47 protein-coding genes, 1 tRNA gene and 2 pseudogenes are annotated in these 57,671 nt (G+C 64.6%); 15 read left to right on the top strand and 35 right to left on the bottom strand.

Features of this window, described 5'->3' with window-relative positions; translation table 11 throughout:
- Positions 1-973 precede the first annotated feature (973 nt).
- Positions 974-2,623: a recombinase family protein gene (locus AC5P8U_RS03795; RefSeq protein WP_481538007.1), complete on the bottom strand. Its 1,650-nt coding sequence runs from the start codon at positions 2,621-2,623 to the stop codon at positions 974-976.
- An 18-nt stretch (positions 2,624-2,641) separates the two neighbouring features.
- On the opposite strand from AC5P8U_RS03795, the pseudogene AC5P8U_RS03790 reads away from it, so the two are divergent.
- Positions 2,642-3,511 (top strand): annotated as a pseudogene (locus AC5P8U_RS03790) (YifB family Mg chelatase-like AAA ATPase); the annotation flags it as partial.
- A gap of 124 nt (positions 3,512-3,635) precedes the next feature.
- Here AC5P8U_RS03790 and AC5P8U_RS03785 read toward each other — a convergent pair.
- From AC5P8U_RS03785 to yidA, 4 genes are all read right to left on the bottom strand, one after another.
- Entirely contained in the window at positions 3,636-4,022 is a 387-nt protein-coding gene (locus AC5P8U_RS03785; protein WP_447897023.1) for a hypothetical protein, read from the bottom strand.
- Between the two features lie 73 nt (positions 4,023-4,095).
- The gene (locus AC5P8U_RS03780; protein WP_088497377.1) at positions 4,096-6,414 is read right to left on the bottom strand and encodes a TonB-dependent receptor; all 2,319 of its coding nucleotides are present in this window, start codon (positions 6,412-6,414) and stop codon (positions 4,096-4,098) included.
- 281 nt (positions 6,415-6,695) lie between these two features.
- Positions 6,696-6,983: a colicin immunity domain-containing protein gene (locus AC5P8U_RS03775; RefSeq protein ID WP_065197195.1), complete on the bottom strand. Its 288-nt coding sequence runs from the start codon at positions 6,981-6,983 to the stop codon at positions 6,696-6,698.
- A 13-nt stretch (positions 6,984-6,996) separates the two neighbouring features.
- Positions 6,997-7,830, bottom strand: coding sequence for a sugar-phosphatase (gene yidA / locus AC5P8U_RS03770; RefSeq protein ID WP_088497378.1), 834 nt, complete (start codon positions 7,828-7,830; stop codon positions 6,997-6,999).
- A 149-nt stretch (positions 7,831-7,979) separates the two neighbouring features.
- Between yidA and AC5P8U_RS03765 the strand changes: the two genes are divergently transcribed.
- Positions 7,980-8,642, top strand: a complete 663-nt coding sequence (locus AC5P8U_RS03765; RefSeq protein WP_151354622.1) for an exopolysaccharide biosynthesis protein — start codon at positions 7,980-7,982, stop codon at positions 8,640-8,642.
- Positions 8,643-8,731: 89 nt separating this feature from the next.
- On the opposite strand, the gene AC5P8U_RS03760 is transcribed toward AC5P8U_RS03765, so the two are convergent.
- The 3 genes from AC5P8U_RS03760 to AC5P8U_RS03750 all read right to left on the bottom strand — a co-directional run bounded on the left by AC5P8U_RS03760 (position 8,732) and on the right by AC5P8U_RS03750 (position 10,994).
- Positions 8,732-10,042, bottom strand: coding sequence for a PQQ-dependent sugar dehydrogenase (locus AC5P8U_RS03760; protein WP_151354623.1), 1,311 nt, complete (start codon positions 10,040-10,042; stop codon positions 8,732-8,734).
- Positions 10,035-10,475 carry a DUF2231 domain-containing protein gene (locus AC5P8U_RS03755; RefSeq protein ID WP_041863928.1) on the bottom strand — a complete coding sequence of 147 codons (441 nt, stop codon included), beginning with the start codon at positions 10,473-10,475 and terminating at the stop codon, positions 10,035-10,037. Before AC5P8U_RS03755 ends, AC5P8U_RS03760 begins: the two co-directional genes overlap by 8 nt.
- 108 nt (positions 10,476-10,583) lie before the next feature.
- Positions 10,584-10,994, bottom strand: a complete 411-nt coding sequence (locus AC5P8U_RS03750) for a hypothetical protein (protein ID WP_227836799.1) — start codon at positions 10,992-10,994, stop codon at positions 10,584-10,586.
- 251 nt (positions 10,995-11,245) lie between these two features.
- Here AC5P8U_RS03750 and AC5P8U_RS03745 point away from each other — a divergent pair, with 251 nt between their 5' ends.
- The gene (locus AC5P8U_RS03745) at positions 11,246-13,012 is read left to right on the top strand and encodes a S8 family serine peptidase (protein ID WP_353080605.1); all 1,767 of its coding nucleotides are present in this window, start codon (positions 11,246-11,248) and stop codon (positions 13,010-13,012) included.
- Positions 13,012-13,590, top strand: a complete 579-nt coding sequence (locus tag AC5P8U_RS03740; RefSeq protein ID WP_088497382.1) for a DNA breaking-rejoining protein — start codon at positions 13,012-13,014, stop codon at positions 13,588-13,590. The genes AC5P8U_RS03745 and AC5P8U_RS03740 overlap by 1 nt, the downstream gene beginning before the upstream one ends.
- 233 nt (positions 13,591-13,823) lie before the next feature.
- Here the strand turns inward: AC5P8U_RS03740 and AC5P8U_RS03735 are convergent, their stop codons facing one another.
- The 3 genes from AC5P8U_RS03735 to AC5P8U_RS03725 form a co-directional block, all read right to left on the bottom strand.
- Complete coding sequence (locus AC5P8U_RS03735) at positions 13,824-15,125, bottom strand: aminotransferase class V-fold PLP-dependent enzyme (protein ID WP_188240541.1); 1,302 nt, start codon at positions 15,123-15,125, stop codon at positions 13,824-13,826.
- Positions 15,125-17,527, bottom strand: a complete 2,403-nt coding sequence (locus AC5P8U_RS03730; RefSeq protein WP_447897025.1) for a TonB-dependent receptor plug domain-containing protein — start codon at positions 17,525-17,527, stop codon at positions 15,125-15,127. The genes AC5P8U_RS03735 and AC5P8U_RS03730 overlap by 1 nt, the downstream gene beginning before the upstream one ends.
- A gap of 216 nt (positions 17,528-17,743) precedes the next feature.
- Positions 17,744-18,145: a hypothetical protein gene (locus tag AC5P8U_RS03725; RefSeq protein ID WP_014648738.1), complete on the bottom strand. Its 402-nt coding sequence runs from the start codon at positions 18,143-18,145 to the stop codon at positions 17,744-17,746.
- A 186-nt stretch (positions 18,146-18,331) separates the two neighbouring features.
- On the opposite strand from AC5P8U_RS03725, the gene AC5P8U_RS03720 reads away from it, so the two are divergent.
- The 3 genes from AC5P8U_RS03720 to AC5P8U_RS03710 are packed head-to-tail and all read left to right on the top strand — an operon-like array spanning position 18,332 to position 20,978.
- A complete protein-coding gene (locus AC5P8U_RS03720) occupies positions 18,332-19,159 on the top strand; it encodes an AraC family transcriptional regulator (protein WP_072167982.1) in 828 nt (275 codons plus the stop codon).
- A gap of 13 nt (positions 19,160-19,172) precedes the next feature.
- Entirely contained in the window at positions 19,173-20,252 is a 1,080-nt protein-coding gene (locus AC5P8U_RS03715) for an alpha/beta hydrolase family protein (protein ID WP_188240539.1), read from the top strand.
- Positions 20,253-20,306: 54 nt separating this feature from the next.
- Positions 20,307-20,978 (top strand): VOC family protein, encoded by a 672-nt coding sequence (locus tag AC5P8U_RS03710; protein ID WP_072167984.1) that lies wholly within the window; start codon positions 20,307-20,309, stop codon positions 20,976-20,978.
- A 1-nt stretch (position 20,979) separates the two neighbouring features.
- Here AC5P8U_RS03710 and AC5P8U_RS03705 read toward each other — a convergent pair whose 3' ends face one another.
- The 4 genes from AC5P8U_RS03705 to AC5P8U_RS03690 form a co-directional block, all read right to left on the bottom strand.
- A complete protein-coding gene (locus AC5P8U_RS03705; RefSeq protein WP_447897027.1) occupies positions 20,980-22,392 on the bottom strand; it encodes a TPM domain-containing protein in 1,413 nt (470 codons plus the stop codon).
- A gap of 139 nt (positions 22,393-22,531) precedes the next feature.
- Complete coding sequence (locus tag AC5P8U_RS03700; RefSeq protein ID WP_447897028.1) at positions 22,532-24,256, bottom strand: peptidoglycan-binding protein; 1,725 nt, start codon at positions 24,254-24,256, stop codon at positions 22,532-22,534.
- A gap of 122 nt (positions 24,257-24,378) precedes the next feature.
- On the bottom strand, positions 24,379-24,951 hold the full coding sequence (locus AC5P8U_RS03695) for a hypothetical protein (RefSeq protein WP_227836791.1): 573 nt from the start codon (positions 24,949-24,951) through the stop codon (positions 24,379-24,381).
- A gap of 52 nt (positions 24,952-25,003) precedes the next feature.
- Positions 25,004-25,528 (bottom strand): hypothetical protein, encoded by a 525-nt coding sequence (locus AC5P8U_RS03690; RefSeq protein WP_072167986.1) that lies wholly within the window; start codon positions 25,526-25,528, stop codon positions 25,004-25,006.
- 205 nt (positions 25,529-25,733) lie between these two features.
- On the opposite strand from AC5P8U_RS03690, the gene AC5P8U_RS03685 reads away from it, so the two are divergent.
- A complete protein-coding gene (locus AC5P8U_RS03685) occupies positions 25,734-26,360 on the top strand; it encodes a YiiX/YebB-like N1pC/P60 family cysteine hydrolase (RefSeq protein ID WP_065186583.1) in 627 nt (208 codons plus the stop codon).
- A gap of 54 nt (positions 26,361-26,414) precedes the next feature.
- Here the strand turns inward: AC5P8U_RS03685 and AC5P8U_RS03680 are convergent, their stop codons facing one another.
- The 3 genes from AC5P8U_RS03680 to ubiA all read right to left on the bottom strand — a co-directional run bounded on the left by AC5P8U_RS03680 (position 26,415) and on the right by ubiA (position 29,337).
- Positions 26,415-26,579: a hypothetical protein gene (locus AC5P8U_RS03680; protein WP_005414774.1), complete on the bottom strand. Its 165-nt coding sequence runs from the start codon at positions 26,577-26,579 to the stop codon at positions 26,415-26,417.
- A 272-nt stretch (positions 26,580-26,851) separates the two neighbouring features.
- Positions 26,852-28,276 (bottom strand): short-chain fatty acid transporter, encoded by a 1,425-nt coding sequence (locus AC5P8U_RS03675; RefSeq protein ID WP_495213919.1) that lies wholly within the window; start codon positions 28,274-28,276, stop codon positions 26,852-26,854.
- A 167-nt stretch (positions 28,277-28,443) separates the two neighbouring features.
- Positions 28,444-29,337: a 4-hydroxybenzoate octaprenyltransferase gene (ubiA, locus tag AC5P8U_RS03670; RefSeq protein ID WP_005411493.1), complete on the bottom strand. Its 894-nt coding sequence runs from the start codon at positions 29,335-29,337 to the stop codon at positions 28,444-28,446.
- A gap of 149 nt (positions 29,338-29,486) precedes the next feature.
- Here ubiA and AC5P8U_RS03665 point away from each other — a divergent pair.
- A tRNA-Arg gene (locus tag AC5P8U_RS03665) sits at positions 29,487-29,563 on the top strand.
- 39 nt (positions 29,564-29,602) lie between these two features.
- Here the strand turns inward: AC5P8U_RS03665 and AC5P8U_RS03660 are convergent.
- From AC5P8U_RS03660 to AC5P8U_RS03630, 7 genes are all read right to left on the bottom strand, one after another.
- Positions 29,603-30,052 carry a Rossmann-fold NAD(P)-binding domain-containing protein gene (locus tag AC5P8U_RS03660; RefSeq protein ID WP_188238981.1) on the bottom strand — a complete coding sequence of 150 codons (450 nt, stop codon included), beginning with the start codon at positions 30,050-30,052 and terminating at the stop codon, positions 29,603-29,605.
- A complete protein-coding gene (locus tag AC5P8U_RS03655; RefSeq protein WP_438914890.1) occupies positions 30,049-30,483 on the bottom strand; it encodes a hypothetical protein in 435 nt (144 codons plus the stop codon). The genes AC5P8U_RS03660 and AC5P8U_RS03655 overlap by 4 nt, the downstream gene beginning before the upstream one ends.
- Before the next feature lie 302 nt (positions 30,484-30,785).
- Positions 30,786-31,205 (bottom strand): DUF4279 domain-containing protein, encoded by a 420-nt coding sequence (locus AC5P8U_RS03650; protein ID WP_134955282.1) that lies wholly within the window; start codon positions 31,203-31,205, stop codon positions 30,786-30,788.
- A 3-nt stretch (positions 31,206-31,208) separates the two neighbouring features.
- Positions 31,209-35,918 (bottom strand): RHS repeat-associated core domain-containing protein, encoded by a 4,710-nt coding sequence (locus AC5P8U_RS03645; RefSeq protein ID WP_438914889.1) that lies wholly within the window; start codon positions 35,916-35,918, stop codon positions 31,209-31,211.
- Positions 35,919-36,236: 318 nt separating this feature from the next.
- Positions 36,237-37,592: a Gfo/Idh/MocA family protein gene (locus AC5P8U_RS03640; protein WP_438914888.1), complete on the bottom strand. Its 1,356-nt coding sequence runs from the start codon at positions 37,590-37,592 to the stop codon at positions 36,237-36,239.
- Positions 37,593-37,657: 65 nt separating this feature from the next.
- The gene (locus AC5P8U_RS03635; protein WP_438914887.1) at positions 37,658-40,633 is read right to left on the bottom strand and encodes a TonB-dependent receptor domain-containing protein; all 2,976 of its coding nucleotides are present in this window, start codon (positions 40,631-40,633) and stop codon (positions 37,658-37,660) included.
- A gap of 134 nt (positions 40,634-40,767) precedes the next feature.
- Positions 40,768-44,127 (bottom strand): TIM-barrel domain-containing protein, encoded by a 3,360-nt coding sequence (locus tag AC5P8U_RS03630; protein ID WP_438914886.1) that lies wholly within the window; start codon positions 44,125-44,127, stop codon positions 40,768-40,770.
- Positions 44,128-44,449: 322 nt separating this feature from the next.
- Between AC5P8U_RS03630 and AC5P8U_RS03625 the strand changes: the two genes are divergently transcribed.
- The 6 genes and pseudogenes from AC5P8U_RS03625 to AC5P8U_RS03600 all read left to right on the top strand — a co-directional run bounded on the left by AC5P8U_RS03625 (position 44,450) and on the right by AC5P8U_RS03600 (position 51,777).
- Positions 44,450-45,604, top strand: coding sequence for an SIS domain-containing protein (locus tag AC5P8U_RS03625; protein ID WP_447896893.1), 1,155 nt, complete (start codon positions 44,450-44,452; stop codon positions 45,602-45,604).
- Positions 45,597-46,532, top strand: a pseudogene (locus AC5P8U_RS03620) (ROK family protein); the annotation flags it as partial. The gene AC5P8U_RS03625 and the pseudogene AC5P8U_RS03620, both read left to right, overlap by 8 nt.
- 19 nt (positions 46,533-46,551) lie before the next feature.
- Entirely contained in the window at positions 46,552-47,886 is a 1,335-nt protein-coding gene (locus AC5P8U_RS03615) for a D-tagatose-bisphosphate aldolase, class II, non-catalytic subunit (RefSeq protein WP_180869436.1), read from the top strand.
- A 33-nt stretch (positions 47,887-47,919) separates the two neighbouring features.
- Positions 47,920-48,696 (top strand): DeoR family transcriptional regulator, encoded by a 777-nt coding sequence (locus AC5P8U_RS03610; RefSeq protein ID WP_334271122.1) that lies wholly within the window; start codon positions 47,920-47,922, stop codon positions 48,694-48,696.
- Positions 48,693-49,808 (top strand): N-acetylglucosamine-6-phosphate deacetylase, encoded by a 1,116-nt coding sequence (nagA, locus tag AC5P8U_RS03605; RefSeq protein WP_334271121.1) that lies wholly within the window; start codon positions 48,693-48,695, stop codon positions 49,806-49,808. The genes AC5P8U_RS03610 and nagA overlap by 4 nt, the downstream gene beginning before the upstream one ends.
- Positions 49,809-49,998: 190 nt before the next feature.
- On the top strand, positions 49,999-51,777 hold the full coding sequence (locus tag AC5P8U_RS03600) for an MFS transporter (protein WP_227837146.1): 1,779 nt from the start codon (positions 49,999-50,001) through the stop codon (positions 51,775-51,777).
- 52 nt (positions 51,778-51,829) lie between these two features.
- Here AC5P8U_RS03600 and AC5P8U_RS03595 read toward each other — a convergent pair whose 3' ends face one another.
- From AC5P8U_RS03595 to AC5P8U_RS03550, 10 genes are all read right to left on the bottom strand, one after another.
- Entirely contained in the window at positions 51,830-52,300 is a 471-nt protein-coding gene (locus tag AC5P8U_RS03595; protein WP_227837143.1) for a SecDF P1 head subdomain-containing protein, read from the bottom strand.
- The gene (locus tag AC5P8U_RS03590) at positions 52,297-52,848 is read right to left on the bottom strand and encodes an HdeD family acid-resistance protein (RefSeq protein ID WP_049431885.1); all 552 of its coding nucleotides are present in this window, start codon (positions 52,846-52,848) and stop codon (positions 52,297-52,299) included. The genes AC5P8U_RS03595 and AC5P8U_RS03590 overlap by 4 nt, the downstream gene beginning before the upstream one ends.
- 254 nt (positions 52,849-53,102) lie before the next feature.
- Entirely contained in the window at positions 53,103-53,300 is a 198-nt protein-coding gene (locus AC5P8U_RS03585) for a DUF4926 domain-containing protein (RefSeq protein WP_445391327.1), read from the bottom strand.
- 142 nt (positions 53,301-53,442) lie between these two features.
- Positions 53,443-53,784, bottom strand: coding sequence for a hypothetical protein (locus AC5P8U_RS03580; protein ID WP_143592513.1), 342 nt, complete (start codon positions 53,782-53,784; stop codon positions 53,443-53,445).
- Positions 53,781-54,740 (bottom strand): hypothetical protein, encoded by a 960-nt coding sequence (locus tag AC5P8U_RS03575; RefSeq protein WP_445391328.1) that lies wholly within the window; start codon positions 54,738-54,740, stop codon positions 53,781-53,783. Before AC5P8U_RS03575 ends, AC5P8U_RS03580 begins: the two co-directional genes overlap by 4 nt.
- Positions 54,658-55,329 (bottom strand): hypothetical protein, encoded by a 672-nt coding sequence (locus tag AC5P8U_RS03570; RefSeq protein WP_227837138.1) that lies wholly within the window; start codon positions 55,327-55,329, stop codon positions 54,658-54,660. The genes AC5P8U_RS03575 and AC5P8U_RS03570 overlap by 83 nt, the downstream gene beginning before the upstream one ends.
- Positions 55,330-55,415: 86 nt before the next feature.
- Complete coding sequence (locus AC5P8U_RS03565) at positions 55,416-55,658, bottom strand: DUF4926 domain-containing protein (protein WP_198422618.1); 243 nt, start codon at positions 55,656-55,658, stop codon at positions 55,416-55,418.
- 298 nt (positions 55,659-55,956) lie between these two features.
- Positions 55,957-56,265: a hypothetical protein gene (locus AC5P8U_RS03560; RefSeq protein ID WP_143592512.1), complete on the bottom strand. Its 309-nt coding sequence runs from the start codon at positions 56,263-56,265 to the stop codon at positions 55,957-55,959.
- Positions 56,266-56,464: 199 nt separating this feature from the next.
- Positions 56,465-56,974, bottom strand: a complete 510-nt coding sequence (locus AC5P8U_RS03555; RefSeq protein WP_143592511.1) for a hypothetical protein — start codon at positions 56,972-56,974, stop codon at positions 56,465-56,467.
- A partial coding sequence (locus tag AC5P8U_RS03550) for a hypothetical protein (RefSeq protein WP_495213914.1) occupies positions 56,971-57,671 on the bottom strand: 701 nt, incomplete at its 5' end. The genes AC5P8U_RS03555 and AC5P8U_RS03550, both read right to left, overlap by 4 nt.

Here is a 57,671-nt window from a genome sequence, read left to right as displayed (position 1 = left end):
CGATGCCCGCTGGAGCATTGTTAGTTCTTGCGAGAACGGGCAACTGATAAGTCGCCGAAACCCTTGCAGGACAGGCATTCCCAGGGTTCTTGTGCTTGCTAAGGTGCATGTGTTTTAAGCAGCCAGAGCTACCGTGACTGGAGCGAGCTATCACTCAATGCGAGAGCCCCGCTCCGGTCACGTATGGACCCAAACTGGCGAGCTACCGGAAGTCTCACCGTCTCTTTCCTAGTCCAGCCATCAACAAGGATGCTTTCCAACGATGAACCAACCTCTGAACCGTTCGGCCCCTGGGCAACCGAAGCGCATATCAATTGGCATTGCCATTCTGTCCGCTGCTCTCGTCAACGTAACAGCCTGCGCGCGTGACTCAGGGTCACATTCCCTCGATGAGATTGCCGCCGATTTGCCCAGCTACCTCGCACGCTACCCCGGAGTTCAACGAGGGCAGACGAGCTCCTGCATCGAGTTAAAAGTCGACTTAGTGCATGCCGTCAGGAACGGAAGTATCGATGCATCCGGCGGGCTCATTGACCGCACGACTGACCCTAGCCGACTGAGAAATGGTCAAGTCGTCTACTTTGAAGGGCTCGCCAAGAATGTAATCGTCCCAATCAAGACTGCCAACGAGACTCTGTTCTCAGGGACCTTACAGACCGCTAGCTCAACAGATGGACTACTCTTCCGTTCGTCGGGGCAAGCAACCAATGCAAGAGTGAATGAGGGCTCTCTGATGAAGGGCGGGGCTTCTTCCCCGATGATGGACAATAGAGGCGCTTACGTCTGTGGGTTTGGCGTGGCAGTCGTCGGTGGTCGCTTGAATGGAATTGCGGTTACGGATGCCATCGAGTTCACGCCACGATGAGTGCGAGGTCCAAACAAGTTTGGCTTTTCGTCGACTTGTGACCGAAGTACCTACCGGCCATTAGGCCCTTAAGGCAGAGAGTCGAGCTCTCTGCCTTATCGAGTAGACCTAGGCAGCGGGGGGCAGGTCCGCGATGTGGACACTGTTCCTGCCTATTGGCAGCACCATTCTTCGTCGACCATCCTTGAATGTGAGGAAGAGCTTGGGAGAATTGTTACCGTCCTTCGTAACAGTTGGTTCCCCTTTACCCACAGCCATGACGTCAATCCGACTCAGAAGGCGCGAGATGTGCTGCCTAAGCCTGACCCGGAGAAGATAGAGTTGCTGCGTCTGCGCTGACGCCATCTCGTCGTACAGGCGCAACAAGTTCTGAGCAAATGTGCCGGGGTCGTCAACGGTCATTCCAAGAGCCGCATCTTCCGTTTGGAGCTCTTCGGCGCGTTTCCTCTGCTCATCCGCCACCCCTTCCAGTGTGGCAATCACATTGACAAGGGTCCTAATGTTGGTGGGGGCCTGCAAAACAAGCTCCTCGGATAGACTCGCGAGTCGCCGTTCTGACTCGGCCAGCTCCAACGAAACACGCGCGAGTTCAGTACGGATTTGCTGCCGACGCTGGTTGGTGTCCACACCAGCGAGCACAGCTGCCAAATCAAGCTGCCGCAGGGCGTAGAGAACGTACATCTCCACGTCATCGTACTTCCACGACCTGTACTTGCAATCCTTGCCACGGCGCCCCCTGGAGCATACAAGGTAGCGTCCGCCCTTGCGTCCGGGTCCCTTGTTCGCCATGGACATTGGAGCGCCGCACCAGTGGCAGTACACAAAGCCAGTGAACAAGTTCGTCAGCGTCTCCCCCTGCCGACCAACGAGTGAAGCAATCGGAGCGTACTGCCTCGCGTTCACTCGCAGGAAGAGGTCTTCGTCAAGCACCTTCGGGTAGTAGTCCGGCACCTCGTCGCCGTCAGGTACTCGCTTCTTTACACCCGTCGCCGAGTCGTAATACATGCGATGGGGCTGATAGAAGCCTATGAGGGAGCGATTTCGAAGAATCTTTGAGACGGATGAGTTTTGCCAGCCCTCATCAGGATTTCGGAAGCTGACAAAGCCGTTGGTGTTGAGGTACTTCACGATGCGCCCGCGCCCAAGACCGGCATCGGCCAACTCGTATATTTTTCTGACTGCGTCGACGCGTTCCGGGATGGGTTTGAACGAGCTAGTCGCTTCATCGAACTTCAGCCATTCCGGGGCTCTACGACTAACGGGCTTGTTCGCAGCATTCCTACGCTTCGCCTGCCACGCTGCCTTCACTCGCTTGGACTTCGTTTCAGACTCTTCATTGGCGCGATGCATGACACTCAGCGCCATGACCAGCGGCGCGAGCCCCGACTCCTTATCCAGCACCTGCGCCCCGTCATCATTAAGCGGGACAATCCTGATGCCTTTGTCAATCAGAGACACCAGCAAAGACAGTGCATCCATCACCTTCTGGCGAGAGAGCCTGTCCAGCGACTCAACCAAGAGGTACGAACCCTTTGGCACTCGGCCAGCGTCTACCTCTGCAATGAACTTCCCCAAGCCGTTGCGCAGGTTGGCGCCTCGATAACTGGAGACGCCCAAGTCTTGGAATGCACTGCTCTCCGTGAGCGTCAAGTTCTTCTCGCGTACAAACGCATCGATAGCTGCTTGCTGTCTTTCCAAGCTATGCCCGTCACTTTGTTCGGGCGTAGAGAAGCGGATGTACGTGTAGGCCAATGTCATGGGGTGTAATGTGCCATACATTGCTTGCTGATCGGTAGCCCTGGCTGCGGCAAGACACTGTTGGCCTCACGCCTGCCCAGCCTGTTGCCGGACACCGAGGAAGCCGAGGCGTTGCAGCTGGCCGCGATTGCCTCAGTGAGCGGTGAGGGGCTGGATCCGCGGCGCTGGCGACAGCGTCCGTTCCGGGCGCCGCACCACAGCGCGAGTGCGGCGGCGCTGGTGGGTGGGGGCAATCCGCCCTGCCCCGGCGAGATCTCGCTGGCCCATCACGGCGTGCTGTTCCTGGATGAGCTACCAGAGTGGAACCGCAGTGCGTTGGAAACCCTGCGAGAGCCGCTGGAATCCGGCCACATCCGCATCGCCCGCGCGGCACGCAGCGTGCAGTATCCGGCGCGATTCCAGCTGGTGGCGGCGATGAATCCCTGCCCCTGTGGCTGGGCCGGCGACCGCAGTAACCGCTGCCTGTGCAGTGATGAGCGCATCAACCGCTACCGTGCGCGGGTTTCTGGCCCGCTGCTGGACCGCATCGACCTGCATATCAGTGTGACGCGCATGGATGCCGTGGAGCTGCGGGAGAGCACGCCACTGGGTGAGCCCAGTGCTGCGGTACGTGCACGGGTGGAAGCCGCCCATGCCCGGCAGCAGGCGCGTGGCGGGCTCAATGCGCATCTGCCGCCAGCGGCGCTGCGAGCCTGTACCCGACTCAGCGAGGCAGATCAGGACATGCTGGAGCAGGCCATCGAGCGTCTGCAGCTTTCCGCACGTGCGATGCACCGGATTCTGCGCGTGGCGCGCACGATTGCCGATCTGGCGGGTTGCGAGGGTATCCAGACCGCGCACCTGGCTGAGGCGATCGGCTACCGGCAGTTGGATCGGGGAAAGCCTTAGAAATGCCGGTCGGGTTGGCTATTGGTAGAGTCGACCGTTGGTCGACTCTCGCGCGAAGCGCGGCCTTCTGAGAGGTAGATGCGAAGAGCGGTCGACTAACAGTCGACCCCACCAAGGGCAGGCATCAGGCTGCCGAATGCACCCGTCCCCGCCTCGCCAGCGACGCCACCCGACGGCTGACCAGCGCATGGAGCTCCGCCAGCTCCGATGCCCGGCCAGCCGTCATGTTCCCGCCGAACAGCACCCGCGACAGCCCCGCCGCGTCGCTGTCCTCCGGGTGCTGCCAGCGGTCGCGATATACCTTCTGGCACACCAGCCAGGCCTGCGGCAGCCCACCGCCGGGTAGCGGGCGGACCACGCGTTCGTAGACGTGCCAGAAGTGGTACTCGGCCTGCAGGTCGATCACAGGCGCCACGGACGGCGCCTGCCGGGGCCGTCCTGGGCCTCGGATGCCGAACAGCGGGGTTCGCGGGTTGTACTGAGCCATGCCGACAGCATGACCCAGCAACATTGTGGGAACCTTGCGTCGCCGCCAGAAAATCCCTGTTGATTGCGCAAGGCGGGGTTTGGGCGTTTCTAGGGGGTCAGAACGCCATCGAGGTACTGAACATCAGCTGCCGTGGCGCGCTGCGCTGCAGGGTCTGGTAGTCCCCCGAGAACGACGAGCCGGCGATGGTGGCGGTGCCGATGTTGTGGCGATTGAACAGGTTGCTCACGTCCAGCCGCAGCTCCAGCCCGGGCACTGGGCTGTCCGCACCGAATCGATACGCAGCATAGGTGTTGACCTGCCAGAACGTGGGCACGCGGATGTCGTTCTCGTAGGTGAAGGGCTGGCGCAGGTACGAGGTGCTGGTGGCACCGAAACGCCAGTCACCGAAGTGGGCGGACAGGTCGCTGACCAGCGAGATCTGTGGGTAGCCCGGCTGGGCGTTGCCCTTGATCGGGTACACCGTGTCACCCACCGCGAAATCGCTGTCGTAGTACGAACGGGCCACGGCCACGCCCTGGTAGAACTGCAGGTGGTCGGTGAGGTCGGCGGTGGTGCCAAGGTCGGCACCGATCACGTGCATCTTCGGCATCAACCGCACGGTGTTGATCTGTGCGAACTGGGTGCCGATGGCGGCCGACAGCAGGCGGTTGCGGATGTCGTTGTAGAACACGTCGCCGGTGATCGTCAGCCGGTCGAAGCGATGCGATGCACCCACGGTGAGGTTCCAGTTCTTTTCCGGACGCAGGGTACCCGCTACGCGGTCGAACTCTTCCTGGTCGGTGATGGTCCACGCCGAGGCGGTGTAACCGATGTTGCCGCGCTGAGCGACGCGATAGCCGTTCATGGTATTGGCCAGGTCGATGAAGGCATCGGTGGATTCGGTCGGGCTCCAGAACAGCGAGACGTGCGGCAGGAAGTTGCTCTTCGCGCGCAGCGTGCCGTTCACCGGCCGGTCCTTGGCATCACCCAGGCCGCCACCGCGGGTGCGGAAGTCCACGGCCTTGAAGCCGACACCCAGCTTCAGCGTGTCGTTCAACACGATGTCGTCCTGCAGGTAGAACTGGCGCGAGCGGGTCACCCAGCTCGATGCGTTGTCGGTCTTGAACGCGGGACCGTACACATCGAACGGACCGGTGGCCTTCAGCGGCGGGCCCTCGCCCAGCAGTGGCTGCTGGTACCACTCGGTCTTGGCCGCAGCCTTGCTCTTCTCCTGCCAGAAGCCGGCGGTGAAGGTGTGCGCGCCGGTCTCGAACTGCAGGTTGACCATGCTGCCCAGGCGGTTGAGGCCCGGCGTCTGTACCTGTTCGGAGAACGGTGCGCCGTTGGGCGACGGTACGGTCGGGTCGGTCAGCGTGGCCTGGGTGTGGCTGTTGGCGTTGTACAGCTGCACGTTGCCACTCAGCGCCGGGGTGATCTGGAAGCGATGGTTGATCGATGACACGCGGTCGCGGGTGGTCTGGCCGGTGTCGTACGGAATCAGTTCGGACAGCTCACCGCAGGTGTAGGCGCCGCAGGATTTGTCCGCGTTTTCCGGCGAGGCCACGTACCACGCCCACGCATAATCGGGATAGAAGATGTCGGCCTTCCAGCCCAGCTTGCGGATCATGTCGAAGGAGATGTTGTTGTAGCCCCAGACCTTGGCCTTGCTGTCGGACAGGAACACGGTGACATCGCCCCAGGCGACGTCCTGCTGCAGCTTCAGGTCACCGCGCAGGAAATTCTGCGTGCCCTCGCCCTGATACTTGTCGGCGGACACGCGCTGCAGGTCGACCAGCACTTTCGGGCCCTGCTCGCCGAGCTGGCCGGTCTGCCCCGATACGGTGGTGACCAACGTGTTGTTGCTGCCCACACCCTGCTTCACGCGCAGGCTGGGCGTGTCCTGCAGGTCGCGCAGGCGGTATTCCAGGCTGCCGCCGTTGACGCTGCTGGAGAACACGCCGACCGGTGCGCCGCCAGGGCTGACCGTGATCGCGCCGATGCCATCGGGCACGCCCACGTTCACCACGCTGGTGCCGGTAAGCGAGAGGAAGCCGTTGTCGTTCAGCGGCACGCCCTCGAAGGTGATGCCCATTTCATTCATGCGGAAGCCGCGCACGAACAGGCTGGTGGCCGAGATATCCAGGCCCAGCCCGTCGGTGGCGGTGTAGCTGGCGCCCGGCACCTGCTTGAGCATGGCCAAGCCGTTGTTGCCGGTGACCATCGCGTCGAGGTCTTCGGCCTTGATGATGTAGCGGTTGGGACCAACCACCTGGGTCGGTGCCACGGCCGCACCGCGCGGTGTGGCGATGACCTGCAGGGCGTTGAGCGTGGTGGGCGTGTCGAGCGCGGCGTCGTGCGTTTCTGCGGCGTACGCAGGTGTGGTGATGGCCGCGATGATGGCCAGGGCAAGGCGCGTCGTGGGTGGGGTGTTCATGGGCAGATCCAGGTGCAGGGAGAGAGCGGCGCAGGCGCACGCCCAGCGCGTTGCAGCACCGGTGTCGGTACCCTGGCTGGCGGTGCGATTGCGTTGAGGGAGTGACGGCGCGGTGCGCGACGGTCAGCAGAGGAAGACGATCCTCTGCCTCAAAATTCGATGGAGTGATTTCGACGTGCGAAATTCTTGCATCGCACTGCCGCATCCGCCATTGCACCGTGGTACAGCGCAGATGGTAATGGGGATGTATGGGCTATACGCAGGTATACATCCAAGCCAGGCTAGCGAGCAGTCGTGGACTGCTTCCACTCATCGATCAGAGCCACAACGGCAGCATGCAGCTGGGCGGCATCAAGCTCATACGCATGGCGATCTACATCTTCGTCGCAATACATGTCAGCAGCACAGAAGATGCTGGACAGGCACGTTGAAAGCGCTACGTCATCCAAAGCCGGCAAGTCGAGATCCCGCTCGATCTTCCATAGCTCGATGTAGGACTCGGAGAAAACTTGCGCCGACAACCGCTCGTTGGCGAAGGACTGAGCAAACATCATCAAAGTCCAGCTCATGATGTGCGTCCGATCATTGCAGGACGAAGCGCTCAATGGCACGTGCCACGCCTTCGTCGGCATTGCTGGTGGTCCCGAACCGCGCCACCGCCTTCACCGCGTCGATGGCATTGCCCATCGCCACGCTGGTGCCGGCGTACTGCAGCATGGTCAGGTCGTTCTCCTGGTCGCCGATGGCCATCACGTTGGCACGGTCGATGCCCAGGTGCTCGGCCAGCTTCTGCAGGCTCGGGCCCTTGCCGGCGCGGTGGTCGAACACTTCCAGGAAGAACGGCGCGCTCTTCAGTACCGCGAAGCGCTCGGTCAGTTCGCTGGGCAGGCGCGCGATGGCGGCATCCAGCACGTCCGGCGCGTCGATCATCATCAGCTTGATGAAGGACATCGATGGATCCATGTCCTCCACGCGGCGGTACGACAGCGGCATCCGCGAGAGATGCGAGTCGGCCACGGTGTAGTAGCTGATGTCCTGGTTGGGCGTGTACATGCGCCGGCTGTCCAGCGCCTGGAAGTGCACGCCCAGGTCGCGGGCGACCTGCTCGCAGAACAGGAAGTCGTCGAAGCTGAGCGGATACTCGACCACGGTTTCGCGCGTGCCGATGCGCTGCACCAGGCCGCCATTGCAGGCGATGCAGTAGTCGTCGTTGCCGTTGATGCCGAGCTCGTGCAGGTACGGCGCCAGGCCGGGGACCGGGCGGCCACTGGTCAGCACGATGTGCACGCCCAGTGCGCGCGCCTGCGCGATGGCCTGCCGAGCGCGTGCGGTGAGCTGGTGCGACGTGTCCAGCAGCGTGCCATCCATGTCGATGGCGACCAGTTCGATGGTCGATTGCCGGCGGCCCATGTCCATTGCGTTCAACTCGTGCGGGGCACGCCAGTTTACCCCCTCATGCCCGGTTCACCTCTTTGCCCACGTTGGCCGGGATACTGCGGGAGCCTGTGCGTCCCCCACCGCAGGACGGCCCGTTGACCGCCCTTCCCTGGAGAACCTTGCGACGCATGACCTACCGTGCCCCCGAAACCAATGACAGCGCGCCCCTGGCCCAGCAGATCGAACAGATGATCGACGAGCTGCCCGGCGACCAGGTGAGCGTCGGCACCCTGCTCAGCGCGCTGGGCGATGAGGGCCTGCTGCTGATCGTGATCCTGCTCTCGGCCATCTTCATCATTCCGGTGTCGATTCCCGGGCTGAGTACGGTGTTTGGCGCCTCGATCCTGCTGATCGGCCTGAGCCGGGTGCGCAACCGCCCGCTGTGGGTGCCACAGAAGCTGGCCCGCCGCGAGATCGCCACCGACAAGCTGAAGGCCAACCTCAGCCGTGCGCTGAAATGGGTGCACCGCATGGAGCGGCTGTCGCGGCCGATGCGGCTTGCGGTGATGGTGCGCTCGAAGAAGATGATGCGCCTGAACAACCTGATGCTGGTGTTCGCGACCTTGCTGCTGATGGCGCCGGCCGGACCGATTCCCTTCAGCAACACGCTGCCGGCGCTGGCGCTGATGTCGTTTGCGATTGGCTTCATCCAGCGCGATGGTGCGGCGGTGGCGGCCGGTTACGGCTTCGTGGTGGCCACGGTGGTGTATTTCGGCGTGCTGCTGGGCGGCGTGGGATTTGCTGCGGAATCGGTGTTCAGCGGGTTCCGCAGCAGTACCGCGGAACTGTAGAGCCGAGCCCACGCTCGGCTTCTCTTCAACCTGTACGCGGAAACCCCGCGCTGCGCACGTAAGCCGAGCATGGGCTCGGCTCTACAGAATTACTTGGCCGACACCCGCCACACCACGTCGCCCACGTCGTCGGCCACCAGCAATGCGCCTTCGGCATCCATCGCCATGCCCACCGGTGCGCCCATCAGGGTCTTCTCGTCCTTCGATGCAAAGCCGCTGACCACGGTCTGCGGCCGCCCGGTCGGCTTGCCGTCCTTGAACGAGACGTAGACCACTTCATAGCCGCTCAATGGCGAGCGGTCCCAGCTGCCGTGCTCGCCGATGAAGGCACCGCCGTGGTACTGCGGCGGCAGCGACTGGCCGGTGTAGAACAGCAGGCCCAGCGGTGCCACGTGCGAGCCGATGGCGTAGTCCGGCACGATTGCCTTGGCCACCAGGTCCGGCCGCTGCGGCTGCACGCGTTCGTCCACGTGCTGGCCGTAGTAGCTGTAGGGCCAGCCGTAGAAGCCATCTTCCTTCACCGAGGTGAGGTAGTCCGGCACCAGGTCGGCACCGATCTCATCGCGCTCGTTTGCCACGGCCCACAGCTGGCCAGTGCTCGGCTCCCAGTCCAGCCCGGTCGGATTGCGGATGCCCGAGGCGTAGATGCGGCTGCCGCGGGTGGCCACATCCACTTCCAGCACCACCGCACGGCGGTATTCGACGGCCAGGCCGTTCTCGGTGATGTTGCTGTTGGAGCCCACGCCCACATACAGCTTGCGGCCATCACGGCTGGCCAGCAGTTCCTTGGTCCAGTGGTGGTTGATGGTGCTAGGCAGGTCGGTGAACTCGCGGCCCTTGTCGGACATGCGGGTTTCGCCGGGCACGTAGTGGTACTGCATGATGTTGCCGGTGTTGGCCACGTACAGCGTGTCGCCGATCAGCTGGATGCCGAACGGCGAATGCAGGCCCTCGATGTAGACATGCTGGGTCCAGGTGTTCGTTCCCGGCGAGCGGCGCAGCAGGGTGACCCGGTTGCCGCCCTTGCCGGCCTTGCCCGAGCGCGCCTTCACCTTGCCGGCGATCCACTGCTTGGGCGTGGTGACCGGTTCTTCGCCGGGGCCGTTGCCCTCCACCACCAGTACATCGCCATTGGGCAGGGTCAGCAGCCGCCGCGGATGCTGCAGGTTGGCGGCGATGCGTTCGATCTTCAGGCCCTCGGCCACCGTGGGGGTCTGTCCATCAGCCCAGCCGACGCCCTTGGGCACCTGCATCGGCGGCATCAGGAAGTTGGCCGGCTTGGGCAGCGGCGGCTGCGGGCCCGACTGGTCGGCGGGATGGTATTCAGCCTTGCCGGCGCAGGCCGACAGCATCACGGCCAGCGCCAGGGCGCCCATGGTGGGCAGGATGTGCTTAGCCATGACGACCTCCCTGCAGCACCGGCGGCTGCAGTGACAGCAGGATCAGGCCCAGGGCAATCAGGGCCACGGTCAGCGCCGACAAGATCGTGCCCGGCACCGCAACGGCGTACGCATCGCGGCTGTGCACGAAGGCGTTCCAGATGGCCAGCACCACCGCGACCAGGTTGAGGAAGAAGTCGATGCGGTCGATGCGGGTGGCCGTGCCGTTGCGGCGCCAGACCGCGAACAGGTTGATCAGGCGCGGCACGATGGCGATCAGCAGGCCGAAGGTGATCAGCCAGGCGGCTGCCTTGCCCCACATCACCTCGGCGCTGTTGAGGTAGATCGCGTCGAAGATCAGTGCGCCGACGAAGAAACCGAAGGGTATCGGGTTCAACAGGCTGAACAGTGTGGTGCCGAGGCCGCGATGGGCCTGGGCGAGCGGATTGACCATCATCGTGCTCCGTGCGGAAGGGTGCACGGGCTGTAGTAGCACAGCGCGATGTGAGGGCGCGCGATGATGCCCCGGCGGGGCTTCCACACCCACCGGGCAGGCACCGCGCTACGCGGGCTCGTCCTCGCGCACCTCGTGGAAGGGCAGCATCGTCTCGAAGCCGAATTCGTGTTCCATGCTGGTGCGGACCAGGCCGCCGATGGCGTAGCGGCTGGTGTTGGCATGCACGTCTATGCCACCGGGCCGCCACTCGGTGCGCAGATGCAGCGTCTCTGCGCGTCGCATGACGATCCGTTCCTCCTGCAGCAGTGCGCGACGGTATTTCTTCATCAGCAGGCGCAGCGGTTTCACCGTGGTGATGCCGAATGCTGCCAGTTCGGGCAGCAACTCGGCGATATCGGCATCGTCGCCATAGTCGTGGCTGCGCGTATGCACGGACAGCACCACCTTGCGGATGACGGCAACCGAGAGCGGAGTCTGGTCCGCGCGTGCACGGGCACGCTGGCGTGCCTTCTTCATGTGTGACTTCACCTGCATGCGATTACCCAGGTTTCCCGTACCTCGAAGCAAGCACGCGATGATGGCGTGAAGGCATTCGAGTGCCCCGTCATAACTTGACGTACTAAGCGTTTGTGACGCAATTGGCACATTCGCACATTGCGGGTGTGAAGAGGTAGGGGGTTGTTCGTTGTGTCGCGTTTGGCTCGTTGCGATGGGGCAGTTCCGCCCCGCCGTCCTGCCATGCCGATTCACAACAGAAGGATTCGTGTATGAAGCGACACACGCAACGCTCCGCGCCACCGCGCTCTGCGCGCCTGGCCCTCGCCACTGCCCTGGTACTGGGCAGCCTGGCCGTCACCGCCCAGGCCCAACAGGCCGATCCACTGGCGGGGATACAGTGGCACCTGCTCAACACCGGGCAGACGGTCCCGGCTGACACACTGCCGGTGGCAGGCAACGACCTGAACGTGGATGGCCTGTTCCGCAATGGCATCCGTGGCCAGGGCGTCACCATCGCCATCGTCGACGACGGCCTGCAGATCGCGCATCCGGACCTGGCGGCCAACGTGGCCGCTGTAGCCGGCAAGAACTTCACCAATGGCTCGAACAACCCCACCCCGACCAATCCCGATGTCGACAACCACGGCACCATGGTCGGTGGCATCGCCGGTGCGGTGGGCGCCAACAACCTGGGCGTGCGCGGTGTAGCCCCGGCGGCGACGTTGAAGGGCTTCAACCCGATTTCGCGCTCGGCCCTGGGCAACCAGCAGAGCAACATCGAGTACGCCTGGTGGGACGGCACGGAATCGGCCGACGTGCAGGTGTTCAACAACAGCTGGGGCGCCGGCCCGGGCAATCCGAACCTGCCGCTGGCGTACAGCGAAAACACGATTCGTTCGTATGAGCAGGCACTGTCGGGGACGCGCGGTGGCCGCGGCGGCATCTACGTGAAGTCGGCCGGCAACAACTTCAACAATGCCTCGATCAGCCAGACCCAGGATGTCTGCACCACCGACACCAAGAACCGCAACACCGGCTGCGTGCCCGCCGGCCGTGATCCGCGCAACAACCTGTTCAACGTGATCACGGTAGGCGCGGTGCGCGCCGATGGCGTGCGCTCGTCTTACTCCTCCACCGGCTCGGCCTTGTGGGTGTCGGCCTTTGGTGGTGAGTACGGCCTGCAGGCACAGTTTGCGCCCGGCCTGGTGGCGCGCGCGTACGACCCGGCCATCGTCACCACCGACGTGACCGGGTGCGCGCAGGGCAGCAACAAGAACACCAACCGCCAGAACACCCTGGACAGCAATCTGTCGGCCATCGACAGCACCTGCAACTACACCGCCAAGATGAACGGCACCTCGGCGTCGGCGCCGATGGTGTCGGGCGTGGCGGCACTGGTGCTGGAGGCCAATCCGAACCTGTCCTATCGCGATGTGAAGTACATCCTGGCCACCACCGCCACCCGCAACCACCCGAACCAGCCGGCGGTGACGCTGGCCGACGGGCGCACGCTGGTGCCGGGCTGGACGGTGAATGCTGCCGGCCGTGCCTACAGCAACTGGTATGGCTTCGGCGTGGTCAACGCTGCGCGTGCAGTGCAGGTGGCCGAGAACTTCCAGTCGCTGGGCCCGCTGGTCGACAGCGGCTGGCGCAACACGACGCGTACCGTGGCCATCGGCAACACCTCGGCTGCCGCCGCACGCCTGACCTTCCAGTTGGCCAACGGCGCGCGCAGCATCGAAAGCGTGCAGCTGGGCTTCCGGGTCAACCACCGCAACACGCGCCAGCTGCAGTTCGTGCTTGTGTCGCCCAGCGGCACCCGCAGCGTGGTGCAACCGGCGTTCACCGCGATCGGTTCGGGCACGGGTGGCGCGCAGAGCAATTTCACCAGCTGGGACCTCCTGTCCAGCAATGCCTTCCTGGATGAGAATGCCAGCGGCACCTGGACGCTGGAAGTCACCGACATGGGGCAGGCCGCGACCGCAGCATCGCGCGGCAACCTCGAATTCTTCAAGATCCGCGTTCTGGGGCACTGATGATGAAGACCACCATTCTGTTGAGCACGCTCGCCTTCGCGGCGATGACCTCCCCTGCCTGGGCGCAGAGCTCGGGGCAGACCCCTCCAGCCAGGACCCTGTCGACCGTGGATGCGCAGGAACTGAAGGCCTCCGCTACCGGCCGCACGTTCGATGTGGGCGGCACGCGATTCCAGCTGTCCCCCTCGGCCACCGTGAAGCAGGCCAGCGGCGGCCAGTTCACGATCACCCCGCAGGCGGCGGCGACCACCAGTTCGCGCACCAAGCGTTCGCTGGATGGCGCAACGGCGGCACCTGCCGATGCCGGCGCCGGCAAGTTCGCCGCAGCGGTCTCCCGTGACGGCGCGCCGGTAGTGGCGACGTCGCGGGTCAAGGTGTTCTTCACCGATGCAGCCTCGGCCCAGCGCGCGGCTACGGCCACCGGTGGCACCGTGGTGAAGGTGTCGAAGGCTTCGGGCCAGGCCATCGTGGAGTACCCGTCGGTAAACGCTGCGCTGGATGCGACCACCAGGCTGCTGTCCACCGCCGGTATCCGCGCCACCGAGCCGGACGTGGTGCAGTGGGAAGAGACCAAGTAAGGCGTTGAGTGGTGCCCCTGGCCGGTTGGCTCTCCTGGCCGGCCGGGGGATTGGTGTGCGTTGCGACTGTAGAGCTCAGACGATGTTCGGCACTACAGTTCTGCATCAACGGAAGGATTGACCGGTTGCTGTCGAACGCGCTGCCGGCGATCGAGCGGTAACCGCTGCCCGGCGGACGATTCCCCGGTGCGGTTGGAATGTGCCAACCAAGGTTGGCACCTACCAAAGCAGGGTCAGACCAGGGCCGCGAGAGCCTGCACCAGCGCATCCATCTGCGCCGGCCGGGTGAACACCGACGGTGTCACCCGCACGCAGGCGCCCGACTCCAGGCCATCGCGATGGGTGGTGAAGATCCGATGCTCATCCAGCAAGCGCTTCTGCAGTGCCTGATTCTGTTCTACCGAGGTGTGGCCGCGCAGGCGGAAGCTGGCCAATGCGCTGGCCAGCGCCGGATCAGGCGACGACAGCACTTCGATATGCGCCATCTGCCGCGCAGGCACGGTCCAGCGCTCGCGCAGGTAGCGCAGGCGCGCCTGCTTGTTGGCCGCGCCGATGCGCTGGTGCAGCGCGATCGCTTCCGGCAGCGCCAGGTAAGCGGCGAAGTTGACCGTACCGGTGTGCACACGGCTGCCCACGCGGCCATCGTCGGTCTCGCCCATGTACGGCTCCAGGTCCGCAACGCGGCCCTTGCGCACATACATCGCGCCGACGCCGACCGGTGCACCGATCCACTTGTGCAGGTTGATGCCAACGAAGTCGGCCTTGAGCTGCGGCACCGCGTAGTCGATCTGGCCAAACCCGTGTGCTGCATCAACGATCACGTCGATGCCGCGTGCGCGCGCACGTTCGGCGATTTCGGCCACCGGCAGCACCAGTCCATGGCGATGGCTGACCTGGGTCAGCAGCATCAGTTTCAGGCGTGGCAGCCGCGCGAACGCGGCCTCGTAGGCCTGCAGGATCTGCGCATGGTCGGGCACGGCCGGCAGCGCGATGCGCTCGACCTGCACGCCGCGGCGCTGCTGCAGCCAGCGCATCGCGCCGATCATGCTGTCGTAGTCGATGTCGGCGTACAGCACCTGGTCGCCAGGCTGCAGGCGGTTGTAGCCGCCGATCAGCGCCAGCATCGCCTCGGTGGCACCGCGGGTGAGTGCGATCTCGTCGGCGCCCACGCCCAGCAGTTCGGCCACCTGCCGCTGCGCCGCCATGTACTGCGCCGGGAACTCACGGCGGCCATACCAGGCATTGCCTCGGTTCACTTCCGCGGTGTGGCGCTGGTAGCTGGCCAGCGTCTCGCGGCCCATCGCGCCCCAGTAGCCGTTCTCCAGATGGTTCACTTCGTCGGTGACATCGAAGTGGCTGGCCACGGCGGCCCAGTAGTTTTCATCGCGGGCCAGCACGTCCGGCGCCGCGGTCGTTGCGGGAATCTGCATGGACGCAGCGTAACGCGTGGCAGCCATGGCCGGCAGTGAAGAAAGTGCGGCTGCGGCCGGCAGCAAGGTGCCGGCACGCAACAGGGAGCGGCGGACCGGGTCCATCAGAAGCTCAGCCGGTACTGTGCGTACAGGTTGGCACCGTCGGTGTCGTACGGCGCGTTGCGCGAGTAGACCAGGCCGCGACTGGCCTGGAAGGTGGCTTCGTCCGGATAGCGGTCGAACACGTTGTCGGCGCCCACGCGCAGGCTGTGATGTTCGTTGATGCGATAGCCGACGGCCAGGTCGAGGAAGCTCCTCGCACCGAAGCGCTGGTAGATATCGCCCACCGCATTGCCGCTGGAGTCGGTCCAGGCACCGTAGTAGCGCATGCGCGCCATCAACGACCAGGCACCGATGTCCCAGCTGCCGGTCAGGCTGCCCTTGTGCTCGGGCAGGCGATCCTCGAACAGCACGCGCTGGGTCTCGTTGGTGGCCACCGAGGTGCTGCCGTTGTCCACGCGGGTGCGGTTGTAGTTGTAGGCCAGGGTCAGCGTCATGCGGCCCGCGCCGAGGTCGCGCAGGTAGTTGCCGACCACGTCCACGCCGGTGGTGGTGGTGTCGAAGTCGTTGGTGAAGTAGTTCACCGAGGTATAGCCCAGCGGATTGGGCGTACCGGCCGGAATGGCGAAACTGGCCGACTGGCTGAAGCGGTCGGTGAGCTTGATCTGGTAGACATCCACCGAGCCGGACAGGCCCAGGTCGGTGCGCCAGGTCAGGCCCAGCGATGCGGTACGCGATTCTTCCGGCTTCAACGGCCTGGCACCGAGCAGCTGCGCCAGCGGATCGTTCGGCGACAGGCGGCCACTGGTGAAGATCTGCAGCGTGCGCGTATCCAACCCCTGGGTGGTGCTGGTGGTGTTGAGCTGCGCCGGCGTCGGTGCACGGAAGCCGCTGGACACGGTGCCGCGCAGGGCGACGTCCGGGGTGATCGCGAAGCGCGCCGACAGTTTGCCGTCCAGTGTGCTGCCGAAGCTGGAGAAGTCCTCGTAGCGGCTGGCTGCACCGATGCTCCAGCGCTCGCCCAGCGGCACTTCCATGTCCACGTAGGCGGCCTTGCTGCGCTGGCTCCACTGCCCGGCCTGGCTGGCCGAGAAGCCCGGCGCGCCATTGGAGTTGGCCTCCAGGCCCGCGGCCGCGCCCGGACCCACCGCGTACGAGGCCGGATCACCGGCGCGCACCTGGTAGGTTTCCTGGCGGAACTCGCCACCGAAGGCGACGTTGATCGGCTTGGACAGCGCAGCCACGTCCCATTCGTAGTTGAAGTCGGCGTTGGCGTTCTTTTCGGTCTGGGTCAGGCGGCCAAGATCGAACGCGGTCGGGCTGGCCGGGCCGAGCGAAGCGTTGATGGAGTTCTTCAGGCTGTAGTCGATGGCGTTGCGGCCATACGACGCGCTGACATCCCAGCGCAGCTTCGGCGTGATCTCGCCACGCAGGCCGCCGACCAGCTGCAGGTCGTTCTGCGTGTTGCCGTACTGCGGGCTGAAGCCCACCGGATAGATCGAACGCAGGTTCCAGCCCGGGAAGATCGCCGTGGTGCGGTAGGCGCCGGTGGTGGTGTCCGGGTTGCGCCAGTTGAAATCGCTGACGCCATCGCTGTGGCTGTACAGGCCGAACGCATACAGCTCCAGCGTGTCGTTGGCATGGGCCTTCACGTTGAAGCCGACGCGGCGGCTTTCCAGTTCCGGCTGGCCCCAGCGCTGTACCGGATTGGGCACGTCCAGCTCCGGATGTGCAGCCTGGAAGGCGATCGCATCCGGGCGCTGGCGCGTGCGCGAGGTGGCGTCGGAGTTGGACGATTCGGCGAACAGCACCAGGCTGCCATAGTCGCCCAGCGACCAGCCGGTGCGCGCACTGAAATCGCGCGAGGCACCGTCGCCCTGCGCGTACTGCGAATAGCCGGCGGTGATCTCGGTGCCGGGCCCCTCTTCGAGGATGATGTTGATGACACCGGCGATGGCATCCGAGCCGTACTGCGCCGACGCGCCATCACGCAGCACCTCGATGCGCTTGATCGCGCTGGTGGGAATCTGTGCCAGATCAGCAGCCTGCGCACCGCGGTTGCCGAGCAGCGCGCTGCGATGGAAGCGGCGACCGTTGACCAGCACCAGGGTCTGGTCCGGCGACAGGCCACGCAGCGTCGCCGGGCGCACGAACACCTGGCCGTCCGCCATCGGCAGGCGCTGCACCACGAACGATGGCACCAGCTGCGCCAGCACGTCCTTCAGGTCGGTGGATTCAACGGACCTGATGTCTTCCTTGGTGAACACGTCCACCGGCGCCAGCGTTTCGAACTGGGTGCGGTTGGACGCGCGGGTACCGGTGACCAGCATCGCATCGAGCTGGGTGGGCACGGCGCGGCTGCCGCCGGCGGCATCGACCGCATCGGCCTCCGCTGCAATCGCGCCTCCTGCGCTGGCCATGCAAAGGGCAAGGAGGATGGAACGCGAAAGCTTCGAACGATGCACGGCAGGGCTCCGGGAGGGCGCGACAGGGCCAGCACCTGTGCGCACACAACAGGCCTGGACAAGGCGCGCAGTCTCGGCGCGATGTGTGAAGGAGGCATGACGTCAGTACGACAGCTTGATGCGCCAACCAAGGTTGGCCCCTGCCAGGACTCATCCGTAGATCCACGCCATGCATGGGTGGCAATGCAGACCCACGCCCCACCCCGCACACAGCGGCTAGCCGTTGGCGTCGTCGCCAAAGCCGAATCGGGCCGGCCGTGCCGTTCGCAGCGGAACGAACATCATGGCGGCGAACACCACCAAGGCGGGGGTGGACATGATCCAGATGCCCCTGTTGCGAATCCCGATCCCCATGAAGTCGACCTGCAGATCGCCGATCCATTGCAGCTGCGTCAGTATCATCACCAGCCCGCCGATAGTCGCGCACGGCAACCCACCGTGACCGGCCCCCAACAACGTCGGTGTCAGAAACCCACCCAGCAACGCGAAGCCGACACGGTACACCCAGGGGTTGCCGCGCCACCGTGGCGCGCCGAACAACATCAGCAGCATCAGCGCCAGGGTCAACAGACTGGGAAGTACCCAGAGGGCAAGCAGCATTTCGATCATCTCGATCATCGGCCGGGCTCCGCTGGCCTGGCATCCCCCGTCGTCGATCGCATCTCCCTGCCCCCCATCACGTCCATGAAGCACGCATTGTTGCCGGTACGCAGGCAGACGCAAAGCCCCGGCAGCGCAAGAACTGCTAAACGCCGCGCCTGCCGATCCGCTACTGTGCCGGCATTGGATGCGGGGAACGGCAGGATGAGCGCGGCAGGCAAGGCGTTGTGGTACATCGAAACCCATGCGGACCAGCCATTGGCGCTGGCCGACATCGCCGCTGCGGCCGGCCTGTCGCCGTTTCATCTGTCACGCCTGTTCCAGGCCCGCACCGGCACCTCGGTGGTGCGCTACCTTCGCGGGCGCCGCCTGACCGCTGCCGCGCAGCGGTTGGCCAACGGCGCGGGCGACATCCTGCAGGTGGCGCTGGGGGCCGGCTACACCACCCATGCTGCCTTCACCCGTGCCTTCAGCGAACAGTTCGGGCAGACACCGGAACGGGTACGCGAACAGGGCACCGATGGGCTGACGCTGGTGCAGGCGATCCGCCTGGACGAGGCCCCGTCAGCCTGCATTGAAGCCCCCCGGCTGCTCGATACGCCCGCGTTCCAGCTGGCAGGCGTCGGCATGCGGCATACCCGCGACAGCAGCGGCGCGATTCCGGGCCAATGGGCCCAGCTCAACCGCGAGTGGCCGACGCCGGCACCGGTCAGCTTCGGCGTGTGCTGCAACAGTGATGACGATGGTGGCTTCGACTACATTGCGGCACTACCGGCAAGCACGGTGCCGAGCGTGCCTGCGCACTGGCGACGCGTGGACATCCCGGCGCGCCGCTACCTGGTGGCTTGGCACGGCGGACACATCTCGGCCATCCGCTCGACCTGGTTCTGGTTGCTGGATCATTATCTCCCTGCGTCCAACCTGAGCCTTGCCGATGCGCCGGACCTGGAGCGCTACGACGCCCGGTTCGACGAGCACAGCGGCAACGGCGGCGTGGAGATCTGGCTGCCGGTGGAAGAACGTCACCACTGACAAGGAGTTGAAGATGCGCATGACCGCTGCTGTGCTGGGAGCGATGCTGATGGCGTTTACAATCACCGGCGCCGCCCGCGAAAGCGGCGTCGCCGGCGAGCGCCACGGCACGACGACGCTGGCCAGCGCCGCCGTGCGCGACGCAGGGCACCGCGACGCGCTGCGCTACACGGTCTGGTATCCGGCACAGGCCGGCAGCCGCGAAAGCGCGCTGACCATCGGTCCACCCGACGCGCCGCTGTTCCACGTCGGCCGGTCGGCCAAGGATGCGCCGGTCGCGGGAGATCGCCTGCCGACCCTGCTGCTCTCGCATGGCAACGGCGGCAGCGCGCGCATGATGGGTTGGCTGGGCACGGCGCTGGCGCGGGCCGGATATCTGGTGATTGCGGTGGATCATCCAGGCAACAACGGCGTTGACACCATGACCCTGCCCGGCAGCCTTCTGACCTGGTTGCGCGCCGATGACCTGCGTGCCGCACTGGCGGCCGTGCAAGCTGATCCGGTGCTGGGCCCGCATGTCGATCCTGAGCGCCTGGGGGTCGCCGGCTTCTCGGCCGGTGGCTACACCGCGCTGCTGGCAGCCGGTGCGCGACCGGACCTGCAGCGATTGCGGGACTTCTGTACCGCACATCCGGATGACGGCGTCTGCCGGCCCCAACAGGAGGCGGCAACGCACACGATGGAGGCGCGCGTTGCCGCTGCGGCGTCGCCCGAGCTATCGCCATGGATGTCCCACGCCAACGACGCACGCGCCATTCCCGGCGTGCGCGCGGTGTTCCTGCTGGCGCCGGCAATCGTGCAGGCCTTTGCGCCCGAGCAGCTCTCCTCGCTGAAACAGCCGGTGTCGATCGTGCTGGGCCAAGCGGACACGGTCGCGCCACCACAGACCAATGGCGAGGCTGCGCGTGCGGCGATTGCGGGCGCTGCACTGCAGGTGCTGCCCGGTGTCGGCCATTACGATTTCCTCGCCGCATGCACCCCGACCGGACAACAGCGGCTGCAGGACCTGTGCAGCACATCGGTGCCGAAGGCGCAGACCCACGCGCAGGCAGTGGACGCCGCAATACGATTCTTCAACCAGTCACTGCGCTAGTGGCCGCCGGGCAGTCCCCAGCGCTACAGTGAGCGCGTCCATGGAGAATCGGTCATGCGCCTGCTTCACCTCACCCTGCCGGTGTCCGACGTCGCCACCGTCGCCGCGTATTTCCACGATGTGCTGCAGCAGCGCGTGGTCGGCAACCATGTGCACATCGGCTGGAGCACGATCGAACTGCAGGCGGCGGGTGATCACCCCGTCGGTGGCGTGCACCTGGCCTTCAACGTACCGGACAACCGCTTCGGCGAGGCGATGGCCTGGTTGCGCGAACGTACCCCGCTGCAACGTAATCCTGAGGGCCTGGATTACTTCGCGCTGGAGAGCAGCTGGCAGTCGCAGTCGGTGTACTTCACCGGCCCGGACGGCCTGATCCTTGAACTGATCGGCCGCCGTCGCTTGCCGGCCAGCGCGCGCGAAGGCGTGTTCCATGGCAGCGAGCTGACCTGCCTGAGCGAGGTTGGCCTGCCCAGCCACGATGTCGATGCGGTGCGCGAACAGTCCAGCCAGCGCTTCGGCCTGCAGCCGATCAGCCCGCCGTCGCCGCAGTTCGCGCCGATGGGCGACGACGAGGGCCTGCTGATCATCGTCGCCGCCGACCGTCGTTGGTTCCCCGAGCAGAAGGACCTGCCCAATGCGCAGGGCGTGCAGCTGCAGGTGGGTGATGTGAGCGGCAGCGGCGAACTGCGCGATGCCGCGCTGGGCTGGCGGGTGTGGGCGGCCTGAGCTACCAGCTGCCCGAAGCGCCGCCGCCGCCGCTGCGGCCACCGCCACCGGACCAGCCGCCGGAACTGCTTGAGGACGAACTCGACGACGAGGTGCTGGACGAGGAACGGTAGCCTTGGGACGACCTTCGTCCGCTGCGTGCTTTTTCGCCGGGCAGCAGGGTGAACACCCAGATGAAGTACAGGAACAGCGAGCCTACGCTGGACACGATCGTCGCCAACACGCGTGCGTTCTCATCGTTGGCCCGGTCGATGGCCAGCAGCGCGCCCAGCGCATAGCCGCCGGTCAACAGCACCAGCACCACCAGGCGCACGGCGAAGCTGTTGCGGTTCTTCCGCCAGCGCGCGCGGCCGGCCTGCACCAGGAAGAACACCAGCATGGCGGCAATGGCGACCGCCAGGTTCAGCAACGTGTGCAGGGCAAGGCTGGGCGGCAACTGACCACGGACCAGCATCACCACAAAGAATCCGATACTGACGGCCAACATGCCGCACAGCACGATGCGCACACCACGGCTGCGACGCCAGCACCACCCCAGCAGCGCCGCCACCGGTACGGCCGGTAACAGCACGAAGAACAGCGCAGGCAGCACATGCCGCGGCAGCAGCAGCGTCGCCGAAACCAACCCAGCGGCCATCACCGCCGTTACCAGCAACGGCCTGACCCAGGCAGGCAATGTCGGCCGTTTCGGCCTGGGCATTGCCGCATTGGCTGCCAGTGCCTTGCGCCGCCGCTCACGGCGCTTACCGCTGAACTCGGCCTCGGTCCTGGTGGCCAGCAGGCGTGGCGGTGATCGCCACAGACCGGCCAGGAACCCCACCAGCAACGTCAGGGCAACGACCGAATCCCCTGTGCGCCAATCCGCTGGCAACAGGTTGCGTGCGGATGAATCCTCCTGGGCCGGCAGCGGCTCGCCATCGATCAGCGCCACCAGCACCTTGCTGCCATCCAGCATGCCCTGGTCCAGGTCTCCTTCGCGCAGGCGCGGCACGATCGCTTTGTCGATGATGCGCGCGGCATAGGCATCGGGAATGGTGCCTTCCAGGCCATAGCCGGTCTGGATGCGTACGCGCCTGTCCTGCACCGCCACCAGCAGCAACACCCCGTCATCGACACCGGCGCGGCCCAGCTGCCACTGGTCGAAGACACGCTGTGCAAAGGCTTCGATGCCGTCATCGCCAACACTGGGCACCACCAGCACCTGCAGTTGCGCGCCTTTGCGTGCCTGCAGCTGCAATGCCTGCTCGCGCAGCGTTGCGCGGGTGCTGGCGGACAGCGCGTTGGCGGTGTCCACCACCGGGTCGTCCAGTGCCGGAATCGGGACCGCCGCCAGCACTGGCAGTGGCAACAGCCAGAGCAGCAGTGCCAGCCCTCCCCACTGCCATGCGTTGCGCCACCGCAGCACACGGCTCATGTGGACGCCGTGCCTTGCAATGGCGGTGCTGTGCATCATGCGAAACGGCATCCGTGTATGTCCTTGCCCCATGAACGGAAAAGCCGGCCGGATTACTCCGGCCGGCCTCCTTTACCACACACTTCTTCACACGCAGTGGTCAACGGCCCATGGCCACCCGCTGCTGCTCGTCCTGCACGTGTTGCTGCGAAGGCTCGTGCTTGGCCAGCATTGCAGCGCTGGTCTCCTGCAGGCTCGGTGCCGTCTGGGTCATGTCCACCGCAGTACGGAAGCCGGGAACGGTGCCCACGACGAAGGCCTTGCCATCCTGCACGGTGACGCCCTGCAGCTTTTCCGGCGAATCGATGCCGGCGGCCTTGGCCTGGGCGGTCACATGCGCGCTCATCTCGTTGCAGATCATGCCCGGCATGTGGCCGCGGATCGCATTGTGCAGCGGCGTATCCGGATGCGCCTTGTCGCCCAGTTGCGGCCCCTTCGGCGCCGCCTCGGCATGGCTGCGGCCTTCGGCCAGCTTGCCCAGCGTCGCCGGACCCGCCACGCCATCGGCGGAGAGCCCGTGCTGCTTCTGGTAGGCGATCAGTGCGTCCCTGGTATTGGCACCGAACTTGCCGTCCTCGCTCAGCGGGTTGCCTTGGCCGTCGCGCACGCCCAGGCGGTTGAGTTCCTTCTGCAGCGCAGTCACTTCCTCGCCCTTGGCCCCCTGGCGCAGCACACCGTTGTGGTCGGCGTCATGCGAATGGCCACCCTTGCCGGTTTCCTTCAGCTTGCCGTGGTCCCAGAAGTCCTGCGGGCTGATCAGCTTGCCGTGCGGATCCTTCAACTGGTAATGCACGTGCTGGGCATACTGACCCGCACCGCCCGGGCCACGGCCGCCCATGGTACCGATCGGCTCACCCGCCTTGATCGGCTGGCCTTCCTTCACCTGGGTCGACTGCAGGTGCAGGATCTCGTGCGAGTTGTCCTGTGCATCCCTGATCTTCACCGTACCATAGTCGCCACCGACGAACGTCACCGTTCCGGAGATCGGCGCGTTGACGGTCGGGTGCTGCAGATTACGGCCGTGCTGGCCGCCGACATAGTTGAAGTCGGTGCCACCGTGCGGCTTGTGCGCGCGGTGTTCGCCGAACTCACCGGTAATGTGCGGCTTGACCCCGTTTTGCGGGGGCAGCATCACCTGCATCGTCTGCTCGAAGGTGCGGGTCTGGCCTTCGGCATGCACCGCTGCCGGCTTGGCCTGCGCGTGCGTGGCCGCAGCTACGGCGGGGGCCGCGTGGCTGCCCTGGGACTGGCCGTGGGTCAGTCCCAGGCGCTGCTCCACGAACCGCTCGTACTTGTCCACGTACGGCATCACTTTCTTTTCAGACAGGGCGAGGCCGCCGTAATCACGGGTCGGGCCGTCGTGATGGTACTTGTAGATGTACTCCTCACCCTGGCCGCGCTTGTGCGCCAGCGTGCGGTTATCGATGTAATGGTCAACCAGTGCGTCGGACTGTGCGCCGACGTCGAAGCGGTTGCGGTTGTTGAGGTGGTAGTGGTTGCCGGTCTTGTCGATGAACTGGCCCAGGCCCGAGGCCGAGGTGGTGCCAGCGGCGGCATCGGGGTTGAAACCCGATTCAACGCGGGCGATGGCCAGTACGTGCGCGGTTTCGCGCGGGGTCAGGCCCTTCTCGCGCGCCGACTCGATGATCGTGTCGATCACCCGTGACTGTACTTCCGGGGTCGCATCGCCCCACCGGCGGGAGTTGCCATGCAGGCGGCCGTCGCTCTGGTCGATCGGCTCGCGGTAGTGGCTCCACGATTTGATGCGGTCACTGCTGTAGGCCGCCCCGCGGGGCTGGACCATGTCCTGGTAGATGTCTGCCATTTCTGTGCTATCCATTCTATGAAAAAGGGAATTTCCTTAAGGGGTACTGCTCCTGGTACTTCTGGTACTGCGGTACTGCAGTGCTGCGTTCACAGCGCGCGTGCGACGTCCTGCCGCTGCGCTCAGTCTTCGATGTAGTTCACCTCCGGGTGCTTGATGCCGAGCGAGTCGATCAACTTCTCGTACTCGTCGTTGTTGGGCTCCTGCTCTTCGCCTTCCGCGCCGCGCAGCGGCGGTGTGCTGTGGGTCAACTGGCGGCCACTGGCGTCGTACAGGTAGTACCACTCGCAGAAGCTGCAGCCGAACGGCAGTTCACCGTACTGCACGACGAAGTACGGCGTACCGCTGCGGTCCTGCACGCAGGCCAGGCCAACGGCGGTATAGCCGTCCATCTCCTTGGGCGCAGCAATGGCCTGGCGTGCGCCGTCCTTTTCAATTTCCAGCGTGGTCAGCCGGGAAGCGTCCGTGTCTTGGGTGGGCTGGGCCGCCAGGTGCAGGCGGGTGCCTTGGCAATCGATATGCATGCCGGTCTCGTCGCGCGTAAGAGAGGTGGAATGGTCCGCAACGGCAGCCGCAGGTGCGGCCGGCGTCGCTGCCGGGTCAGTGGAAGCAGGGGCCGCCGGTGCAGCCGCCTCAGGGCCGCTGCAGGCAGCAAGCATCAGGGCCAGTACGGGGGCAACGGGAGACAGACGCATGCGGGGCTCCTTGGGTGAATCACACGACCGCCCGCAGGCGGTTGCTCAGGGGTCAGATCGATTCGTCCTCACGCTTGACCAGTTGCCAGCACGGCTTCTGGGCAAAGGTGTAGATCTGCTGGTCGCTGGTATCGGGAGTGCGCATCTGCACCTGTACCTGGCCATCGGGCAGGCGGGTGACCTGCATCTCGCGGCCCTGGCGCTGCAGCGTGGCCGGGTCCGGCATCACCGGCCATTCGACCTTGGCAAGCGGCACCTTCTCCTCCACCTTGCGTGGCTCCGGCTCGGCTTCGCTGTCGATGTGGCTGTCCAGCAGCGGATCGGCAGTGGACGTTTCCTGCAGCGCGATCTCGTTGCCGAAATGCTTGAGGAAGTCGTCGAAGACCGGATGGGGGCAACTGGCAGACGCGTCTGCCGGGACTGCGGCAACCGGCGTGGCCGGCGCCGTGGCGGCGGCTGTGCTGGTCGGAGCCGGTACGGCGGCGTCAGCGGGGGCTGCCTGGGGCGCAGGCTTGCAGCCGGACAGCGCAAGCCCCAGGGCAAGCGCAAGCAGGGCAACGGGGCGGAGCTGGTTCACGGGATCCTCCTGATTCCGGGCGGTCGCGCGCGGTTCCGGCGCGGTAGGGAGGCAAGGATAGCCATGCCTCGGTCAATTCAGTTTCAACATCCGCTGTCAGGAATATCCCGACATGCTGAATTGAGACTAATATCACACTAATACTGAAATCAACGTCATCGCAGCAGCCGTTAGACTACGCCGCACACGCTTCGACCCTGGCCCCATGCGCGCATTCCTGCTTGCCCTCTCCCTGCTGCTGCCAACGCTGTGGCCTGGTGGTGCGGCCGCGCTGGAGGTCCGGGAAGGCGATCTGCTGTTCGTCACCGCCGGCCATGCCGGCCTGAGCGCGGCCATCGACGATGCCACCGGCAAGCAGGGCGCACCCAGCTTCGATCACGTGGCCCTGGTCGCTGCGGCGCCAGACGGCTGGGAGGTACTGCATGCGGATGAGAAAGGCTCGCGCCGGCAGACGCTGGATCAGTTCCGCGAGGACGCCCGAGGCAAGCAGCGGCAGGTCGTGGTCTATCGGCTGCGCGCATCGCAGCAGGCTGCCATCAAGGATGCGATCGCGACCGCACGCATGATGCTGGGTAAGCCCTACAACACGTCGTATGTGTTGAATGAGGACAGCTACTACTGTTCGGATTTCATCGAACGTGCGTTCCGTGCGCACCATGTGTTCGCACTGCAGCCGATGAACTTCCGCAACCCGAAGACCGGGCAGATCGCACGGCACTGGGTCGATCTCTACCGCGCCATGGGCATGGAGGTGCCGCAGGATCAGCCGGGCACCAACCCGAACGACATGTCAGCAGCGCCGGTGCTGCAACGCATTGGCGTGCTGGAATAAGCGAAGCCCCGCACGGGGCGGGGCTTCGCGCATCACAGGAAGTGGGTACCGAAGTCACTCCTCCTCGTCCTGCCCACCCTGTTGCTGGTTGCGCTGGTTGCGCTGCTGCTGTTCCTGCTGCTGTTGCTGCTGCTGGTCGCGGCCACGCCCCTGCTGCTGATCCTGCTGGTTCTGCTGGCCCTGCTGCTTCTGGTTCGGGTTCTGGTTCTGCTGTGCCATGTCCGATCTCCAAAGCCACACGCGGAATGCGGTGGACGGGGTCATCGTCTGCAGCGAAGAGTTAATCGCGCGTTGGTGGGCGGCTACATTGGTGTGTACGCGCGTGAATGAACGGGCAAAGCCCCTTGCGGCACAAGCCGATGAAGGATTCATATGGGTTCGGCATGTGCTCATGCCGTCAGCCCGACTGCGCGCATTCATGGCGTGCTCTGCTGGAAACACGCGCTGAACGGAGCTGGCGTCCTGCTCGCGCACGGACGCCAGCCCTGCACTCACGGCATCACCGGCGGCACATACGCCAGGGTCATGCCCAGCAGCCACAACAGGCCCAGCACCAGCGGGATGTGCACCAGCAACTGGATGAAGGTGAAGCCCACGATGTCGCGTGCCTTCAGCCCCAGCACGCCCAGCAATGGCAGCATCCAGAACGGGTTGATCAGGTTCGGCAGCGCTTCGGCCGCGTTGTAGACCTGCACTGCCCAGCCCAGGTGCGCCTTCAGCTCGTTGGCGGCCTGCATCACGTACGGCGCCTCGATGATCCACTTGCCGCCACCGGACGGCACGAAGAAGCCCAGCACCGCCGAGTAGATGCCCATCACCAGCGCGAAGCTATCGGTGCTGGCCACGTGCACGAACAGGCTCGACAGCCGGTGCGCCAGGGTCTGCCCGTCACCACCGGCGGCGTGGGTGAGGATCATCGCGATACCGCCGTACAGCGGGAACTGGATCAGCACGCCGGTGGTGCTCGGCACCGCCTTGGCCACCGCGTTGAGGAAGCTGCGCGGGCGCCAGTGCAGCAGCAGGCCCAGCGAAATGAAAAGGAAGTTGTAGGTGTTGAGGTTGGCGATGGCAGTGACCACCGGCTTGTTGGCGAACTCGTTGAACAGCCAGCCGAACGCCAGCAGCGAGAGCAGCACGGTCAGCAGCGGGCTGTATTCCAGCCATTCGCCCGGGCGCGTGCGTCGCTGCAGCGGTTCCGGCTCGGCCTGCGCAGCGCCGGGAAATTCCTCGGCGGTACGCGCACTGCCGGCTGCAGGCGCGGTCAGCCAGGCGATCAGCAGCGAGACAAGGATCAGCACTGCGGTCAGGGCGATCGACTGCCACAGGAAGATGGTTTCGGTGAACGGCAATACGCCGGTGATCTCCACCAGGCCCGGCGGCATGCTGGCCGGGTTGGCCTGCAACTGTGCGGCCGACGAGCTCAGCCCCATCGCCCACACTGCGCCCAGGCCGAGATAGGCCGACGCACCGGCGGCGCGGTAGTCCATGCGCAGTTCGGTGCGACGGGCCAGCGCGCGGACCAGCAGGCCACCGAACACCAGCGAGAAGCCCCAGCTGAGCAGCGAGGCAAGCATGCTGACCAGGCCCACGTATACCACCGCACCGCGGCCGGTGCGCGGCACCCGGGCCAGGAAGTCGATGAAGCGTGCGACCACCGGCGCGGTCGCCACGGCGTAGCCACCGATGACCACGAAGGCCATCTGTATGGTGAAGGGGATCAGGCTCCAGAAGCCGTCACCAAAGGCGCTGGCGGTGGCCTGAGGGGTCGAACCGAAGCCCATCGCGGCCAGCGCGACAATGACCACGCCCAGCACCGCGAACACATACGCATCGGGGAACCACTTTTCCGCCCAGGCGGCCGAGCGCAGCGCTGCGCGCGCCATCCAGCCGTCCTGTACTGCTGCCGTCGAGGCCATCGCCTACCCTCCCAGGTTCGATGGACCGATTCTGGGCGGTGGGGTGTGGGCTGTCAGCCACCTATTGGTCGTAGTGGCGGAGAAGGGTAGTGCCGGCCGCTGGCCGGCAACCTCGGAATCACACACGGGTGCAGCCGGCCAGCGGCCGGCTCTACCCCACCGTAGGTTCAACGCAACGCCAGGTCCACGGCGATACCGGCAAACAGCGCGGCGCCGACCCAGTTGTTGTGCAGGAACGCCTTGAAACACGGGCCGCGCTCGCGGTTGCGGCAGATCCAGAATTCGTACACCACCAGCGCGGTGGCCACGGCCACGCCGGCCAGGTAGTAGCCACCCAGCCCGCCGCGCACGCCAACCAGCGCCATGGTGGCCAGGAACAGCGCGTACAGCACGCCCTGGATGACCAGATCGAGATCACCGAACAGGATCGCGGTGGAGTGCGAGCCCATCTTCAGGTCGTCCTCGCGGTCGACCATGGCATACCAGGTGTCGTAGGCGGTGGACCACAGGATGTTGCCGGCATACAGCAGCCAGCCCAGCATCGGCACCTCGCCCTGCACGGCGGCGAACGCCATCGGGATGCCCCAGCCGAACGACATGCCCAGGTAGACCTGCGGCAGATGGGTGTAGCGCTTCAGGTACGGATAGCTGGCGGCCAGGAACACGCCGATGAAGCTCAGGCCGATGGTCAGCCCGTTCAGGGTCAGCACCAGGCCGAACGCCACCAGCATCAGCACGGCGAACAACGCCAGCGCGGCACGGCCGCTGATCGCGCCGGTGGCCAGCGGCCGCGCCTTGGTGCGCTCCACATGCGGGTCGAGCCAGCGGTCAGCGTAGTCGTTGATGACGCAACCGGCCGAGCGGGTCAGCCACACGCCGGCGGTGAACACGAACAGCGTCCACAGCGGCGGCAGGCCACCGGCAGCCAGCCATAACGCCCACCACGTGGGCCACAGCAGCAGCAACGTGCCGATCGGGCGATCAGCGCGCATCAGACTCCAGTAATGCCGCCAACGCGGCGTCGCCGGCGACTGCGGCGAAGTGAGGGGGGTATCAGCCATGGCGATAGGATACTCCTGCCCTTCTGGCAGGGCTTTGCCGGTGGGGGGAGATTTGTTCGGCGAAACTGGATAGAATGCCCGTCCCGCACCGCTTCATGGCGGTGCGATGCCCGCCCCGGCACTGGCCGACGGCGCGGCGGTTCTACAACGCGCCCGTAGCTCAGCCGGATAGAGTAGTGGCTTCCGAAGCCATTGGTCGGGGGTTCGAATCCCTCCGGGCGCGCCATTTTTCCTTCGTTGCCTGGCCGGCGCGCCGCCAGAAATGTCAGGGAATGAACGTTGCCGAGCGATGCTCGCAACCGGCAGCGTCCTGTACCACGATGGAGTAATTCGCGCCCGCGCTGGATGCGCCGGGCAGGAACAGGCCATCACCATCGAACAGAACGCTCTGCTGTTCATCCTGCCCGATCGACAGCCCGATCGCTCCCGGTGTGATTTCCTCAAGGATCACGTTGTAAGGCCGCCAGGCATCCTCGCCTGTGCGCCTCATCTCTGCGCGAGCGGTCCTTGGGTTCAACCTGCGTCTCTCATCCACCCACAGCTGAAGCGGCTGATCAGCATTGTGGGTGACCTGGAAGCGCCCGTAGGTCAGTCCGTCGACGCTCTCGGTGCCGACGTAGGTGAAATGGGCCGGCGGACACTTCGTGGTGCGGCTCGGATGCGCCGCACAGGATGTCAGTGCAACCACGAGGCAAAAGGCGTTCAGGTGCTTCATGGCTTCGAGGCCTGACGTGGGTGGTTGTCGCGGCGGTGTTCGGCAGTGAGGGCAACCAGCACTACGCCCCAGAGCGGCGTGAGCAGCACGACGCTCATCACCGTCAGCGAAACCAGTACCTGCCAGAGCAGCGATCGGCTGAATCCGCTGAATCTATAGGCTTCCAGTACAAGCACCACGACCTGGGCCAGAAGGCCCGCGAGCAGCCCCAAGCCAGCCCCCTGGGCAAGCCGCCTGATCGTAAGGCGGCCCGCGGCGGGAACCCGTGCGCAGATTCCCAGCAACAAAAGGCTGACGGCATACAACCAGAAGAAAACCTGATGTGAGTCGAAGGCGTAAAGCGCCCTGCCCACAAAGTGCAGGAACAGCCAGAGTGCTCCACACGACACCGCGTAGGCCAGCCCGTACCGAAGAATCTGCCTGGCTTTCATCTTGTACCTCTCCGAGGGCGTGCAGCTCGATCGCGTTCTTTTGTGGAGGAGTGCGGGAGCTCATGCACCTTGCCTCCCGCTTGGCGCCCTACTCGCGCAAGGCATCGCGCAGCGCTCGAGAGTACCTGCCTGCCTCCAGCGTTCGCAGCTGGGCCAGTGGAATCCGATACCTCCTGAACAGTGCGGCCAGTTCCAAGACCTCCCCCTCCAGAACCGCATCTGGATCCAGGGGGAGATAGATGACATCCCCTCTGCCGACCACATTCCCGATGCAGCCGATTCGACCGCGCACCCGAGGCGCTCTACGTCTCGTCGCCCGAAGGCGGGTAAATTTCCACCGCCAAACCGAGGCCCAAAGTTGTGACTCTGGTGAGAACTGCACGATCCAGTTCAAATCCGCCAAGTCCGCCCACAAAGATGCTGATATAGAATTCTGCCCTCCCTCCCGTATCTGTGATGTGGCCAATGAACTCACGCTTGTTTATCAGAAAATCGCACCAACGGGAGATCTCCTCATCCAACTCGACATTCACCTTCCTCGCGAGAGGAATAGATAGATAGGTAAATTCATAGAGCTGCTGATCCTCACCCTGCCGAGCTGGTCTAGGCTCACCTGCACTGCGGGCAAAGCGGGACTCCAAACCAATTTCCTCCCTAATGGATTCAGCAGAAACAGAGGGATGGAAAAACCTAAGTGAAATATTCACCAAAAGACCACTCACGCATCACCTCCCAAAACCATAATCACTAATATTCCCCTCCATTCTACCTTTGCCGTCCTGCGTCCCAACCCAAATATCGCCATTTGGGGCTATACCAGTCCAGTGCGTCGGGCTAGCAGCGGAACCTTCCTTAATGGTTTCAACGGCACCATGATCAAGCCCGAAGGATTTTTTGGCCGTGTCTATAGGGAGTGTTCCTACTGGACAGTTCGTAGGCTTGGATCGCGCACCGTCCTTTTTCTTGCTGAAGTAGAGGTTGGCGAGAGCATCCACGATTACTGGCAAACTTACCGTCGCACCAATGAAAGCATCGATTGGCGAGTGGATCGGACTCATATCAATGTATGGCGCAGGAGCTTGCCCTTCCCCATAGCCCGGGAGGTCAGGATTCCACTGCTGGTAACCACTTCCAGGCCGATACGCTGGAGGTGGCAATCGCATAGCCCGAGCTGCACCGGACTGTAAGCCAAGACGATCCAAAGCAGACGCAGGGTTCCCACTCACATATGAATAAGTACTGATGCCTCCAACCAAACCAATCGGATCACTCTGCGAGTACCGCCCCACCATTGGTTCATACTCACGCTGGTAGTTGTAGAACAACCCACTCGCATCCGTGGCCTGCTGGCCCGGGAAGCGCAGTGCCAGCTCGAATGCCACACCATCGCCATCCGGGTCGGCACTCGGAATCTGGTTGCCGAACACTTCGCTCTTGTTGCTCCACTCCCAGATCGCGACATCGCGCACCGGATCGATCACCACGCGCGGCGTACCCAGATGATCCGGCTGCACGTAGGTCAGTTCAGGCACGCCGGTAGCCGGCACATTGATCAGCGCTACCGGATAGTTGTCCAGCCAGATGGCCTGCTGCTGCGCCTGCCCGGTCGCCGAGTAGTTGCCAACCCACTGCCCGGCTTCGTCATAGATCGTGACCTGCGCATCGCCACCAGCCGGGGTGCGCAGCACGCGCTCGCCGCGATGGTTGTAACCGTAGCTCTCCAGTGTGGCGTTACCCTGCTTCACCGCGTTCATGCGGTTGGCATCGTTGTAGGTGAACGCCTTGCTGCCAATGCTGGTGGTATTGCCCGCTGCGTCATGGCTGCGTGCCTCGCCATCCACAGCAGTCAGGCGATGGCTGGTTGCGGGATAAGTGTAGCTGGCAGTGCCTGCCGAGGTGGTCAGCGCGGTGCGATTGCCGGTGGCGTCATACGCATAGGTTTCAATCGGCGTGCCGGTCGCGCCGTCCTGGGTCTGGGTCAGGCGACCCAGCGCGTCGTAGGCGTACTTGGCCAGCACCGTCGAGCCTGTGCCGTTCTTCAACTCGGTGATCGAACCGACGGGATCATAGCCATAGCCCAGCGACAGGCCGCCTGCCGCCGGGTCATGCACCGCCTGCGGGCGATAGTCCAGATCCAGCGGACGCTGCAGCTGGCGGCCGTTGCCATAGGTCCAGCCGGTCGCCGGGCCGAAGGCCGCGTAGGTCACGTTGTTCACCACGATCTGGCGGGCTTGGCCGGGCCGGGTCAGGCCGATCTGGCTGATGCGCCCCTGAGTATCGCGCACGTAGTCGGCGACGCTGCCATCGGGATACGTCAATGCCGTCAGGCGACCCGACTTGCTGTACGCATAGCGCAGCGTACTGGCAACGCCGTTGACGGTCTGCACCTTGCGGGTGACCTGGCCGAAACGGTCATGGCAGTACTGGGTGCTGCCATTGGCGTGCAGCACCTGCCCCAGGCGCCCCTTGGCGAAGCGCTCGTCGGCGGCACAGGCGGCCGGCGCAACGTCATAGCTGTAGCCCACGTCCAGATTGGGGTCCGGATAGGCGATGCCGATCAGGCGGTTGAGTGCATCGTAGTGATAGGTGGCGGTGACGCCGCGTGCATCGGTGGCCGTCTTGCGATTGCCAGCCGCGTCCACGGTGTAGCTGCTGGCGCCGCTATCTGGGCTGACTTGCCCGGTCAGGTCACCGAACCCGTTGTAGGCATAGGTCGTATGCAGACCTTTCGGGTCGGTGACCTGGGTGACCTGGTCCAGTGCGTTGTACTGGCTGCGGATCTCCGCCGCCACGCCACCCACGTCCTGCAGGGTCTGGGCCAGGCGGTTCAGCGGGTCGTACTGCTGGCTGGTCACGCGCTGCAGGGCGTCGGTGACCGTCTGCGGGTTGCCGTTGGCATCGTAGGCAAAGCCGGTGGCGTGGTTGCCCGCATCCTTCAGCGCGGTCAACTGGCCGAGCGTGTTGAACGTCCGTGCCAGGGTACGGCGCAGGGTTCCGCCAGTATCCAGCGTGTCTTCCTTGAGGCGGTTGCCGGCGTTGTCCAGCGCATAGTGAATGGTGTTACCCGCACTGTCCGCGATGTCCGTCAGCCGCTGGGCGGCGTCATAGACATAGGTAACGCTGCTGCCGTCAGGCTCGGTGATCTGTTGCACCTGGCCGGTCGGCCAGTAGCTGATCTGGGTCACCCGATCCTCGGCTGTGGTGGCACCGCGCACGGTGACCGAGGTCGGCCAGCCGCGCGCATGGTAGGTGTAGTCGGTGACCACGCCGTTGGCATCCTTGACCGACAACGGCCGTCCGAACGCGTCGTAGGCCAGAGTCTCGACCGTCTGGCCCAGCGCATTGGTCACGCTGCGCAGGTCGCCCTTGCGATAACTGCAGGCACCATTGGCCGCGCATCCCGCGTCGTCCGCAGTGTAGTAGGCATAGGTGGACACATCCGCCACATCACTGCGTGGGCCATCCACGCTACGCAGCAGTCCCACCAGCGGGCACTCCGGCCCTTCGGCCTCACAGTAGGTCTGCGTGGTGATGCGGGTATCACCGGTCACCCTGTCGCGCACGGTGATGGTGGTTGGCTGGAGGCGCGCATTGCGTGCGATGCGCATCTCACGGTTACCGATGGCCTGCTGCACCAGCCGATTGCTGTCCATGGCCACGCGCGTTTCGCTGACGCGCTGATCCGGAGTACCGGCCGCTTCGGTGGTGGTGGTCACACTGACAGCACCTGCGGCAGCGTCGCTGGCCTCCGCATAGGCGTAGTTGGTAACAACGCCACGGCGATCGGTCACCGACTGCAGCCGACGCCGGAAATCGGTGCCCTCGGGCAGATAGGTGCGACTGATGCTGCCGTTGCTCTCGGTGATGCCATTGACCTTGCGCGGAAGGCCACTGGTGCCGCTGGCGGTCAATGCGTACGTACTCTGCTTGCCTAGTGCGTCGGTGACGATGGTGGTGCCTGCCGGGGTGTACTCCAGGCGCACGCCATCAATGCCCACGTCGGCTTGGCTGCAATCGCCGGAATGGCGGCTGCAGGTGACTCGCCCTTGCGTGTCATAGCCGTACCAGCTGTAGCGCTGGCTGTCTTCGGCGGTCACGCCGGTCAGGTAGCCCGGGAAGCGGGCGTCCTCATAGTGATACGTACGGCTGGCACCGTCGGCATAGGTCGCGGTGATCAGTTCCCCGGCCGGAGAATAGGCGTAGCTCACCACAGGCTGGCCGGCGATTACCAGGGCCGAGATCAGTGAATCGTCGCCCGGCGCGAGGTACTGGACATCCACGCGCCGACCGGTTGAATGGGTGATGCTGAGCAGGCGACCGCGGCTGTCGTGTGCATAGGTCAGCGAAGTACCGTCTTCGAAATCACGGCGCTGCATCAAGCCATCAGCATCAAAATAGATGCGCTCTCCGGCACGTGAAAGTTGCCAGTTGGTGCCCTGCTGGACCGCGCGATCGCCGCTTCCGTCCATGGCTTCGTAGCTTGCCCCCACTTTCTGGAATGCGGTCTGCCCGCCATCGGCGCCGATCAGCCCAACTTTCAGTTCGGAGCTGGGAGGGAAGGTGGAATCGTCTACGCCTGCGGTAAGCCGCAGATTGTGGGAATGGGTCCAGCCCGTGCCCAACGCGCCGCCCGCCGTGCTTGTCAGGGAGTGATAGTGGCGTTGGAAGCTCACCCATCCTAGATTGAAATCCGGCTCAGGCTGGGATTTATCGCCAGTGGTCGGATCACACGGGTTACCAACAGGACACTGCTGCGGCGGCAGCGGCCCGCTTGTGTAGGAGAGCATGGGCGACATGTGCGGCTCGTCCTGCTGGACCAGAGAGCACATCTGCAGGGCCTCATTCCACGTCAGGGACGGTCGATTCGGACAAAGCGCCGTTCTGGCCCGGCGCACATGCTCCCACCCCACTATCGACGAGCATTCTTGAGTGCTCTGATGATAGAAGTTCAAGGTGTAATGGAAATTCTTCTCCTCGTTGGTGACGCTACCGTCGTCGCCCCTGCCAAGTCCAAGGAGCTCCACCCAAGGATCCTCCGTGAGTGAAGTCGCCGGGCACTGCGGGTCGCTGACGCGGGTAGCGAGGATCACGCTACGAATCTGATCTTCGGATGAGTACTCCTGCCCTGAGTGGATGTAGACCCAGTCGGTAGTAACGATCTTCTCGGGTCTCACCCGGTAATCGTAGATGACCTTCTTTCCAAGGACGCGTTGGCGTTTGACATGCCAATTGAAGGGTTTGTCCTTTTCGTACTGGGAAAAGAGCGACTTGATGTCCTTCTGCACCGCCGCTTCGGTAGCTCGCGGCTGGCCCATCGACAGGTAGCTCTCCCATTTCTTCTGCACCTCCTGCGCCTGCGCAGCCCAAGGAGCCAAGCTCCCCAGCGCGATCATCGCCAGTGCGGCACACGAAATGGTCTTCAGTCGTTCCAACATCCCTGTTCTCCTTCCTGGACAAACACAGCACCGGCAGGAACGAGAACGTGGGGCGGTTGCCTCACCACGTCATGCTTCGGATCGTCCCTGGTCCGGAATGCGGTCTGACCGCATGGGGGACGTTATCTCCGATGTCGTTTACACATTCAAGTCAGAAAGTGTGGAGTGGGTCGGATTTCAGAGTTTTCTGATGCAGGGGGGGGAGCGTGTCGGAAATTCAGCCGAGCGTGGGCTCGGCTCTACAAGGCGAATGCCTCCAGAAACAGAAACACCGGGCAGTGCCCGGCGTCTCCGTCACAGCGTGGAAGGGTGTAAACCTCAATACTTACCGTCGAACGCGAAGATCGGCTTGCGCGTCTTCCACGCACCAGCAGTAAAGTCCGGGAACTCCAGCGTCTGGAAGCTGTTGGCGATCGACTGCTCGCTCAACGGGGTGATCGCACTCCAGGTCACTGCGTCGTAGATGTCGATCGGCATCGGTGCCTTGGCCTTCAGCGCTTCAACAAATGCATGGATGACGAACCAGTCCATGCCGCCGTGGCCGGCGCTGGCGGCGGTGTCGGCATTCTGCTTCCACAGCGGGTGCTCGTACTCGTCCTGGTACTTCTTGAACTCTTCCCACTGGTGCGGCGGGCTGCGGCCTTCGATGTGGATCGAATGGTTCACATCCATCCACAGGCCCTTGGTGCCCTGCACACGGAAACCCATTGAATACGGGCGCGGCAGCGAGGTGTCGTGCTGCAGCAGGATGGTCTCGCCGTTCTCGCAGGCCAGCGTGGTGGTGACGATATCGCCGAGCTTGAACTTCACCTGGGTGCTGGGGTGGGTGGTGCCACCACTCTTGGCCACGGTGTATTCGTGCAGGCCGCGTGCCTTGGTCGCGAAGGCGTTGATGTGGGTGAAGCGGTTGCCACGGTTGATGCCGGTGTACATCGCACAGGGGCCGATGCCGTGGCTGGGGTACAGCTCACCATTGCGTTCCACCGAATGCTCGGTGCGCCAGCGAGCTTCGCTCCAGCCCTTCGGACCGAACTCCACGCCGCTGTCGTAGGGCTGGTTGGGGTCGCCGGAATTGAACTTCACGCCGCGCAGGTCGTGCTGGTAGCCGGCCTGCAGATGCACCAGTTCGCCGAACAGGCCCTGGCGCACCATCTGCAGCGCGGCCATCACGTCGCGGCGGTAGCAGACGTTCTCCAGCAGCATGTACGGGGTGCCGGTGCTCAGCTGGGTCTTCAGCACGTCCCAGTGGTCCTGCAGCGTGATGCCGGCCACCACTTCACAGCCCACGGCCACGCCGGCCTGCATGGCGGCAATCGCCATCGGTGCGTGGTACTCCCACGGCGTGGCGATGATCACGCCATCGATGCCCTTCTGTTCCAGCAGGCGCTTCCACGCGTTGGTATCACGATCCTGGCCATAGGTCTTCGGCGCGGGCTTGCCGGCCTTCGCCACCATCTCTGTGGCACGGCCCAGCATGATCGGCTCGACGTCGCACAGGGCAACCACTTCGACGTCGTCGCGGCGCACCAGCTCCTTCAGCAGCACCAGCCCGCGCATGCCGGTACCGATCATGGCCAGGCGCACCTTGCGCCCGCGTGCCCATGCCGGGGTCTGCGGCAGCAGGCTGCTGGCGGCGACAGCGGCACTGGCCGCGATGAATTCCCTACGCTTCATGGCAGACATCTCTCCTCTTGGCAGCGTGCCGGCCGCAGCCGGCACGCCAGGTCACGCAAACGGAATTACTTGAACCGGTAGCCGATGGTCACACTGTAACCACGGCCGAAGATGGTGGCGTAGTCACTGGAGTCACCCAGGAAGCTGTTCGGATCGTAGAACGGCAGGCGGTTGAACAGGTTCTTGACGGTGAAGCTCAGGTTCCACGCATCGTCCGGGCGCCAGGTGACGCTCATGTTGGCGGTCCACCACGACGGTGCACCATCGCACTTGCTCTTCTGCAGGGCCAGGTAGCCGCCGGTGCAGGTTTCCTTGTTGTTGCTCTCTTCGTCGATCTGGTCGGTAGCCCACTTGGTGCCACCCACGTAGTTGACGAACATGCTGGTGGTCACCTGCTTGTAGGTCCAGTCTGCATTGAGCGTGGCACGCAGGCGCGGATTGTTGTAGTAGCCCACCACGTCGCCGTAGTACCAGCCGTTCTCGGCGTCCATGTAGAAGCGGTTGCGGTTGGCGATGGTGGCGGCCAGGCCGATGTTCAGGTTGCCCCAGTCGCCCAGCGAGAAGCGGCTGCGCGCGTCGATGTCGAAGCCGTCGATCAGCGTCTTGCCGCGGTTCTTGTACTGGCCGACCACGCTGGCCACGTTACCGGCGGAGTAGCCCGGCAGGGTGGCCGGGCAGCTCACGCCGCTGGCCGGATCGGCGCACATTGCCGCCAGCTGCGCCAGGTTGGCGCGGTCGCTGTCGGTGATCGGCGAGCGCGACATCGAGATGATGTCTTCCATGCGGCGATAGTCCGGCGCGACGATTTCGTTGTCACGGTAGATGAACCAGTAGTCGGCCGACACCGACAGCCAGGTTGCCGGCTCGTAGACGAAGCCGAGGGTGGCGATCTTGGCCTTTTCCGGCTTCAGGTCCTTGTTCGGCTGGGTCATGCGCGCCACGGTGCGGCTGCAGTCGACGTTCAGCAGGGTCTTGCCGAGGTCGACGTCACCCGGCCGCTGCGACTTCAGCAGCAGGTTGGCGATGGCGTTGGTCTCGCCGCAGCGCAGTTCGTCACGGAAGCCACCGAGCTGGGCGAACACGCCGCCGTTGCCGGACTCGGCCAGGCTCGGTGCGCGGAAGCCGGTGGAATAGGTGCCGCGCAGCATCAGCTGATCGAACGCCTGGTACTTGAAGCCGATCTTCGGCGCGATGTTGGCGCTGAAGTTCGGGTACTTGTCCACGCGCACCGCCGCATCCACTTCCAGCTTGTCGGTGATCGGCGCCACGGTCTCGGCGAACAGCGCGTAGGTGTTGCGCTTGCCGTCGAACCACGAGCCGCCCTGCTGGGTGATCAGGCCATTGGCCGCATCGGCATTGCCCGGGGTGTAGAAGGTCTCACGGCTGGCGTTGAAGCCGAACGCGGCGCGCATCTCGCCCGCCGGCAGCTGGAACAGCGGTCCTTCGATCTTGCCGTCCAGGGTATGCAGGCGGGTCCACGACTGGATGTCGAAGGTCGGGAACGCTTCACGGATCAACGCGGCGTTGGCTTCGCTGATCTCGCCGAACTTGTACGCCGGGTGGTCGGAGATGATCACCCGACCGGTGCCCGGATCGATCGTGTACGGCCCGAACGCCTTCTCGAAACCCTTGGTGTTGACGTTGATCGTCTGGTAGGTGGTGGAGTGGGTACCAGCGCTGGCGAATGCGGTTTCCCAGTTCCAGTCACCCGCGTTGCCACGTGCGCCCGCCAGCACACGATAGCTCTTGTCGGTATTGCGCTGGCCGAAGTAGTTCGGGCCGGCATCCTGCAGCAGGTAGTTCAGGCCGACCACGCCGCCCATCATGGCCTTCAACTGCGGGCTGGCGTGGTTGTACTCGTTGTTCGGGCCCAGGAACGGGTACAGGAACTGGTTGACGGTGTTGCCGGTGTTGCGCGAGAACCAGCTGGTCGGGTTGCCGGTCGTGGTGCCATAGGTGCGCGGCGTGCCGCCGTTGGCGCGCAGGTCGATGTCGGTATAGGTCGCCTCGGCGAAGATCTCGGTGTTGTCACCGACCAGGAAGGTGCCGTTGAGGTAGGCGGTGTTGCGCTCGGACTTGGCGCCGGCATCGATCTCGTTGTTCATCCAGGTTTCCCAGACGCAACGCGGGCCGGCCGCTTCACTGGTCAGCACGTTCCTGCAGCCCGGCGCAGCTTCCTGTACGCGGCGGCCGGTAACGGGATCGAAGGCGAAGTAGGTGCCCGGGTTGAACTCGCCCGGCTTGCTGCCCACGCCCAGGCGCAGGTTGTTGAGGTAGTTCGGGTTGTTGACGTAGTACTGGTCCGGACGCTTGTCGTAGAAATCGCTCAGCGGAATCGCGTCGCGACGGTACATGTTGACCGCGCCGTAGATGTTGAAGCGGTTCTCGGCCAGGTCACCGAAGCCGGCGGTGATGCTGGCCTGGCGCTCACCGTAGGAATCGATGCGCGAGGAGGTGTCGTTGGTGAAGCTGATCTCGGCACCCTGGAAGTTGCGCTTGGTGATCACGTTGATCACGCCGGCCACCGCGTCGGTACCGTACACGGCCGACGCGCCGTCGGTCAGTACTTCCATGCGCTCGATGGCCGCCGCCGGGATCGCGTCGATGTTGACGAACTGGGTTTGGAAGCCGGCCGGGGCACCGTAGTACGACAGGCGGCGACCATTCAGCAGCACCAGCGTGCCCTGCGCGCCCAAGCCACGCAGGTTGGCCTGCGAGGCACCGTCGGAACCGGTGAACAGCGAACGCGCATCCTGCTGCGCAGGGCGTGCGGCCGGCAGGTTGTCGAGCACCTGCAGCAGCGTGCGCGCACCCATGTTCTGGATGTCCTGCTTGCTGATCACCTGCACCGGCGAGGCGGTTTCAACGTCGGTGCGGCGGATGTTGGAGCCGGTGACCTCGATGCGGGCCAGGTCGGTGGCGTTGTCCTTGCTCTCCTGGGCGAAGGCAGGAGCAGCAAGCGAGAACAGCGCGCCGGCAATGGCCAGCGTCAGCGGAGCGATCGGGCGGCAGGGGGGGCGGTGGTGGCGGGCGGGCAACATCGGGGTTCTCTCCTGGCAGGGGTGCGGCGCAACTGAGTGAGCGCGTGGGCGTTCGGCGGGCAAAACGCTCCCGGGCCACGGCCATGAGGGCCGTAGTCGGGATGGGGCGGGGGAGGAGCGGTGTTACGTGGGGGTCATGGGGCGACGATGCTGGCGGAGTCGCCCTCCTGGCCGATCAGTACGGCGTTGGCCCAGTTGGCACAGACCTGGGCGGGTTGGCTGCCCTGCGCACCCAGCGTGCGCAGGCTCAGGGTGGAAAGGCCACGGATGTCCAGCTCCGGCTTGACCACGCCGGGCGCCTTCACCAGGCCGCTGTCGTACAGCAGGCGGTTGTCGCCCCATACCTGGAACTGCAGGCCGCCGGCGTTGCGGCAGGCGTCGTCGATGCCGAGGTCGGCACGCAGCAGGTGCCAGCCGCCCTGCAGGCGCAGATCGATGCGGCTGTTGGCGCCGACCCCCAGGCCACGGCGGAACTGCAGGCCGTTCATGCGCATGCCGGCGTCGCCACGGAAGGACTGGTCGGTACGCAGCTGGCTGGCCAGCGCGGCCGGCACCGGCAGCTCGGAGAGATAGCGCTGCCGGGCCGGTCGCTCCGGTTCCTGGTGTTCGAGAATGTGGAAGGTGGACAGTGCGATCGGGCCGACGTCGCGCGGCTGCAGCGCATCGAAGGCGCGGCCACTGCCCTGTGCGGCCGTAACCATCGGATCGGTGCTGCTGGCGCCATCGCCTTCCGGGTTCTGCACGCTCAGGACGCGGAAGCGCAGCAGGCGGCCGGCATGGGCCGGGAAGTCGATGCGTTGCACGCCTTCCTTCAGCTGCAGGCGGCCACGGGCGATCGGCTCGCCCCACTCACCATTGCTGTCGCCCAGGTACACCTCGTAATCGCGCACCTGGCCGTGCTTCCAGTTCTTGTCGTTGCGCGGCGCGATGTCGATGCCATCGATCATCCTGCGCTCGCCGAAGCCGATCACCCACTCGTGCGCGCCGGTGCGCACGGCCTGGTTGCGCACGCTGCGGAACCAGGTGTTGGGATCGTCATCGAAGGCGTTCTCCAGCGCATGGCCGGGCTCCTCGGCCGGGCGGTTGACCACCAGCAGGCTGTCTGCAGGCAGTTCGCGGCCCAGCACCGGCGCGGCCGGGTAGGCATCATCGGCGGCCGCAGCGGCCACCGCGAAGTCCAGCTGCAGCTGCAGCGGCTGGCGGATGTCCTGGGCAGCGGTGCGCACATGCAGCGTGCCACGGCGCTCCCGCGCGTCGAAGTACCAGCCCTCGTTGGCGCTGTTGAAGGCGGCGGCATCGGCCAGCGCCGGCAACGCACGGCCACCGGCCTGCACTGCACGCGGCGCCTGCCGGCTGAGCACGCGCAGGCCGTAGCGGCGCTGCGCCAGCTGGCCGTTGTACTGGCCCTGCACAGCGTCGATCTGCACCTGCACCGGGCCGCTGCCCTGCGCCGGCGCCTGCACGCGGATCTGCTGCGTGCTCGACTCGCCCTGCTGGTAACGGCGCGTGTTGCCATCGTCTTCGTACAACGTGTACTGCGAGTCGCCCTGCGGGTACAGGTCGAAGGTCACTTCATCGAGCGGCTTTTCGCCATCGAACAGCATCGACGGGTACATCGGCAGGATCGCACCGGCACGCACGAACACCGGCAGCGTGGCCAGGTCCACCTGGCGGTCCAGCTGGCGGCCGTCGGCACCGGCCTGCACGCGGCGGCCGTCCCAGTAGTCGATCCACCCCCCGGCCGGCAGGTGGATGTCGCGGCGCCAGCCACGGCTGGCGGCCTGGCTGCGGTACACCGGCGCCACCAGCAGGTCGCGGCCGAGCAGGAACTGGTACTTGTAGGTCTCATCCTGTGCATGCGGGTCGCGCGGGTAGTCCCACATCAGCCCCCGCACCGGCGGTGCGCCGGTCTGCGCGGCCTCGTGCACCAACCCGTACATGTACGGGGTCAGGCGCATCTTCAACTTCAGGTAATCGCGGTTGATGCTGCGGTACGGCTCGTCGTACCACCACGGGTGCTTGCGCGCATTCGACGACCAGCCGCTCATGCCCATCAGCACCGGCGTGAACGCCTTCCACTGCAGGTCGCGGGTGAAGGTCTCGGCGCTGCCGCCGAAGATTGCATCGACGTCGCCACTGGCGTAGGCCATGCCGGACAGGCCCGAACCGACCAGGGTCGGCACGTGCCAGCGGATGTAATCCCAGCTGCTGCTCTGGTCGCCGGTCCACGCGACGGCGTAGCGCTGGATACCGGCCCAGCCCATCACCGTCCACAGGAACGGGCGCGAATCGGAGTTGTCGAGGATGCCGTTGAACGCCTGGCGGTTGGCATCCATCGCGAACTGATAGCCCTTGCCGGTCCAGGCCACGTCCAGCTTCTGCACGCGGCTGCCGGCCTTGCCGACTTCCCAGGCGATCTTGTCGACGCCGTTCTCGGTCCACAGGCCAGCGCGGAAGCCGTAGCCGGCGAGCCCCTTCACCGTTTCCGGCAACTGCTTGTAGCCGCAGCCGTAGCCATCATTGGGCAGGATCCAGCCACCGGGCATGTCGTGGGCGCGGTACTGCTTGGCCACGCTGTCGATCACATCCGGCGTGGTGCCGGTCGGGCCGTCGCTCCAGCCTTCGGGCACGGTGCCGGGCTTCTTGCTGTTGTCGCTGTCGTTGTAGCAGTCGGCATCGCCGTAGGACAGCGCCCAGCGCGCCACCATGTTCGGGCGGCCGGTCAGCTGGGTGTAGCGCTCGATCAGCTTGGGCAGGTCGGCGCCGACGAAGTAGTACGCGTCGAAACGGTCTTCGCGATGCAGCAGCGTGGCCTGGTCGGGCTGGCGCAGGTCGTAGCTGCCATCGCTCCACGTATTGCGCAGCATGCCCCAGCCACGGCTGCTCAGCAGCATCGGTGCAGGACTGGGGCGGTCACCCTCTTCCCAGCCGCCGGAATAGGACACTTCCAGCTCGCGGCCCTTGAACTGGTAACGGCCATTCTGCTGGCCGCCCCCGAAATAGCCCTCATCGGCCTGCGAGGACAGCACCTGCACGCTCTGCGTGGCCTCCAGGTCCAGCGGCTGCAGTTCCTGCCACAGCGCGGTGGGTTGGCCGTTGTCCAGACGTTCCAGGCGCAGGCGCAGCGGCTGCCGCTGCACATGCAGGACCAGTGCGTCGGTACGCACGCGGATTTCCTGCGCGTCTTCTTCCAGCTGCGCCTGCACGTTCGCCTTGGGCTGCGGCAGAACGATCGGTGCGGCCTTGTCGCCGGCGCCGGTCAACGTGCCGTTGCGGCCGGCCTGCACGCGGATGATGTCAGTCGCCGGCAGTTCAATGCGGATGCGCGCGCCCTTGTCGGTCTGCAGGTCCCAGCCCTGCACGCCGTCGCGGCTGGCGCTGGCGCTGACCGATCGCAGGTTGCCGACCGGCTCGGCCCGGGCCGTCATGGACGCCAGCATCAAGGCCGGCACCAGGGCCAGCATCAGCGCCGAGCGACGAACGCAGTTTTCCACGCGGACTCCCAACCCGTTCACCGGGCGTTTCGAAAGCGATTGGGCCGACTCTAGGGCAGCGATTCGAAAGATGTCAACAAATTGAAAGGAAAAAGGAAGATATATTCCATTGAAACGAAAGTTGTTGCGTCGCAATACTTTGTGTAAGCGCTTGCAGTCGCCTGTTAAGCATTGTGCGATACGGCATTTGACCCGTCCTTTCGTTTTCCTGGTCATGCCGCGACTGGGAAAGCGACTCGGCCATTTTCTTTCTTTTTACTTTCGATGTTTGACATTTCGAAAGAAAACGCAGATGGTGCGCTGGCCCAACTGGAACCTCCGAATGGACGTCACCCTGCTTTCCGATGTGTCCGCCTGGCAGCGCCTTGGCGGAGCCGACACCGCAACCGAAATCGCCCAGCAGCCTGCGCTGTGGGAAGCACTCGCACAGGACCTGTCGCGTGCCCGCGACCGCCTGCAGGCCTTCCTTGGCGACAGCCTCAACAATTCCAACCAGCGCGTGCTGTTCACCGGCGCCGGCAGTTCCGGCTTCATCGCCGAGATGGTGGCTGACGCGATCAACGCACAGTGGCCGGCCGAGGTGCGCGTGGTGCACACCACCAGCCTGCTGACCCACCCGGCGCTGTACCTGCAGCGTGACCGCCCGACCCTGCTGGTGTCGTTCGGCCGCAGTGGCTCCAGCCCGGAAAGCGTGGCAGCGGTGGATCGCGTGCGCAGCGACGTGGACGACGCGCGCTTCCTCAACATCACCTGCAACGCCGATGGCGAACTGGCCCGCCGTGGCGCCGGCCGTGGCGATACGTGCACCCTGCTGATGCCGTCGGCCAGCTGCGACCGTGCCTTCGCCATGACCAGCAGCCTGACCTGCATGCTGCTGGCCGCACTGACGGTGTTCGATCGCTCGCCGTGGGATGCGCGCGTGGCGCGCCTGAAGCAGATCGCCGCGCTGGCCCGCGAAGGGCAGGCGCAGTGGGACGCACCAGTGGCAACGCTTGCGCAGCGCCCGTTCAACCGCGTGATCTACCTTGGCAGCGGCCCGCTGGAAGCGCTGGCCCGCGAGTGTGCACTGAAGGTGCTGGAGCTGACCGCTGGCCGCGTTCTGGCGCTGGCCAACACGCCGCTGGGCTTCCGTCACGGCCCCAAGTCGACGCTGGATGGCAACACCCTGGTGGTGGTGCTGCGCAGCGTGCAGCCGCTCGCGCGCCGCTACGAGCAGGACCTGCTGGAAGAACTGCGCCGCGATGGCGTGGCCGGGCAGGTGCTGGCGATCGGTCCGCATTCGGATATCGGCGCCGATGACGATTACACCCTCACCGTACCGGCGCTGGACGATCCGTGGCTGGCACCGGTGTGGCTGGGCTTCGCGCAGCTGTTCGCGCTGCAGCGCTCGGCCGCGCTGGGACTGACCCCGGACAACCCGTTCCCGGATGGCACCGTCAACCGCGTCGTCAAGGGCGTCACCATCCACCATGGCTGAGCTGATCGCCCACGCCTGCTACGGCATCGACATCGGCGGCACCAAGATCGAGCTGGTGGCGTGCGATGCGGCGATGCAGGTCACTTGGCGCCGCCGCGTGGCCACGCCGCAGGGCGACTACGATGGTTTCCTGCAGGCCGTGGTGACGCTGGTGGCCGAGGCCGACGCCGCGCTGGGCCGGAATGATGCGGCCATCGGCATTGCCCTGCCCGGCGTGCGTGACCGCCGCAGCGGCCGCCAGCTCAGCGCGAACGTGCCCGCACTGACCGGCCAATGCGTGGCGAAGGATCTGCAGGCGCGGCTGCAACGCTCGCTGCATTTCGGCAATGACCTGCAGTGCTTTGCCCTGTCGGAAGCGCACGGCGGCGCCGCCGATGGCTACCCCAGCATGTTCGGCGCCATCCTCGGCACCGGTGCCGGCGGTGGCTTCTGCCTGCAGGGCCGGCTGCTGTCCGGCTTCAACGGCCTGGCCGGCGAGTGGGGCCACTGGAGCGTGCCCGGCCATCTGCTGCAGCGCCATGGCCTGCCGCTGCTGGACTGCGGCTGCGGCCTGCAGGGCTGCGTGGAGCGCTATGTCTCCGGCAGTGGTGTAGCAATGATCGAACGCCATCTCGGTGGCAGCGCCGCCAACGCCAGCGCGGTGATTGCCCTGGCCGAGGCCGGCGATGCGCGCGCACGCAAGGCGCTGGACATCCATCGTGACCTGCTCGGCCACAGCCTGGCCGCGCTGGTGCTGGCGCTGGACCCCCACGTGATCGTGCTCGGCGGTGGCCTGTCGCAGTACGCGCCGCTGTACCAGCAGCTGCCGGCCGCCATCGCCGCCCATCTGTTCAATGGCGTGCAGGTCCCCCCGATCGTGCCGCCACGGTTCGGCGATGCCGGTGGCGCACGTGGTGCCGCCCTGCTCGCCTGCCAACCCTCGTTTTCCCGATCTCCGGAGCCTGACCATGTCCCCGTTGCAGACCCTGCTTGCTTCCCACCGCGCCGGCGCTAACGTCGGCCTGTACAGCGTCTGCTGCAGCAACGAGCAGGTGCTGCGCGCGGCCATGCACGTCGCCCTGGCGCATGGCACCGTGCTGCTGATCGAGGCCACCTCCAACCAGGTCGACCAGTTCGGCGGCTACACCGGCATGACCCCGCCGCAATACCGCGACTACGTGGGCACGCTGGCCGATGAAGAAGGCTTCCCGCGCGAGCGGCTGATGCTGGGCGGCGACCACCTCGGCCCGAATGCCTGGCAGAAGCGCCCGGCGGCCGAAGCGATGACCCACGCGCGCGTGCTGATCGAAGCCTACGTCGCCGCCGGTTTCCACAAGATCCATCTGGATTGCAGCATGTCCTGCGCCGATGATCCGGTGCCGCTGCCCGATGCCATCGTCGCTGCGCGCTCGGCCGAGCTGGCCGAAATCGCCGAACGCACCGCCGCCGAACATGGCCTGCCGCCGCCGGTCTACGTGATCGGTACCGAAGTGCCGATTCCCGGAGGCGAAGCCTCGCTGGCCGAGGGCCTGCAGGTGACCACGCCGGCCGCCGCCGCGCAGACCCTGGCCATCCACCGGCAGGCCTTCGATACCCCGCAGCTGCGCGATGCATGGCAGCGTGTGATCGCGATGGTGGTCCAGCCGGGCGTGGACTTCGACCACAGCAGCGTGCACGAGTACGACGCCGCCGCTGCCAGTACGCTGGCCGATTTCCTCGAACAGCAGCCACGTATCGTGTTCGAAGCGCACTCCACCGACTACCAGCGCGAGAGCGGCCTGCACGCGCTGGTGCGCGACCACTTCGCCATCCTCAAGGTCGGGCCCGCGGCCACCTTCGCCTACCGCGAAGCGCTGTTCGCGCTGGCCGCGATCGAGGCCGAACTGCTGCCGGCGGCACAGTGCTCGCGCCTGCCGCAGGTGCTGGACGAGGTGATGGTGGCGCAGCCGAAGTACTGGCAGTCCTACTACCAGGGCGATGACGCCGCGCTGCGCCTGCTGCGCAGCTACTCCTTCAGTGACCGCTGCCGCTACTACTGGGGCGAGCCCGCGCTGGTGCAGGCGGTGCAGACCCTGTTCGCCAACCTGGAACAGCACGCGCCGCCACTGGTGCTGCTCAGCCAGTACCTGCCGGAGCAGTACCGCGCCGTGCGTGAGGGCACGCTGGCCAACACCCCCACCGCGCTGGTGCAGCACCGCATCGGCCTGTGCCTGGGCGAGTACGCGCGCGCCTGCAGCGCCAACCAGGCCGGAACCCGCACGCAGAACGCAGGTTCGGCTGCCGCAGTGGCTGCGAACGGCTAATCTCTACCTTTCCCCGCGAAACCGAGAATGGCCATGCGCAACACCCGCTCCCGCCGGCAACAGATCCTGCAGCTGCTGATCGAGCACGGCTCGGTGCAGGTGGCCGATCTGGTCGAGCGTTTCGGCGTGTCGGCGGTGACCATCCGTGCCGACCTGACCCACTTCGAGTCGCAGGGGCTGGCCAACCGCACCCACGGCGGCGCCACCCTGGTGCGCACGCCGCCGCAGGAACAGGACATCCATGAGAAGGACGCGCTGAACCTGCCGTTGAAGGAATCGATCGGTGCGCGCGCTGCGCGCCTGGTGCAGCCGGGCGACAACATCATCATCGATTCCGGCTCGACCACGATGACGCTGGCCCGCCACCTGCGCGCGCATCGCGACGTGACGGTGATGACCAACGGCCTGAACATCGCCTGGGAACTGGCCAATGCCGCGGGCATCACCGTGCTGCTGACCGGTGGCCTGCTGCGCCAGCAGTCGCTGTCGCTGCAGGGCAGCCAGGCCGAGGCCAGCCTCAACTCGTACAGCTTCGACACCCTGTTCCTGGGCGTGGATGGCCTGGACCTGCAGTTCGGCCTGACCACCCACGACGAGGCCGAAGCCCGCCTCAACCACCGCATGGTCGAGCGCGCGCGCCGCATCGTGGTGCTGACCGACGCCTCCAAGTTCGGCCGCGTCAGCCTGCACCGCATCGCCCGCCTCGACCAGATCCACGCCATCATCACCGACGCCGGCATCGAAGACGCAACCCGCGAAGGGCTGCAGCGGCTGGGTATCGAAGTGATCATTGCCGAGCCTCCCGCATGACCGACATCCGTTCCCTGCATGGCCGCATCCTCACCCCGCTGGGCTGGCGGCGTGGCCAGGTCCACTTCGATTCACACGTGCGCCAGCTGCAGGTGGATGACCAAAGTGGTGCTGACGACCTGCAGCTGCCGGTCATCCTGCCCGGCTTCATCGACCTGCATGTACACGGTGCGGCCGGGGTGGACCTGATGCAGGGCGGCGACGTGGCGCGCACCATCGCGCGCACCCATCTGCGCTTCGGCACCACCACGCTGCTGGCAACCACCATGACCGCCGGCCTGGATGAGATCGAGCACGCGCTGCAGGGGGTGGCTGCGACGATGGCGGCGCCCGATGCCGACGCCGCCCGCATCGTCGGCGTGCATCTGGAAGGACCGTTCATCAGCCCGCAGCGGCTCGGTGCACAGCCCAACCGTACGATCGAGGCGACGCTGGCGCTGGTGCAGCAACTGCACGCACTGGCGCCGATCCGGGTAATGACGCTGGCACCGGAAATCGGCGAGCACACCGCACTGATTCCGGCGCTTTCGGCGATGGGCATCCGCGTGCAGCTCGGCCACAGCGCCGGCACCTACGAGGAAGGCGTAGCCGCGCTGCAGGCCGGCGCCTCCGGCTTCACCCATCTGTTCAATGGCATGACCGGTGTCGACCATTACCGACCCGGCATCGCCGCGGCGGCGCTGGCGCATGCACAGTACGCCGAGATCATTCCCGACCTGCAGCACATCCATCCCGGCGTGATCCGCCTGGCCGCGCGCGCGATCCCACGCCTTTACGCAGTGACCGACGCGACGGCCGCCACCGGCATGCCCGATGGCGAGTACGCCCTGGGCGAACAGCGCGTGCACAAGTGCGGCGGCTGCGTGCGCCTGGCGACCGGTTCGCTGGCCGGCAGCGCGCTGACCATGGACCAGGCGCTGCGCAACCTGGTGCGTGTGGGCCTGGACTTGGCCGATGCCTCGCAGCGTGTTTCCACGTTCCCGGCCGACTACCTGGGCCTGGGCGATCGCGGCCGCATCGCGCCCGACGCCCGTGCCGACCTGGTGGTGCTGGACACCGAACTGCGCCTGCAGCAGGTGGTGGTTGGTGGGCGCGTGGTCGATCTGACCTGACGCAAGCGATGCGGCCCGGATGCCGCGCGGGCTCCCTGTAGCCGAGCCATGCTCGGCTCACCGCGCGAAGCGCGGCATGGGGAACCTCGATATCGGAACGGAAAGCAGCCGAGCATGGCTCGGCTCTACAGAAAGCACTCTGCGACGAACCGCCGCCGGGCGTGGCCCGGCGCTACCACAGGAACTGCCGATGACTCCAAGCACCGCTCCGCGCTGGCCCGTACGCTACCTGCTCTTCATCGGCGGCCTGGGTGGCCTGCTGTACGGCATCGACATCGGCATCATCGCCGGCGCCCTGCCCTACCTGGAAGCAACTGCCAGCCACGCCTGGCAGCTCAGCAGCCAGCAGCTGGGCTTCGTGGTGGCCGCGGTACTGCTGGGCAGCGTGCTGTCCTCGCTGTTCGCCGGCATGATCGCCGACCTGATCGGCCGCCGCGGCGCGATGCTGCTGGCCGGCCTGCTGTTCACCGCCTCGATTCCGATCATGGCACTGGCCTCCGGTTACACGCCGCTGCTGCTGGGCCGCCTGCTGCAGGGCATCAGTGGCGGTTTGATCGGTGTAGTGATTCCGCTGTACCTGGCCGAAGTGCTCAGCCCCGAGCGACGCGGGCGCGGCGCGGCGATGTTCCAGCTGCTGCTGACCATCGGCCTGGTGCTGGCCGCGCTGATCGGGCTGTACCACGCACATGCGGTGGATGCCGCCGCCGAGGCCGTGCGCTCGCTGCCGCTGGCACAGCAGGCGCAGGAGCTGTTCACGGTGAAGGACCACGCCTGGCGCACCATCTTCTGGACCTGCCTGGCGCCGGGCCTGCTGTTCTGCGCGGGCATCTTCTGGCTGTCCGAATCGCCACGCTGGCTGGTACGCCGGGGCCGCATCGATGAAGCCCGCCGCAGCCTGCAGCGCGTACTGCCCGCTGCCGATGTGGAGCCCACCCTTGCGCAGATCCAGGCGCCGGAATCGAGCAGCAACCACAGCAAGCGCGATCCACTGCTCAGCCGCCGCTACGTGGTGCCATTCCTGCTCGCCTGCGTCGTGCTGGCCTGCACCCAGGCCACCGGCATCAACTCGGTGCTGGCCTACGCGGTGAACATCCTCAACCAGGCCGGCCTGTCCGGCTCGGTCGCCAACGGCGCCGATGTGGCGATCAAGCTGCTGAATGCGGTGATGACCGTGGTCGCGTTGCTGCTGGTCGACCGCAAGGGCCGCAAGTTCCTGCTGATGCTCGGCAGTGGTGGCATCTGCGTGGCCCTACTGGCCGCGGCCACGCTGTTCTTCCAGGCCGAGCGTGGCCGCGCCGATGTGCAACCGCAGCTGCAGGCGGCGGTCAGCGGCGATGGCCTGCAGCTGGTTCTGGATGACGCGCAGTGGCAGCGCCTGAGCAATGGCATCGACAGCCAGGGCCGACCGATGCAGCTGACCGTGTCGTACGCGTATGGTGACTTTACCAACGTGCGCGCCCTGCGCAGCGACAACCTGATTGATCGCGAACTGCGAATCGAGCGCGCCGGCACCGTGCAGCCCGACAGCGTCATTGGTGCGTTCTTCCGCAAACTGCACCTGAACCCGTTCGCCGACCCGGCCAGTGCCGCGCACGCGCCGCTGCGCATCGAGCAGGCGCGCATCGGCCCGGTGCCGCCGCCGGCACACGGCTGGGCCGTGGCCGCCTGCATCCTGGTGTTCGTCGCGTTCTTCGCGGTCGGCCCCGGCGTGTGCGTGTGGCTGGCGCTGTCGGAGCTGATGCCGAACCGCATCCGTTCCAATGGCATGAGCATCGCGCTGCTGATCAACCAGTTCGTGTCGACCACCATCGCCGCCATCTTCCTGCCCACGGTGGGCCACTACGGCTACGCCAGCATGTTCGTGTTCTGGGCGGCGTGCACCTTCGTGTTCTTCCTGGTAGCCGCGTTCTGGCTGCCGGAGACCAAGGGCAAGTCGCTGGAGGAGATCGAGGCACGGTTCGCCCGGTAGCAGTCGACCTTGGTCGACCTCCGCGCGCAACGCGTTGGTGTTGGCGCGCCCGTCACTGACCGGTGATGTGCTTCGCCAACGCCTGCGCCTCGGCGATGCTCGGCAATCCGCTCAGCACCATCGATTCACCGAACGGGCCTTTCACCGTCGCCACCATCAGCACGCGGCCGTCCACGCTGAGCGCCGCGCGCTGGCCCACCAGTGCTTCCGTGCCATCGTGGATGCGCTGGTGCGCTTCGTGTCGAAAGCGGATCTGCAGGCCAGGTTGCTTGTCCTGATCCAGCACGTAGCGCACATCGGCAATGTCGGCGCTGCCGGCGATCGGCGGCTCGTGCAGGGCCAGGGTTTCGCCTTGCCATTGCGCCGGCTTGCCTTTGCCGGAGGCGTCCACCGCGCTCAGGCGCACATCCACGCCAGGGCGCGGCACGTGATCCTTCCCTGCCAAGCCACCGGGCGTGGCGCCCGGCATGCAGCCGGCCAGGGTCAAGGCCACGCCCAGCAACAGCGGAAGCGCAGCCCTCACTTCAGCTTCCGCAGCTTGAATGCCACCAGCACCTGCAGCAGGCCGTACAGCAGGCTGCCGATGCCGATCCACAGCGTAGTTACCGCCACGCCGGCATATGGATTCGCCGCAAACAGCAGGCCCAGCACCACCGCCAGCACGCCGCTGAGGATCAGCAACCATTCGCCCTGGATCTGCTTGCGCACGCGGATCGCGAACACGATGCGATAGATGCCGGCCACCAGCAGCCACGCCGCCAGGAACAGCACCAGCACGCTGGCGGTGGCCAGCGGATTGATCACCGCCAGGATGCCGAAGCCCAGCGAGGCGAGGGCGTACAGCGCCAGCCAGCCGCGGGACGCGCCGCTGCCGCCATTGATCAATGCGAACAGGCTGATGACGCCCTCGATGATGGCCATCACGCCCAGCGTCCAGGCCAATGCCATGGCCGCCGACAATGGCCAGCCGATGGCGACGATGCCGAAGCCGAGAGCGACCAGGCCATACAGCAGGAGGATCCACCAGCTACGGCCAACCGCCGACAACAGGGGAGACAAGGGGGAATTCATGGCCACTCCTTCGATCCGGAACCGGGTTCATCGTAGCCGTTCGAGATGAAGGGGGAGATGACGGTGATCGTTGGCGGGTTCGTCGTGGGCCGGCGCTGCCATGGACGAAATTGCTCCGATCTCATCAATAGACAACAGCTGTCGTTCTTCTTCGCGTCGCCCGGCGCCCCATTTCGCCAGCGACGGTGAGCCGGGTGGGGCTGATGCCACTGCCATCGATCCTGGCGCGGGATCGGTCAGCAGAACAAGGCTCATCACCTCATGACCTCAAACTGCGCTGACCTTAGTGAAATCTGCGCAATTGTTGCGCCGCCCCCATCGCAGAACTCAACCTCATAGGCTTCCTCTGGCTCGGAGAGTACGGCAACTACCACCCCGAGACTGCCACGATAAATTCCCACTGAAGGAATATCCTCCAACAAGCGTACAACTTCATTGATTCTAAAATTCATATATAAATTACTTCACAAATACTACTGTCAGCCCTGGCGCATCTGATCCGAGCTTATAGATCCATCCACCTCTAACGACCCCGCGCCCTTTCGGACCTAAAACAGGAATATCGACAGCATATCGACTGCAAAAGGCCCATTCCTATTCATCCATCATTCTTTTCATTTCCAGCCTGAAAATTTCTTCCGCCGCCGAATCTCCCTCATTGTAAAGATCCCAAAAGTCAGCGGTCTGCCAGGACTTCGGCGCTATGGAAACAGCTCCACTCGGATCGAAACTGATTACCCAAGCGACCGAGAGCGTACTGTCGGACACACTAAAATCTCCAATTGGAAATAGTGCGACCGACTCTTGCGCGTCGGACCACAATACCAATCTAACTTCACCAGATGGAGAAATCATGAGTGCAAGGACCGTTACTTCAGCATCTTCGCACAACCAACCGCGCGCGCTTTCAGCGCCTGGCTTGACCACAACTTTCACTCCACCCTTCCTTTGACCTTGAAATCGATATTGAAATTGAGCTTTCCGGTAACTTTATTCATGTAGTAGTGGATTTGAGATCTTTGACCACTCGGCAGAACTATGGTTTGGGTAGTAAATTTTCCCCAGTCCTCAATTCTAGACCCATCCGAGGTGAGCTCCTTGACGACGGCCGGATTGGTGAGCTTCCCGCCTGAGATTGGAATTTCTCGCGAGGACCTTACGGCCTCCTTGGTTAGCGCGTTGCCTCCTCGCGTCAGAATTCCAGCTTCTTCATAAGCAAGTTGGGTTGAGAGCCTCAGAGCATCTGCCGGGCGGCCCGCAGCGCCCGCCCGAATAGCACTTTCGCCAACTTCTATTGCGTCGACACCAGCATTCTGCACCGACTTCAGGATCTCCTCAGACCGAAGCACACCTTGCTTGGTCGCAGTGCCGGCAATCTCCGCACCCACTTCACCAACGATCTTCGCTCCAGGCAACCGCACCGGGATCAGGAACGACGCTGCGCCGATGGCAGCACCATTGCCGTCGCCCTTGGCTACGCTGGCGATCACGGTACCAGCGGCGCCAATGTCGCCACTGAAGGTCCCCATCATCGTCCAGCCGTCACCTCCCCGGATCTTCGTTCCGCGCAGGTTGTTCAGATCATAGAATTTGAGCTGCACGTCGTCCTTGGATACGCCGGAGGACAGCAGGGATCCGATGACCTGCCTGTACAGTGCATCGTCGTTGAGCAGCTCGTTGCCATAGAGGTTGAAGTTTTTGTATTCCGCCTCCGTCGCGCCGAACCCGTATGCCCCGCCCATCTTGCTCAGGAAGTCAGTGGCTTCCAAATCAACGTTCTCGATGCCCACCAATCGGGCGACCTTTGCATCAACACGCGCGGCACCTTCCGTGGTCAGCCTGCGTACCGCCTCTGCTTCGCTGATACCTTCCTGGGCGGCGAACGGCAGCATTCATGTTGATCCACTTCACCTCATCCGGGTGCAGCTGCCGATTGAACCGGTCCCCGGTCACGGCAATGTTGGCGCCCGTGCTTCCACCCAGAGCCCCACCCACCATCGCGCTGCCCACTTCCATCAGCGACTGGTAGTCCTCCCAGCTCAGGCTGCCCTTGTTGCTCTCGAGGAATTCGGAGATCGCGATCTTGGCCTTCTCCGCACCGGCAGCACTCACCGCGCCCTTCAGTGCATCGGCCCCACCCAATGCGGCCATCGCCGCACCGGCCATGCCGTGCAGCAGCGCGCGGCCGTTGCCGCCGTCGGCCCAGAACGCCTTGCCTTCTTCGGTCTCCGCCTTCTGGCTCAGGTAGCCGCCCAAGTCGCCGACACCCTTGAACAGCAGCTGCCCGCCCAGCAGCATCACCTCGGCGCGCTCCTGCATCTTGCGCAGGTCAACGGCCGACAGCGCGCTGTTCAGGTCACCGGCAGTGGCGACGATGCTGAAGTAGCCCTGGCTGCGGATGGTGCGGTCCACCGCCAACTGGTCGTCGCTGGTCTGGCTGGCACTGGAGCTGGAGGAACCGATGCCGATGTGCAGGCTCACGCCGTCGGTGGCGTCGGAAGCCCCTGCTGCATGGCGTCGCCCACGCCAGCGGCGACATTGGCCGCTAAGGCGACATCGACGAGCTACTACATCACGATCTCAAACTGCGATGGCCGCAGTGCAACCTGTACAGTTGAGGCGCCATGCTCGTCGCAAAACTCAACCTCATAGGCCTCCTCTGGCTCGGAGAAGAGGGCAACCACTACCCCGGTACTGCCACGACAAATCTCCTCCGAAGGAATGTCTTCTAGCAGGCGCACGACATCATTTGTTTCCACAGGCATATAAACTACCTCGAAGGCGCACATCTGATCTAGTTCAGACATCATTCTCGCTCTCAATGCATCTCCCGCCTCGTCAAAAGTCCAATTCTGCGGAATGCCATGGCGAAGTGCATAGTCCAGATCACTGGCAGAAAAACTGAAGGATCGCAGCTACGTTTTACGCAAAGCCCATCATCGACACTTCAAATCAGGCTCAAATATAACCATGGCCTCTGAATTTTAGCCATAGATATCAAAGACAACGCGGACTCCCGCCTCTGAACCATCCCGTACGACCTCGCGAAAGGGGAAATGCGACCATCCCTTTACGGCAGCGGGATCATGGCAAGGTTCGTAACACACTCTAGTTGAGAGGTGCCGTCCGGCTGGAGACCATAAACCCATTACGCGTGAGCGCACAGCACCCACCAGCACTCCAAAAGTGAAAGCAAGGCTCAAGATCAATATTGATTTCAAACAGCGGTCCAGCAATATACCAAGCCAAACAATAATCAGCAGCCAACCCATAAAGCGCCTCAAGCAGGGCGTACATCTGATCTGAATCAGATACTTTGCTCGCCCTCAATGCATCTCCAACCTCATCAAAAATCCAGTGCTGCGGAATGTCTTGGCGAAGCGCAGAGTCCAGATCATCGGCCGAAACAAATATCACAATCGCACCAGCACAGATCTCGGAGATCTCTACATCACCGATCTCCCTTCATATTGACGCCTGCGCGCTCAGCCATTCACGCCCAAGCCGCACAATTCCATCTCTAGATGCAAATGATGCGAGCAAAAGATAAAAAGAGTCCTCGATCGCCCCGGATGAAACTACTTGCGCAGCCCTAAATGCAAGAATATGAGTAGATCTACACCGCCCCCAGAACAAGCCTATTAAAACGTTCAAGTTCCGAAGGACTTACATCCTGATACTCACAATTCAATCCCGAACCACAAACAAAGCCGATACGTTCACTATATGCGGCATATACCGAACCAGAGCTATCCACTGATGAGAACACATCCAAGGAGGGGCTACTCAGTTCCGATCCACACCAGGAAATGATTGCGCCCCCCTCAACAAACCATTCCAGTGATCGCCTAATGCATATCAACCACTCGTCCTCATCAGGCCAGGAATTTATCTTAACTTCGGCGGACAAATTGCTCATACCTTGCCCCTCCCACTCCCTGAATCTCACATCGACGCGACCACTCCATATGTCCTCAAACGAGGCGCTATTCTTGCCAAATTCGCCAATCGAACCACAACTCCAATACCCGTAGAAAATAATTCCGCACACCTCCTCCTGATAAACAACACGACCAGACTGGTCTGGAATGGCCCAATATATTCCGAGGCTGTCTTTCGTTATCATAGTCCGAAATTCTTGATCTGCTGCGGGGATGGCTTGATCGCTGTAACAATATCTCCAGCCGCTATCTTGCCGCGAGGCTCCTTCGCCACAAAGATAACAACGTCCTCTCCGTTAATTTTCCCATAAAAGCCTTTAACCGGCTGCCCGCCTTGAACCATTACGTGATCAAAAGTTTTTATTGGTTTTGTAAGAATAGCCCGCCCAATATCCTGAAATGCCTGCCGAGCGGCTTTTGACCCAGAATTCTCCGTAATTATTCCAGCTTCAATCAAATGCCTGGCAGAGTGATCAATTCGACCGATGTTGGAGAGCGGCAGATTTACGACATCATTAGCGAATGCTACATGCCCTTCTTTGGCAGCTTCGCTAGCCGCATTCTGTACCGACTTCAGGATCTCCTCAGATTTGAGCACACCCTGCTTGGTCGCGGCCCCGGCGATCTCCGCGCCCACTTCACCAACGATCTTCGCCCCAGGCAACCGCACCGGGATCAGGAACGTCGCTGCGCCGATGGCAGCACCGTTGCCGTCGCCCTTGGCTACGCTGGCGATCACGCTACCAGCGGCGCCAATGTCGCCACTGAAGGTCCCCATCATCGTCCAGCCGTCACCACCCCGGATCTTCGTTCCGCGGAGGTTGTTCAGATCATAGAATTTGAGCTGCAGGGCATCCTTGGATACGCCGGAGGACTGCAGGG

Source organism: Stenotrophomonas sp. YJH_SMC_81 (assembly GCF_059370875.1).
This window is presented reverse-complemented; position numbering and strand designations above follow the sequence as displayed.

What these genes read in the sequence shown, in the direction of transcription:
- AC5P8U_RS03795 (WP_481538007.1), bottom strand. Translation starts at nt 2,623, where the DNA reads ATGACATTGGCCTACACGTACATCCGCTTCTCTACGCCCGAACAAAGT.
- AC5P8U_RS03785 (WP_447897023.1), bottom strand. Translation starts at nt 4,022, where the DNA reads ATGTTGCTGGGTCATGCTGTCGGCATGGCTCAGTACAACCCGCGAACC.
- AC5P8U_RS03780 (WP_088497377.1), bottom strand. Translation starts at nt 6,414, where the DNA reads ATGAACACCCCACCCACGACGCGCCTTGCCCTGGCCATCATCGCGGCC.
- AC5P8U_RS03775 (WP_065197195.1), bottom strand. Translation starts at nt 6,983, where the DNA reads ATGAGCTGGACTTTGATGATGTTTGCTCAGTCCTTCGCCAACGAGCGG.
- yidA (WP_088497378.1), bottom strand. Translation starts at nt 7,830, where the DNA reads ATGGACATGGGCCGCCGGCAATCGACCATCGAACTGGTCGCCATCGAC.
- AC5P8U_RS03765 (WP_151354622.1), top strand. Translation starts at nt 7,980, where the DNA reads ATGACCTACCGTGCCCCCGAAACCAATGACAGCGCGCCCCTGGCCCAG.
- AC5P8U_RS03760 (WP_151354623.1), bottom strand. Translation starts at nt 10,042, where the DNA reads ATGGCTAAGCACATCCTGCCCACCATGGGCGCCCTGGCGCTGGCCGTG.
- AC5P8U_RS03755 (WP_041863928.1), bottom strand. Translation starts at nt 10,475, where the DNA reads ATGGTCAATCCGCTCGCCCAGGCCCATCGCGGCCTCGGCACCACACTG.
- AC5P8U_RS03750 (WP_227836799.1), bottom strand. Translation starts at nt 10,994, where the DNA reads ATGAAGAAGGCACGCCAGCGTGCCCGTGCACGCGCGGACCAGACTCCG.
- AC5P8U_RS03745 (WP_353080605.1), top strand. Translation starts at nt 11,246, where the DNA reads ATGAAGCGACACACGCAACGCTCCGCGCCACCGCGCTCTGCGCGCCTG.
- AC5P8U_RS03740 (WP_088497382.1), top strand. Translation starts at nt 13,012, where the DNA reads ATGATGAAGACCACCATTCTGTTGAGCACGCTCGCCTTCGCGGCGATG.
- AC5P8U_RS03735 (WP_188240541.1), bottom strand. Translation starts at nt 15,125, where the DNA reads ATGGACCCGGTCCGCCGCTCCCTGTTGCGTGCCGGCACCTTGCTGCCG.
- AC5P8U_RS03725 (WP_014648738.1), bottom strand. Translation starts at nt 18,145, where the DNA reads ATGATCGAGATGATCGAAATGCTGCTTGCCCTCTGGGTACTTCCCAGT.
- AC5P8U_RS03720 (WP_072167982.1), top strand. Translation starts at nt 18,332, where the DNA reads ATGAGCGCGGCAGGCAAGGCGTTGTGGTACATCGAAACCCATGCGGAC.
- AC5P8U_RS03715 (WP_188240539.1), top strand. Translation starts at nt 19,173, where the DNA reads ATGCGCATGACCGCTGCTGTGCTGGGAGCGATGCTGATGGCGTTTACA.
- AC5P8U_RS03710 (WP_072167984.1), top strand. Translation starts at nt 20,307, where the DNA reads ATGCGCCTGCTTCACCTCACCCTGCCGGTGTCCGACGTCGCCACCGTC.
- AC5P8U_RS03705 (WP_447897027.1), bottom strand. Translation starts at nt 22,392, where the DNA reads ATGAGCCGTGTGCTGCGGTGGCGCAACGCATGGCAGTGGGGAGGGCTG.
- AC5P8U_RS03700 (WP_447897028.1), bottom strand. Translation starts at nt 24,256, where the DNA reads ATGGCAGACATCTACCAGGACATGGTCCAGCCCCGCGGGGCGGCCTAC.
- AC5P8U_RS03695 (WP_227836791.1), bottom strand. Translation starts at nt 24,951, where the DNA reads ATGCGTCTGTCTCCCGTTGCCCCCGTACTGGCCCTGATGCTTGCTGCC.
- AC5P8U_RS03685 (WP_065186583.1), top strand. Translation starts at nt 25,734, where the DNA reads ATGCGCGCATTCCTGCTTGCCCTCTCCCTGCTGCTGCCAACGCTGTGG.
- AC5P8U_RS03680 (WP_005414774.1), bottom strand. Translation starts at nt 26,579, where the DNA reads ATGGCACAGCAGAACCAGAACCCGAACCAGAAGCAGCAGGGCCAGCAG.
- AC5P8U_RS03675 (WP_495213919.1), bottom strand. Translation starts at nt 28,276, where the DNA reads ATGGCCTCGACGGCAGCAGTACAGGACGGCTGGATGGCGCGCGCAGCG.
- ubiA (WP_005411493.1), bottom strand. Translation starts at nt 29,337, where the DNA reads ATGGCTGATACCCCCCTCACTTCGCCGCAGTCGCCGGCGACGCCGCGT.
- AC5P8U_RS03660 (WP_188238981.1), bottom strand. Translation starts at nt 30,052, where the DNA reads ATGAAGCACCTGAACGCCTTTTGCCTCGTGGTTGCACTGACATCCTGT.
- AC5P8U_RS03655 (WP_438914890.1), bottom strand. Translation starts at nt 30,483, where the DNA reads ATGAAAGCCAGGCAGATTCTTCGGTACGGGCTGGCCTACGCGGTGTCG.
- AC5P8U_RS03645 (WP_438914889.1), bottom strand. Translation starts at nt 35,918, where the DNA reads ATGTTGGAACGACTGAAGACCATTTCGTGTGCCGCACTGGCGATGATC.
- AC5P8U_RS03640 (WP_438914888.1), bottom strand. Translation starts at nt 37,592, where the DNA reads ATGAAGCGTAGGGAATTCATCGCGGCCAGTGCCGCTGTCGCCGCCAGC.
- AC5P8U_RS03635 (WP_438914887.1), bottom strand. Translation starts at nt 40,633, where the DNA reads ATGTTGCCCGCCCGCCACCACCGCCCCCCCTGCCGCCCGATCGCTCCG.
- AC5P8U_RS03625 (WP_447896893.1), top strand. Translation starts at nt 44,450, where the DNA reads ATGGACGTCACCCTGCTTTCCGATGTGTCCGCCTGGCAGCGCCTTGGC.
- AC5P8U_RS03615 (WP_180869436.1), top strand. Translation starts at nt 46,552, where the DNA reads ATGTCCCCGTTGCAGACCCTGCTTGCTTCCCACCGCGCCGGCGCTAAC.
- AC5P8U_RS03610 (WP_334271122.1), top strand. Translation starts at nt 47,920, where the DNA reads ATGCGCAACACCCGCTCCCGCCGGCAACAGATCCTGCAGCTGCTGATC.
- nagA (WP_334271121.1), top strand. Translation starts at nt 48,693, where the DNA reads ATGACCGACATCCGTTCCCTGCATGGCCGCATCCTCACCCCGCTGGGC.
- AC5P8U_RS03600 (WP_227837146.1), top strand. Translation starts at nt 49,999, where the DNA reads ATGACTCCAAGCACCGCTCCGCGCTGGCCCGTACGCTACCTGCTCTTC.
- AC5P8U_RS03590 (WP_049431885.1), bottom strand. Translation starts at nt 52,848, where the DNA reads ATGAATTCCCCCTTGTCTCCCCTGTTGTCGGCGGTTGGCCGTAGCTGG.
- AC5P8U_RS03585 (WP_445391327.1), bottom strand. Translation starts at nt 53,300, where the DNA reads ATGAATTTTAGAATCAATGAAGTTGTACGCTTGTTGGAGGATATTCCT.
- AC5P8U_RS03575 (WP_445391328.1), bottom strand. Translation starts at nt 54,740, where the DNA reads ATGCTGCCGTTCGCCGCCCAGGAAGGTATCAGCGAAGCAGAGGCGGTA.
- AC5P8U_RS03565 (WP_198422618.1), bottom strand. Translation starts at nt 55,658, where the DNA reads ATGATGTCTGAACTAGATCAGATGTGCGCCTTCGAGGTAGTTTATATG.
- AC5P8U_RS03555 (WP_143592511.1), bottom strand. Translation starts at nt 56,974, where the DNA reads ATGATAACGAAAGACAGCCTCGGAATATATTGGGCCATTCCAGACCAG.